Annotated in this window: 56 protein-coding genes, 3 tRNA genes and 1 pseudogene (1 of these 60 cut by a window edge); 34 read left to right on the top strand and 26 right to left on the bottom strand. The window is 66.4% G+C overall.

From position 1 onward, the window contains the following. Positions 1-118 precede the first annotated feature (118 nt). The 7 genes from AWC17_RS18420 to AWC17_RS18450 all read left to right on the top strand — a co-directional run bounded on the left by AWC17_RS18420 (position 119) and on the right by AWC17_RS18450 (position 6,588). Positions 119-1,024 (top strand): alpha/beta fold hydrolase, encoded by a 906-nt coding sequence (locus tag AWC17_RS18420; RefSeq protein WP_425270854.1) that lies wholly within the window; start codon positions 119-121, stop codon positions 1,022-1,024. 15 nt (positions 1,025-1,039) lie between these two features. Further along, complete coding sequence (locus tag AWC17_RS18425) at positions 1,040-1,828, top strand: LLM class F420-dependent oxidoreductase (protein ID WP_046184540.1); 789 nt, start codon at positions 1,040-1,042, stop codon at positions 1,826-1,828. A 109-nt stretch (positions 1,829-1,937) separates the two neighbouring features. Then, complete coding sequence (locus AWC17_RS18430) at positions 1,938-2,678, top strand: GntR family transcriptional regulator (protein WP_046184539.1); 741 nt, start codon at positions 1,938-1,940, stop codon at positions 2,676-2,678. Between the two features lie 50 nt (positions 2,679-2,728). Next, positions 2,729-4,546 carry an ABC transporter substrate-binding protein/permease gene (locus AWC17_RS18435; protein WP_046184538.1) on the top strand — a complete coding sequence of 606 codons (1,818 nt, stop codon included), beginning with the start codon at positions 2,729-2,731 and terminating at the stop codon, positions 4,544-4,546. Next, positions 4,543-5,292 (top strand): amino acid ABC transporter ATP-binding protein, encoded by a 750-nt coding sequence (locus tag AWC17_RS18440; RefSeq protein ID WP_046184537.1) that lies wholly within the window; start codon positions 4,543-4,545, stop codon positions 5,290-5,292. Before AWC17_RS18435 ends, AWC17_RS18440 begins: the two co-directional genes overlap by 4 nt. 72 nt (positions 5,293-5,364) lie before the next feature. Then, a complete protein-coding gene (locus AWC17_RS18445) occupies positions 5,365-5,868 on the top strand; it encodes a MarR family winged helix-turn-helix transcriptional regulator (RefSeq protein WP_046184536.1) in 504 nt (167 codons plus the stop codon). Positions 5,869-5,916: 48 nt separating this feature from the next. After that, positions 5,917-6,588, top strand: a complete 672-nt coding sequence (locus AWC17_RS18450) for an SDR family oxidoreductase (protein WP_046184535.1) — start codon at positions 5,917-5,919, stop codon at positions 6,586-6,588. Between the two features lie 11 nt (positions 6,589-6,599). Here the strand turns inward: AWC17_RS18450 and leuS are convergent, their stop codons facing one another. Beyond that, a complete protein-coding gene (gene leuS, locus AWC17_RS18455) occupies positions 6,600-9,512 on the bottom strand; it encodes a leucine--tRNA ligase (RefSeq protein ID WP_046184534.1) in 2,913 nt (970 codons plus the stop codon). A 179-nt stretch (positions 9,513-9,691) separates the two neighbouring features. Here leuS and AWC17_RS18460 point away from each other — a divergent pair, with 179 nt between their 5' ends. After that, positions 9,692-10,837: an LpqN/LpqT family lipoprotein gene (locus AWC17_RS18460; RefSeq protein WP_085164933.1), complete on the top strand. Its 1,146-nt coding sequence runs from the start codon at positions 9,692-9,694 to the stop codon at positions 10,835-10,837. A gap of 64 nt (positions 10,838-10,901) precedes the next feature. Then, the gene (locus AWC17_RS18465; protein WP_046186901.1) at positions 10,902-11,243 is read left to right on the top strand and encodes a hypothetical protein; all 342 of its coding nucleotides are present in this window, start codon (positions 10,902-10,904) and stop codon (positions 11,241-11,243) included. Between the two features lie 36 nt (positions 11,244-11,279). Here the strand turns inward: AWC17_RS18465 and AWC17_RS18470 are convergent, their stop codons facing one another. Further along, the gene (locus AWC17_RS18470) at positions 11,280-11,885 is read right to left on the bottom strand and encodes a YqgE/AlgH family protein (RefSeq protein WP_046186900.1); all 606 of its coding nucleotides are present in this window, start codon (positions 11,883-11,885) and stop codon (positions 11,280-11,282) included. A gap of 142 nt (positions 11,886-12,027) precedes the next feature. On the opposite strand from AWC17_RS18470, the gene AWC17_RS18475 reads away from it, so the two are divergent. Together AWC17_RS18475 and AWC17_RS18480 are read left to right on the top strand one after the other, a co-directional pair. Then, a complete protein-coding gene (locus tag AWC17_RS18475) occupies positions 12,028-13,347 on the top strand; it encodes an MFS transporter (RefSeq protein ID WP_046186903.1) in 1,320 nt (439 codons plus the stop codon). Further along, positions 13,347-14,120 carry a TIGR03084 family metal-binding protein gene (locus AWC17_RS18480; RefSeq protein ID WP_085164951.1) on the top strand — a complete coding sequence of 258 codons (774 nt, stop codon included), beginning with the start codon at positions 13,347-13,349 and terminating at the stop codon, positions 14,118-14,120. The genes AWC17_RS18475 and AWC17_RS18480 overlap by 1 nt, the downstream gene beginning before the upstream one ends. Before the next feature lie 64 nt (positions 14,121-14,184). Here AWC17_RS18480 and AWC17_RS18485 read toward each other — a convergent pair whose 3' ends face one another. The 3 genes and pseudogenes from AWC17_RS18485 to AWC17_RS34020 all read right to left on the bottom strand — a co-directional run. Beyond that, entirely contained in the window at positions 14,185-14,505 is a 321-nt protein-coding gene (locus AWC17_RS18485) for a DUF2710 family protein (RefSeq protein WP_372517369.1), read from the bottom strand. Between the two features lie 70 nt (positions 14,506-14,575). Then, on the bottom strand, positions 14,576-15,901 hold the full coding sequence (locus AWC17_RS18490; protein WP_308292886.1) for a DUF5631 domain-containing protein: 1,326 nt from the start codon (positions 15,899-15,901) through the stop codon (positions 14,576-14,578). A gap of 74 nt (positions 15,902-15,975) precedes the next feature. Further along, positions 15,976-16,309, bottom strand: a pseudogene (locus AWC17_RS34020) (hypothetical protein); the annotation flags it as partial. A gap of 82 nt (positions 16,310-16,391) precedes the next feature. Between AWC17_RS34020 and AWC17_RS32775 the strand changes: the two are divergent. Next, a complete protein-coding gene (locus AWC17_RS32775) occupies positions 16,392-16,535 on the top strand; it encodes a hypothetical protein (RefSeq protein ID WP_167374087.1) in 144 nt (47 codons plus the stop codon). Positions 16,536-16,540: 5 nt separating this feature from the next. On the opposite strand, the gene AWC17_RS18495 is transcribed toward AWC17_RS32775, so the two are convergent. The 6 genes from AWC17_RS18495 to AWC17_RS18520 all read right to left on the bottom strand — a co-directional run bounded on the left by AWC17_RS18495 (position 16,541) and on the right by AWC17_RS18520 (position 20,706). Next, a complete protein-coding gene (locus AWC17_RS18495) occupies positions 16,541-16,852 on the bottom strand; it encodes a DUF2694 family protein (RefSeq protein WP_046183047.1) in 312 nt (103 codons plus the stop codon). Next, positions 16,849-17,166, bottom strand: a complete 318-nt coding sequence (locus AWC17_RS18500) for an ESX-1 secretion-associated protein (RefSeq protein ID WP_046183054.1) — start codon at positions 17,164-17,166, stop codon at positions 16,849-16,851. Before AWC17_RS18500 ends, AWC17_RS18495 begins: the two co-directional genes overlap by 4 nt. 50 nt (positions 17,167-17,216) lie before the next feature. Continuing rightward, complete coding sequence (locus AWC17_RS18505) at positions 17,217-18,596, bottom strand: DUF4226 domain-containing protein (protein ID WP_046183046.1); 1,380 nt, start codon at positions 18,594-18,596, stop codon at positions 17,217-17,219. Positions 18,597-18,741: 145 nt separating this feature from the next. Next, positions 18,742-19,104 carry a DUF4226 domain-containing protein gene (locus AWC17_RS18510; RefSeq protein WP_046183045.1) on the bottom strand — a complete coding sequence of 121 codons (363 nt, stop codon included), beginning with the start codon at positions 19,102-19,104 and terminating at the stop codon, positions 18,742-18,744. Positions 19,105-19,120: 16 nt separating this feature from the next. Continuing rightward, a complete protein-coding gene (locus AWC17_RS18515) occupies positions 19,121-19,939 on the bottom strand; it encodes a C40 family peptidase (protein ID WP_046183044.1) in 819 nt (272 codons plus the stop codon). Then, entirely contained in the window at positions 19,936-20,706 is a 771-nt protein-coding gene (locus tag AWC17_RS18520; protein WP_046183043.1) for a helix-turn-helix domain-containing protein, read from the bottom strand. The genes AWC17_RS18515 and AWC17_RS18520 overlap by 4 nt, the downstream gene beginning before the upstream one ends. A 143-nt stretch (positions 20,707-20,849) precedes the next feature. Here AWC17_RS18520 and AWC17_RS18525 point away from each other — a divergent pair, with 143 nt between their 5' ends. From AWC17_RS18525 to AWC17_RS18540, 4 genes are all read left to right on the top strand, one after another. After that, positions 20,850-21,266 (top strand): WhiB family transcriptional regulator, encoded by a 417-nt coding sequence (locus tag AWC17_RS18525; protein ID WP_046183053.1) that lies wholly within the window; start codon positions 20,850-20,852, stop codon positions 21,264-21,266. Between the two features lie 90 nt (positions 21,267-21,356). Then, positions 21,357-22,739, top strand: a complete 1,383-nt coding sequence (locus AWC17_RS18530) for an acyl-CoA dehydrogenase family protein (RefSeq protein ID WP_046183042.1) — start codon at positions 21,357-21,359, stop codon at positions 22,737-22,739. 26 nt (positions 22,740-22,765) lie between these two features. Continuing rightward, entirely contained in the window at positions 22,766-23,749 is a 984-nt protein-coding gene (locus AWC17_RS18535; protein WP_046183041.1) for a pirin family protein, read from the top strand. After that, a complete protein-coding gene (locus AWC17_RS18540) occupies positions 23,736-24,065 on the top strand; it encodes a GNAT family N-acetyltransferase (protein ID WP_046183040.1) in 330 nt (109 codons plus the stop codon). Before AWC17_RS18535 ends, AWC17_RS18540 begins: the two co-directional genes overlap by 14 nt. A gap of 185 nt (positions 24,066-24,250) precedes the next feature. Here the strand turns inward: AWC17_RS18540 and AWC17_RS33585 are convergent, their stop codons facing one another. The 3 genes from AWC17_RS33585 to AWC17_RS18555 all read right to left on the bottom strand — a co-directional run bounded on the left by AWC17_RS33585 (position 24,251) and on the right by AWC17_RS18555 (position 26,998). Then, positions 24,251-24,724 (bottom strand): hypothetical protein, encoded by a 474-nt coding sequence (locus AWC17_RS33585; protein ID WP_244193504.1) that lies wholly within the window; start codon positions 24,722-24,724, stop codon positions 24,251-24,253. After that, complete coding sequence (locus AWC17_RS18550) at positions 24,724-26,652, bottom strand: TNT domain-containing protein (protein ID WP_046183051.1); 1,929 nt, start codon at positions 26,650-26,652, stop codon at positions 24,724-24,726. The genes AWC17_RS33585 and AWC17_RS18550 overlap by 1 nt, the downstream gene beginning before the upstream one ends. Positions 26,653-26,915: 263 nt before the next feature. Then, positions 26,916-26,998: transfer RNA gene (locus AWC17_RS18555), tRNA-Leu, on the bottom strand. 242 nt (positions 26,999-27,240) lie between these two features. On the opposite strand from AWC17_RS18555, the gene AWC17_RS18560 reads away from it, so the two are divergent. The 7 genes from AWC17_RS18560 to pknB all read left to right on the top strand — a co-directional run bounded on the left by AWC17_RS18560 (position 27,241) and on the right by pknB (position 37,043). Then, complete coding sequence (locus AWC17_RS18560) at positions 27,241-28,860, top strand: DUF3662 and FHA domain-containing protein (RefSeq protein WP_046183039.1); 1,620 nt, start codon at positions 27,241-27,243, stop codon at positions 28,858-28,860. A 124-nt stretch (positions 28,861-28,984) separates the two neighbouring features. Next, complete coding sequence (locus AWC17_RS18565; protein WP_046183038.1) at positions 28,985-29,452, top strand: FHA domain-containing protein FhaB/FipA; 468 nt, start codon at positions 28,985-28,987, stop codon at positions 29,450-29,452. Next, complete coding sequence (locus AWC17_RS18570) at positions 29,449-30,966, top strand: PP2C family protein-serine/threonine phosphatase (RefSeq protein ID WP_046183037.1); 1,518 nt, start codon at positions 29,449-29,451, stop codon at positions 30,964-30,966. Before AWC17_RS18565 ends, AWC17_RS18570 begins: the two co-directional genes overlap by 4 nt. Further along, the gene (locus AWC17_RS18575; protein WP_046183036.1) at positions 30,963-32,372 is read left to right on the top strand and encodes an FtsW/RodA/SpoVE family cell cycle protein; all 1,410 of its coding nucleotides are present in this window, start codon (positions 30,963-30,965) and stop codon (positions 32,370-32,372) included. Before AWC17_RS18570 ends, AWC17_RS18575 begins: the two co-directional genes overlap by 4 nt. After that, complete coding sequence (gene pbpA / locus AWC17_RS18580; RefSeq protein WP_046183035.1) at positions 32,369-33,847, top strand: D,D-transpeptidase PbpA; 1,479 nt, start codon at positions 32,369-32,371, stop codon at positions 33,845-33,847. Before AWC17_RS18575 ends, pbpA begins: the two co-directional genes overlap by 4 nt. Then, on the top strand, positions 33,844-35,172 hold the full coding sequence (locus AWC17_RS18585; protein ID WP_046183034.1) for a serine/threonine-protein kinase: 1,329 nt from the start codon (positions 33,844-33,846) through the stop codon (positions 35,170-35,172). Before pbpA ends, AWC17_RS18585 begins: the two co-directional genes overlap by 4 nt. Beyond that, on the top strand, positions 35,169-37,043 hold the full coding sequence (pknB, locus tag AWC17_RS18590) for a Stk1 family PASTA domain-containing Ser/Thr kinase (protein ID WP_046183033.1): 1,875 nt from the start codon (positions 35,169-35,171) through the stop codon (positions 37,041-37,043). The genes AWC17_RS18585 and pknB overlap by 4 nt, the downstream gene beginning before the upstream one ends. Here pknB and AWC17_RS18595 read toward each other — a convergent pair. Beyond that, complete coding sequence (locus AWC17_RS18595) at positions 37,021-37,707, bottom strand: aminodeoxychorismate/anthranilate synthase component II (protein WP_046183032.1); 687 nt, start codon at positions 37,705-37,707, stop codon at positions 37,021-37,023. The two genes, pknB and AWC17_RS18595, sit on opposite strands and share 23 nt — an antisense overlap. 26 nt (positions 37,708-37,733) lie before the next feature. Then, positions 37,734-38,477: a DUF881 domain-containing protein gene (locus AWC17_RS18600; RefSeq protein ID WP_046183031.1), complete on the bottom strand. Its 744-nt coding sequence runs from the start codon at positions 38,475-38,477 to the stop codon at positions 37,734-37,736. Positions 38,478-38,595: 118 nt separating this feature from the next. Between AWC17_RS18600 and crgA the strand changes: the two genes are divergently transcribed. Continuing rightward, complete coding sequence (gene crgA / locus AWC17_RS18605) at positions 38,596-38,877, top strand: cell division protein CrgA (protein ID WP_046183030.1); 282 nt, start codon at positions 38,596-38,598, stop codon at positions 38,875-38,877. 155 nt (positions 38,878-39,032) lie between these two features. Then, positions 39,033-39,458 (top strand): PH domain-containing protein, encoded by a 426-nt coding sequence (locus AWC17_RS18610; RefSeq protein WP_046183050.1) that lies wholly within the window; start codon positions 39,033-39,035, stop codon positions 39,456-39,458. Positions 39,459-39,491: 33 nt separating this feature from the next. Here AWC17_RS18610 and AWC17_RS18615 read toward each other — a convergent pair whose 3' ends face one another. After that, a complete protein-coding gene (locus AWC17_RS18615; protein ID WP_046183029.1) occupies positions 39,492-40,040 on the bottom strand; it encodes a peptidylprolyl isomerase in 549 nt (182 codons plus the stop codon). A 159-nt stretch (positions 40,041-40,199) separates the two neighbouring features. On the opposite strand from AWC17_RS18615, the gene cwsA reads away from it, so the two are divergent. After that, positions 40,200-40,634 carry a cell wall synthesis protein CwsA gene (cwsA, locus tag AWC17_RS18620; RefSeq protein WP_047322607.1) on the top strand — a complete coding sequence of 145 codons (435 nt, stop codon included), beginning with the start codon at positions 40,200-40,202 and terminating at the stop codon, positions 40,632-40,634. Positions 40,635-40,638: 4 nt separating this feature from the next. Here cwsA and AWC17_RS18625 read toward each other — a convergent pair. The 9 genes from AWC17_RS18625 to dnaA all read right to left on the bottom strand — a co-directional run bounded on the left by AWC17_RS18625 (position 40,639) and on the right by dnaA (position 51,845). Further along, positions 40,639-40,711, bottom strand: a tRNA-Ala gene (locus AWC17_RS18625). Positions 40,712-40,862: 151 nt separating this feature from the next. Continuing rightward, positions 40,863-40,936: transfer RNA gene (locus AWC17_RS18630), tRNA-Ile, on the bottom strand. A gap of 60 nt (positions 40,937-40,996) precedes the next feature. Continuing rightward, entirely contained in the window at positions 40,997-41,902 is a 906-nt protein-coding gene (locus tag AWC17_RS18635; RefSeq protein WP_047322608.1) for a DUF3566 domain-containing protein, read from the bottom strand. A 115-nt stretch (positions 41,903-42,017) separates the two neighbouring features. Beyond that, complete coding sequence (gene gyrA / locus AWC17_RS18640) at positions 42,018-44,537, bottom strand: DNA gyrase subunit A (protein ID WP_046186437.1); 2,520 nt, start codon at positions 44,535-44,537, stop codon at positions 42,018-42,020. 35 nt (positions 44,538-44,572) lie between these two features. Beyond that, positions 44,573-46,606, bottom strand: coding sequence for a DNA topoisomerase (ATP-hydrolyzing) subunit B (gene gyrB, locus AWC17_RS18645; RefSeq protein WP_046186438.1), 2,034 nt, complete (start codon positions 46,604-46,606; stop codon positions 44,573-44,575). 255 nt (positions 46,607-46,861) lie between these two features. Beyond that, on the bottom strand, positions 46,862-47,425 hold the full coding sequence (locus AWC17_RS18650; RefSeq protein ID WP_047322609.1) for a DUF721 family protein: 564 nt from the start codon (positions 47,423-47,425) through the stop codon (positions 46,862-46,864). Next, positions 47,422-48,576, bottom strand: coding sequence for a DNA replication/repair protein RecF (gene recF / locus AWC17_RS18655; RefSeq protein WP_046186380.1), 1,155 nt, complete (start codon positions 48,574-48,576; stop codon positions 47,422-47,424). The genes AWC17_RS18650 and recF overlap by 4 nt, the downstream gene beginning before the upstream one ends. Further along, positions 48,577-49,776 (bottom strand): DNA polymerase III subunit beta, encoded by a 1,200-nt coding sequence (dnaN, locus tag AWC17_RS18660; protein WP_085164935.1) that lies wholly within the window; start codon positions 49,774-49,776, stop codon positions 48,577-48,579. Positions 49,777-50,312: 536 nt separating this feature from the next. After that, positions 50,313-51,845 (bottom strand): chromosomal replication initiator protein DnaA, encoded by a 1,533-nt coding sequence (gene dnaA, locus AWC17_RS18665; protein ID WP_046186378.1) that lies wholly within the window; start codon positions 51,843-51,845, stop codon positions 50,313-50,315. 605 nt (positions 51,846-52,450) lie between these two features. On the opposite strand from dnaA, the gene rpmH reads away from it, so the two are divergent. The 8 genes from rpmH to AWC17_RS18705 all read left to right on the top strand — a co-directional run. Beyond that, positions 52,451-52,594, top strand: coding sequence for a 50S ribosomal protein L34 (gene rpmH, locus AWC17_RS18670; protein ID WP_073880743.1), 144 nt, complete (start codon positions 52,451-52,453; stop codon positions 52,592-52,594). Between the two features lie 23 nt (positions 52,595-52,617). Then, the gene (rnpA, locus tag AWC17_RS18675; protein WP_047322610.1) at positions 52,618-52,980 is read left to right on the top strand and encodes a ribonuclease P protein component; all 363 of its coding nucleotides are present in this window, start codon (positions 52,618-52,620) and stop codon (positions 52,978-52,980) included. Continuing rightward, the gene (yidD, locus tag AWC17_RS18680; protein ID WP_047322611.1) at positions 52,977-53,318 is read left to right on the top strand and encodes a membrane protein insertion efficiency factor YidD; all 342 of its coding nucleotides are present in this window, start codon (positions 52,977-52,979) and stop codon (positions 53,316-53,318) included. Before rnpA ends, yidD begins: the two co-directional genes overlap by 4 nt. Continuing rightward, complete coding sequence (gene yidC / locus AWC17_RS18685) at positions 53,302-54,411, top strand: membrane protein insertase YidC (RefSeq protein ID WP_141224679.1); 1,110 nt, start codon at positions 53,302-53,304, stop codon at positions 54,409-54,411. The genes yidD and yidC overlap by 17 nt, the downstream gene beginning before the upstream one ends. Before the next feature lie 80 nt (positions 54,412-54,491). Beyond that, complete coding sequence (locus tag AWC17_RS18690; protein ID WP_046187051.1) at positions 54,492-55,058, top strand: Jag family protein; 567 nt, start codon at positions 54,492-54,494, stop codon at positions 55,056-55,058. A 60-nt stretch (positions 55,059-55,118) separates the two neighbouring features. Next, entirely contained in the window at positions 55,119-55,856 is a 738-nt protein-coding gene (gene rsmG / locus AWC17_RS18695) for a 16S rRNA (guanine(527)-N(7))-methyltransferase RsmG (protein ID WP_046187050.1), read from the top strand. Continuing rightward, a complete protein-coding gene (locus AWC17_RS18700) occupies positions 55,853-56,857 on the top strand; it encodes a ParA family protein (RefSeq protein ID WP_141224680.1) in 1,005 nt (334 codons plus the stop codon). The genes rsmG and AWC17_RS18700 overlap by 4 nt, the downstream gene beginning before the upstream one ends. Before the next feature lie 23 nt (positions 56,858-56,880). After that, positions 56,881-57,040, top strand: the start of a protein-coding gene (locus AWC17_RS18705) for a ParB/RepB/Spo0J family partition protein (RefSeq protein WP_085164939.1). It continues 824 nt past the right edge of the window; only the first 160 of its 984 coding nucleotides appear in the window; the start codon lies at positions 56,881-56,883; its stop codon lies off the right edge, out of view.

Below are 57,040 nucleotides of genomic sequence, written 5' to 3' on the forward strand. Positions count from 1 at the left end.
ATCGGAAATCACACCTGTACGAATCATCTAATCAGCATCAGGCACAACACCACTCACATTAAGCAGACACGCCCTAGTCCGATGGTGGCGGCGCTAGTGTCTGTAGATCGTGGCCGAAATCCCCGAAGACGAACTGCACGGTTTGTCTGAATTCTCGCTGTTGTCCGAGAACGCCGAGCAAGCCGGCGTCACCGGTCCGCTCCCCGATGTGCAGCGCGTCGAGGCGGGTACCGGTGAGGGCAAAATCAGCGCGCTGCGCTGGGGTGGCACTCCCCCGCGGATCGTCTTCCTGCACGGCGGTGGGCAGAACGCGCACACCTGGGACACCGTCGTCGTCGGCCTCGGCGAGCCCGCACTGGCCGTGGACCTTCCCGGGCACGGCCATTCGGCGTGGCGCGAAGACGGCGACTACTCGCCGCAGATCAACGCCGACGCTCTGTTGCCGGCGCTGCGCGAGCACGCGCCCAGCACCGATCTGGTCGTCGGCATGTCGCTGGGCGGGCTGACCGCGATACGGCTGGGGGCCGTGGCGCCCGAACTCGTGAACGAACTCGTCCTGATCGACGTCACCCCGTCCGCGCTGCAACGCCACTCGGAGATGACCAAGGAGCAGCAGGGCACGGTGGCGTTGATGCACGGGGAACGCGAATTCCCCAGCTTCCAGGCCATGCTGGACCTGACGATCGCCGCCGCGCCGCACCGCGAGGTGAAGGCGCTGCGCCGCGGCGTGTTTCACAACTCGCGCCGGCTGGACAACGGCAACTGGACATGGCGCTACGACGCCATCCGCAAGTTCCCGGATTTCGACGTCCTCTGGGACGACGTGGACAGGCTGTCCGCGCCCATCACGCTCATCCGCGGCGGCAAGTCGGGATTTGTCAGCGACGACGACGCGGCCGAACTGAGCCGTCGCACAAGCCATTTCCGTACCGCGCACATCGTCGAAAATGCGGGGCATTCCGTGCAAAGCGACCAGCCGATGGCTTTGATCGACCTGCTGCGCGGGGTGCTCGACGCGCGGTGAGCCTACGGTGGTCTCATGACTCGCGACGATCTCTCCATCCGCATCGGTGTCCAATTGCAGCCGCAGCACGCGCCGGAGTACGGCCAAATCCGTGACGCCGTGCGCCGCTGCGAGGACATCGGTGTCGACATCGCCTTCAACTGGGACCACTTCTTTCCTCTCTACGGTGATCCCGACGGCGCGCATTTCGAATGCTGGACGATGCTCGGGGCCTGGGCCGAGCAGACATCGCGCATCCAGATCGGCGCGCTGGTCACGTGCAACTCCTACCGGAATCCGGAGCTGCTGGCCGACATGGCCCGGACGGTCGACCACATCTGTGACGGCCGGCTCGTGCTGGGGATCGGCTCGGGATGGAAGCAGAAGGACTACGACGAGTACGGCTACGAATTCGGCACTACGGGCAGCCGCCTCGATGACCTCGCGGGCGCGCTGCCGCGGATCAAGGCGCGGCTGGCCAAACTGAATCCGCCGCCCACCCGCGACATCCCGGTCCTGATCGGCGGAGGCGGTGAACGCAAGACGCTGCGACTGGTCGCGGAATACGCCGACATGTGGCACAGCTTCACCTCCGCCGACGAATTCCCGGGGAAGTCAGATGTCCTGGCCCGGCACTGCGCCGACGTCGGCCGTGACCCGGCGAGCATCGAACGCTCGGCCGCCGTGCAGGACCGCGGCAGGCTGGTCGACAATGCCGAAACACTCGTCGGACTGGGTGTCACGCTGCTGACCGTGGCGTGTGACGGTCCGGATTACGACCTGGGCGCCGCGGAAGCGCTGTGCCGGTGGCGCGATAGTCGTTAAGGCCGTCGCCGGCCATTTATCGGTCAAACACCGGAAAGTACGAGCCCACTCGTGAGAAACTTCTCGAGCTAGATGGCCGAACGGGTTTGAAAGAGACTCAACGACGAAAATGCCGAAGAAATACGGGGTCAAGGAAAAGGACCTGGTCGTTTCGCACATCCTTCACCTCTTGCTGACGGGGAAGTTGCGCACCGGCGACCGCGTCGATCGCAATGAGATCGCGCAGGGGCTGGGAGTAAGCCGGGTTCCCATTCAAGAGGCGCTGGTTCAACTCGAACACGACGGCATTGTCTCCACCCGCTATCACCGCGGGGCGTTTGTCGAGCGGTTCGACGAAGCCACCGTCCTCGAGCATCATGAGCTCGAAGGCCTGCTCAACGGCATCGCGTCCGCGCGTGCGGCCACCAGTCCCACCCCGCGGATCTTGGGGCAACTCGACTCCCTCATGCGCTCGCTGCGCACCGCCAAGGATTCGCGGGCCTTCTGCGACTTCGCCGCGGAGTACCGGCGCACCATCAACGACGAGTACGCCGGACCGCGGCTGCACGCCACGATCCGCGCCTCGCAAAACCTGGTCCCCCGGGTGTTTTGGCTGATTTACCAGGGCGGCCGCGAAGAGATGCTGCCGTTCTACGAAGAGGAGACATCCGCGATCAATCGGCGCGATCCCGAGGCCGCCCGGGCCGCGTGCGCGGGTCGCTCCTATCTGATGGCCCAGACCATGCTGGCCGAACTCTCCAGGCGGAGGGTGTTCATCGCACCCGACGACGTGCAGCCAGTCGTGTCCGGGCCGCTCGAGGTACTCGCCGACACCGAAGCCGTGGGCGTCGAGCCGTCGCTGGCGCTCTAGCGCGGACACTCACCCGGCGAAGCCGCTGGCCGGTCGATACGGTGGCAGGGATGAATGCGCGCGTGGGCCGACGCACCCAGCGCCGCGGAAGGCTGTTCGGACTGGCCGCGACCACGGTGTTGGTGTGCGGCATGGCATTAGGTGGGCTGGCCGCGCCAGCGGCTGCCGACTGGAATCAATGCGCGCCGGCCGGCTTGGAGAGCGCAAGGGCCCTGCCCAAAGACCTGACCGAGAGCCAGCCCACGCCCCAGGAAGACCGGGATACGACAAACTCCGTTGAACCCCTCAGCTCGGTGGACGTCGGCGCGCTGGGCCTCGGCACGCCGGGCGTGCTGACGGTGGGCACGCTGTCGGACGCCCCGCCCAACATCTGCATCAATCCCACCGGTGAATTCAGCGGGTTCGACAACTTGCTGCTGCGCGCCATCGCCGACAAGCTCCATCTGCAGCTTCGCTTCGTCAGCACCGACTTCTCCGCGCTGCTTGCCCAAGTGGCGTCCCGGCGCTTCGACGTCGGCTCGGCGTCGGTGAAGGCGACCGACCAGCGCCGCCGCACCGTCGCGTTCACCAACGGCTACGACTTCGGCTTCTACTCCCTCGTGGTGCCCCCCGGCTCACCGATCCGCAAGTTCAGCGACTTGGCCGCCGGCCAGCGCATCGGCGTCGTCCAGGGCACCGTCGAGGAGTCCTACGTCGTCGACACCCTGCATCTGCAACCGGTGAAGTACCCCGGCTTCGCCACCCTGTACGCCAGCCTCAAGACCCGCCAGATCGATGCGTGGGTGGCGCCGGGAACCCTCGCCTCGACCGTCATTCGGCCAGGCGACCCGGCGGTGACCGTCGCGAACACCTTCAGCGCAGGCAATTTCGTGGCTTATGCGGTCGCCACCGAGAACAAACCGCTGATCGATGCGCTGAACTCCGGGCTGGACGCGGTGATCGCCGACGGCACGTGGGCCAAGCTGTACTGCCAATGGGTGCCGCGCCCCCTGCCGCCCGGCTGGAAACCCGGGTCGAAAGCCGCGCCGGCCCCGAACCTGCCGGATTTCGCCGCGATCGCCGCGAGCCAGCACCGCGCGGCGACCGGTCCCGCGGCGCCCAAATCGACGCTCGCCCAGTTGCGCGATTCGTTCTTCGACTGGCAGATGTACCGACAAGCCATCCCTGTTCTGATCACGACGGGACTGCCCAACACCTTGATCCTGACCAATAGCGCCATCGTGATCGGTCTGGCGCTCGGGATGGTGCTCGCCATAGCGGGCATTTCGCAGCGGCGCTGGCTGCGCTGGCCGGCGCGTATATACACCGATATCTTCCGTGGCCTTCCCGAAGTGGTGATCATCCTGCTCATCGGAATGGGCATCGGGCCGTTGGTCGGCGGGCTGACGAACAAGAATCCCTACCCCTTGGGAATCGCCGCGTTGGGCTTGATGGCCGCCGCCTACATCGGCGAAATCCTGCGCTCCGGAATACAAAGCGTCGACCCCGGCCAGTTGGAGGCCTCCCGTGCGCTGGGATTCAGCTATACGACCGCGATGCGGCTGGTCGTGGTGCCGCAGGGAATACGGCGGGTGTTGCCGGCACTGGTCAATCAGTTCATCGGGTTGTTGAAGGCGTCCGCTTTGGTGTACTTCCTCGGCCTGATCGCCGATCAGCGAGAGCTTTTTCAGGTGGGCCGAGATTTGAATGCGCAGACCGGTAGCCTGTCGCCGTTGGTGGCCGCCGGCCTCTTCTACCTAATATTGACCATTCCGTTGACGCATTTGGTGAATTACTTCGACGCGCGCCTGCGCCGCGGCCGGAGCGCCGCCGACCCGGACGACAATTCCGGCCTGCTCGCGACGACGTTCGGCCAGGAAATCACGTGAGCGCTGCCGTCCCGGGGCGTCCGTCAGTCTCGCTGGCCGCCAAGGACATTCACAAAATCCTGGGCGGCAACAAGGTACTGCGCGGTGTCGACTTCGAGGCCCCCGCGGGCACCACTGTCGCAATTATCGGGCCGTCCGGTTCGGGCAAATCGACGCTGCTGCGCACCTTGAACCGGTTGCACGAACCCGATAGCGGCGACATCCTGCTGGACGGCCGATCGGTGTTACGCGACGATCCCAACGAGCTGCGGCAGCGCATCGGCATGGTGTTCCAGCATTTCAACCTTTTCCCGCATCTGAGCGTGCTGAAAAACGTTGCGATGGCACCGTGCAAGTTGCGGCGCCTGTCCGCCGATGAGGCCCGCGACCTGGCGCTGGCCCAATTGGACCGAGTTGGCCTGAAGCATAAGGCCGATGCCCGGCCCGGCATGCTGTCTGGCGGCCAGCAACAGCGGGTCGCTATCGCCCGCGCGCTGGCCATGGCCCCGCAAGTGATGTTCTTCGACGAGGCGACCTCGGCGCTGGATCCCGAAATGGTCAAAGGGATTCTGCAACTCATCGCCGATCTCGGCGCCGACGGCATGACGATGATCGTGGTCACCCACGAAATGGGCTTTGCCCGCTCGGCATCCGACACCGTTGTCTTCATGGATCGCGGCAAGGTCGTGGAATCCGGGCCCCCGGAGCAGATTTTCGAGGCCGCGCAGACGGAACGTCTACAGCGTTTCTTGTCCCAAGTACTTTAACGGCACCTTTGCTGATAATTAGTAGGCATAGCTACCTTGTACGCGCCTGATATAGCGTTAGACTCCCCGTTTATGGCGGATAGCGAATCCACCGCGGCCGACGTGACCGAGCTTGCGGAAGGTTTGCACCGTGCGCTGTCCAAATTGTTTTCGATTCTGCGTCGCGGCGACCCGAGCGGCGTGGCCGCGGGCGAACTGACGTTGGCGCAGCTGTCGATCCTCGTCACCTTGCTGGATCAGGGGCCGATTCGCATGACCGACCTGGCGGCCCACGAACGGGTGCGAACTCCCACCACCACCGTGGCGATCCGCCGGCTGGAGAAGCTGGGGCTGGTGAAACGGTCGCGCGACCCATCCGACCTGCGGGCGGTGCTGGTCGACATCACCCCACGTGGGCGTGCCGTTCACGGCGAGTCCCTGGCCAACCGGCGCGCCTCCCTGGCTGCGATGCTCAGTCAGCTCCCCGCGTCCGACCTCGGCACCCTGATGCAAGCGCTGGCGCCGCTGGAGCGGCTCGCCTGCGGGGAACCGGCATCCGGCCCAGCGGGTGAGCCACCGGCGCGTAAAGAAGCGTGAAAATACCTGCCATTAAACGACTTTGGCAGCATCCGTAGACTCCAGTACATGCCCACTGCACTCATCACCGGCGCCGGTGGCGGTATCGGTTCCGCGATCGCCACGGCGCTGTCCCCCACCCACACGCTGCTGCTGGCCGGTCGGCCCTCTGACCGGCTCGACGCCGTCGCGGAGCGGCTCGGTTCGACAACGTTTCCGCTGGACCTGACCGATTCCGGTGACATCGAGGCCGCCTGCGAGATCGTGGACGAGCTCGATGTGCTGGTGCACAACGCCGGGGTGTCCATCCCCGGTCATGTCGCGGAGTCCGACCTCGACGAGTGGCGCGCCACCTTCGCCGTCAATGTACTTGGGCCGGTGGAACTTACGCTGGCGCTGCTACCGGCGCTGCGGCGCGCCCGTGGCCTGGTGGTCTTCATCAATTCCGGCGCGGGGCGCAACGTCTCGCCCGGCATGGCCTCCTACTCGGCGAGCAAGTTCGCGTTGCGCGCCTTCGCCGACTCGCTGCGCGCCGACGAACCGGAGCTGCGGGTGACGACGATCTACCCGGGCCGCACCGACAGCGAGATGCAGCGTGAGCTTGTCGCGTTCGAGGGCGGCACGTACGACCCCGCCAAGTTTCTCAAGCCCGAGACCGTCGCGGCCACGGTCGCCAACGTGGTGGCGACGCCGCCAGACGGTCACATCCACGAGGTGGTGCTGCGGCCCACGGGCCGGTGACTCGGCGACTGCTACACGACCAGGTTGACCAGCCGGCCGGGAACCACGATCACCTTGCGCGGGTTGGCACCCGCCAAGAACGCCTGGACCTTTTCGTCCGACAATGCGGCGGCCTTCAGGGTGTCCTGGTCGGCGTCGGCGGCGACCACCACCCGCCCGCGCACCTTGCCGTTAACCTGTACCGGGTATTCGACGCTGTCGTCGACCAGGTAGGCCGGATCGGCCTGCGGGAACGGACCATGCGCCAGCGAAGTGGTGTGGCCCAGCCGCAGCCATAGCTCCTCGGCCATATGCGGGGCCAGCGGCGCCAACATCAGCACCAGCGGCTCGACCGCCGCCCGGGGCACCGCGTCGCGGTGCTCTTTGGTGAGGTGGTTGGTGTACTCGATCAGCTTGGCCGCCGCGGTGTTATTGCGCAGTGCGGCATAGTCTTCCGCGACTCCCGCGATGGTGCGGTGCAGCGCGCGCAGGGTGTCGGTGTCGAGCTCTTGTTGTCCGGCCACGTCGAGCACCCGTGTCTGGCCGGTCTGCTCGTCGATCACCAGCCGCCACACCCGTTGCAGAAAGCGGTGCGCCCCGACGACGTCCTTGGTGGCCCACGGGCGCGAGGCCTCCAGCGGACCCATCGACATCTCGTACACCCGCAGCGTGTCGGCGCCGTATTCGTCGCAGATCTCGTCGGGTGATATCGAATTCTTCAGGCTCTTACCGATTTTGCCGAATTCCTGGAAGACCTCGATCTCGCCGCCGGGGCCGGCGTAGAAGAAGCGGCCGCCGCGCTCGACCACCTCGTCGGCCGGGACATAAGAGCCGCGCGAGTCGGTATAGGCGAAGGCCTGGATGTAGCCCTGGTTGACCAGGCGGCGGTAAGGCTCCCGGGAGCTGACGTGGCCGAGGTCGTATAAGACCTTGTGCCAGAACCGCGCATACAGCAGGTGGAGCACCGCATGTTCGGCGCCTCCCACATACAAGTCGACGCCGCCGGGATCCTGGGGGCCGTGCTCGGCGGGCCGCGGCCCCATCCAATAAGCCTCATTCTCCTTGGCGCACAACCTTTCCGCGTTATGCGGATCGGTGTAGCGCAGTTCATACCAGGAGCTGCCGGCCCACTGCGGCATCACGTTGGTGTCGCGGGTGTAGGGCTGCAGGCCGTCGCCGAGATCGAGGTCGACGTGCACCCACTCGGTCGCCTTGGCCAGTGGTGGCGACGGCTCGCTGTCGGCATCGTCGGGATCGAACAACACCGGCGAATAGTCGGGCACATCGGGTAGCTCGACCGGCAGCGCGGCCTCGTCGAGCGCGTGTGCGCGTCCGTCGCTGTCGTAGACGATCGGAAAGGGCTCACCCCAGTAGCGCTGCCGGGCGAAAAGCCAGTCCCGCAGCTTGAATTCGATCCGCGCCCAGCCGCGGCCGTCCGCCTCCAGGCGGGCGGTGATCGCTTCCTTCGCCGCCGGCACGTCCATTCCGTCTAGGTAGCCGGAGTTGACCAGCACACCGTCGCCCGGGTATGCGGACTCCGAGATGTCGCCCCCGGCAATGACTTCCACGATCGGCAGGCCGAGCTCATGGGCGAAATCCCAGTCGCGCTGGTCGTGGCCCGGAACCGCCATGATCGCGCCGGTGCCGTACCCGGCCAACACGTAGTCGGCGATGAAGATCGGCACCGGCTTACCGTCGGCGGGGTTGGTCGCGTAGCTGCCCAGGAAGACGCCGGTCTTCTCCCTGCTCTCCTGACGCTCGAGGTCCGACTTCGCCGCGATCGCCTGCCGGTAGGCGGCAACGGCTTCCCCCGGCGTCGCGGCGCCGTACGTCCACCGCGCGTCGGTCCCGTCCGGCCAGCTGGCGGCGACCAGCCCGTCGACCAGGTCGTGCTCGGGGGCCAGCACCAGGTAGGTGGCGCCGAACATGGTGTCCGGCCTGGTGGTGAACACCTCGATGTCGACCGTCTCGCCACCGGTGCTGCTCGCCGCGAACAGCGCCCGGGTGCCGGTGGAGCGGCCGATCCAGTTGCGCTGCATGGTCTTGACCGGTTCCGGCCAGTCCAGCACCTCCAGGTCGTCGAGAAGCCGGTCGGCGTAGGCGGTGATCCGCATCATCCACTGCCGCAACCGTTTCCGGAACACTGGGAAGTTGCCGCGGTCGCTGCGGCCGTCGGCGGTGACCTCTTCGTTGGCCAGCACGGTGCCCAGCCCCGGACACCAATTCACCATCGAGTCCGCGCGGTAGACCAGTCGATGACTGTCGATCACGTCGGCCCGCTCCCCCACCGACAGCGCGGCCCAGTCCCGTCCGTCGTCGAGGCGCCGTGCGCCGGAGTCGAACTCCGCGATCAGCTCGGCTATTGGGCGGGCCTTGCGGGCCGCGGTGTCGAACCAGGCGTTGTAGATCTGCAGGAAGATCCACTGCGTCCACTTGTAGAACTCGACGTCGGTCGTCGAGAAGCTGCGCCTGCTGTCGTGGCCGAGGCCCAGCCGGCCCAGCTGACGCCGGAAGTTGACGACGTTGGCCTCGGTGCGGGTGCGTGGATGGGTGCCGGTTTGCACGGCGTATTGCTCGGCGGGCAGCCCGAAGGAGTCGAAACCCAACGCGTGCAGCACGTTATGTCCGGTCATCCGGAAGTAGCGGGCGTACACGTCGGTGGCGATGTAGCCCAGCGGGTGGCCGACATGCAGTCCCTCACCCGAGGGGTAGGGAAACATGTCCTGCACGAACAACTTGTCAGCGGGGACCGGGGTGCCGTCCGTCGGGGCCAACGAACCCACCGGGTTCGGCACGTTGAACGTGCCGAGCTTCGCCCAGTTTTCCTGCCAGGTGCTTTCGATCCGGCCCGCCAGCGCCGCGGTGTAGCGATACGTCGGCGCGTCGGACTCCGTCTGAACGGCACCGGAGTTGCTCTCGGCGGCGGTGGTCGGGGATTCGGTCACCTGAACAGGGTATAAGGGACGCCTCGGCCCGACCGCCGGCCACAGGATGATCTCGGTTCCGTTGCGCACCGATCAGGGGTTCATTCCAGCTCTATTTCAAGCCTGTTCAGGGCCTTTGACCTGTAGTTACAGTCGGCCTCTAACTACCTGGCAGTGCGCCATTGGAAGGACCGACGCAGATGATCGAGATCGTCACCGCCCACCGTGCGCTCCTCGGGGGTATGGTCGCCGGCCTGATCGGCATGGCGGTTTTCACGGGCGCCCAGGCATCGGCAGACCCAATCCTTCCGGCGCCATCACCCGCTCCCGCCATCCCGGGGCCGGCGCCGCAAAACGTCACCGCAGTGCCCGGGCAGGCACCCATCAACAGGTTCCTCGCCGCCCCGCCGGCGGCGAATCCCGTGGCATCGCCGACGACCCCGGGCGCGCCCGTGCCGGCTGCGGTCGCACCCGCCGTGCCGGTGGCCCCCGCGGTCACTCCGGCGGCCTCCGGCACGATCCGTGAATACCTGCAGTCCAAGGGGGTCAAGCTCGAAGCGCAAAAGCCTCAGGGACTCAAGGCGCTCGACATCACGTTGCCGGTGCCGGCTCGCTGGACTCAGGTGCCCGACCCCAACGTGCCCGACGCGTTCGCGGTAATCGCCGACCGGCAAGGCAGCAGCATCTACACCTCGAATGCCCAGGTGGTGGTGTACAAGCTGGTCGGTGATTTCGACCCCCGCGAAGCCATCAGCCACGGCTACGTCGACAGCCAGCAGCTTCTGGCCTGGCAGCCGACCAACGCCTCGATGGCCGACTTCGGCGGCTTCCCGTCGTCGATCGTCGAGGGCACGTACCGCGACGGCGACATGACGCTGAACACCTCGCGGCGCCACGTCATCGCCACCTCCGGACACGACAAGTACCTGGTGTCGCTCGCGGTGACCACCGATCGTGCGGTGGCCGTCGCCGACGCACCGGCCACTGACGCCATCGTCAACGGCTTCCGCGTGACCGTTCCCGGCGCCCCGGTCCCTGCGCCGGTGCAGACGCCCGCAGCCTCCCCGGTCGGGCTTCCCGGGCAGACACCGGCCCCGGCACCGCTCGGCCAGGCGCCCGTCGCGGCCCCGGTCGGGCAGATACCGGCTACCGCTCCGGTCGGGCAGGCGCCCGCTACAGCACCGGTCGCGCAGGCCCCCGCGGTGGCTCCGCTGCGGCAGACCTCGGCCACTGCTCCGGTGGGCCTACCCGCAGCGCCCATGCCCAGCCGCCAGCCCACCCCGAACCTGTTGGCCCTGGTACCGGGCCTGCCTCCGCTGCCCAATTTCTCGTTTCTGCAGCACTAAGCGGTGCGGCGGCTCCGCTGGAGCCGACCGAGCGGACCGGTGTCCGGGCTCGTATTGTGAGGCCATGCTGATTGCGGGCGTGCTGTGCATGTGTGCGGCGGTGGCCTCCGCCGGGTTCGGGACCTGGTCGCTGGTGCACACCCAGAATGTCGACCCCACCGCGGTGGTGCTGCGGTCCATGGCTCCCACGCAACTGGCGGCGGCGGTCATGCTGGCCGCCGGCGGTGTGGTGGCGTTGGCAGCCTCGCCGCACACTGCGCTGGTGGTGCTGATCGTCTGTGTCGCGGGCGCCTTCGGAACGCTGGCCGCCGGTTCTTGGCAGAGCGCGCGCTTCGCGCTGCAGCAAGAAGCGGCGGTACCCGCTTGCGCGGGGACCTGCGCCGGCTGCACGCAGTCCTGCCACTGACGTCCCGCGGGACACCCCGAGCGTGGGGGAGTGGCGCTAGTTGCGGCTGAGGTCGATCGGATGGGTGGCCAGCAGCGACAGCGGCAGCGGCTGGCGGCGCAGCACCTGACCCCACAGGTCGGACCTCGCCCCCTGGAGAACGTCAGATGGCAACGCGGACAAGACGATCCAGTCATCACGTTCGATTTCGCCTTCCAGCTGACCGATGGTCCAGCCGGAGTAGCCCGCGAAGATTCGCACCCCCTCCACCAGGGGCGCGATCGTGTCGGGATCGGCGTCGAGATCGACCATCACCACCCGGCCGTCCACATGCCGCAGCCCGGCCACGCCCTCCGGGTCGGCGCCAACCCGCAACGCCGCCAGGCACAGGGCCGCGTCACGCTTGACGGGTCCGCCGATGAACATCGTCTTCGGCTTGGCTGCCAGTTTGGTCCACTGCGGCAAAATGTTGTACACCGCGGTCTCACTGGCGCGGTTGAGCACGACCCCCAGTGTGCCGCCGTCGTTGTGCTCGACGATGTAGATGACGCTGCGCCGGAACGTCGGTTCGAAAAGATCGGTGTTGGCAAGCAGCAACGTACCCGCGCGCACCCGCTGCGCGGCCGGCGCGACATAGTCCTCTGGATCCTCGGGCGGCGGCACCCCACCATCATCGCATCCGGCGCTTGCCGCCCGGGGGAATCAAGCGCGGGGCGTGAAGATTTGTACTGTTGGTAAGTCGGCTCGGACCGTGACGAGCTTGCTAGCCCCAATCGTGGAAGTCGGTTTCGTGATCCAATCCCGGATGCACTCAAGCGCACCCGTCGAAATATGGCGGTCGGTGCGCAGTTTGCCAGACTTCTGGCGACTGCTGCAGGTGCGCATGGCGAGTCAATTCGGTGATGGGCTGTTTCAGGCGGGCCTGGCCGGAGCGCTGCTGTTCAATCCGGACCGGGCCGCCGACCCGATGGCCATCGCGCGGGCGTTCACCGTGCTGTTCCTGCCGTACTCGCTGCTGGGTCCCTTCGCGGGTGCGCTGATGGACCGTTGGGACCGGCGGCTGGTGATCGTCGGCGCCAACGTCGGCCGACTCATCCTGATCGCGGCGATCGGCACGAGCCTGGCCGTCAGGGCCGGCGACCTGCCGCTGTTGTTGGGCGCGCTGTTCGCCAACGGCTTGGCCCGTTTCGTCGGATCCGGGCTGTCGGCGTCGCTGCCGCACGTCGTGCCGCGCGAACAGGTCGTGACGATGAACGCCCTAGCCAACGCGTCCGGTGCCATCGCCGCTTTCGTCGGCGCCAACTTCATGCTCGTACCCCGGTTCGTGCTCGGCGCGGGCGACAATGGCGCCTCGGCGATCATCTTCCTCACCGCAATCCCCGTCTTGATGGCCTTGCTGCTGTCGTTGCGATTCGGCTCCCGCGCGCTGGGCCCGGACGATACCAAGCGGGCGATCCATGGACCGGCCTTCTACGCCGTGGTCACCGGCTGGTTGCACGGCGCGCGCACGGTGGCGCAGCGGCCGACGGTCGCCGCCACCCTCTCCGGCTTGGCCGCCCACCGGATGGTGATCGGCATCAATTCCCTGCTGGTCTTGTTGTTGGTCCACCACCTGACCGACCCCGAGGCCGGGGGACTGGGCACCGCCCTGGTGTTTTTCGGCGCCGCCGGGCTCGGCGCGTTCCTGGCCAACGTGCTGACTCCGCCCGCCGTCCGTCGCTGGGGTCGCTACGCGACGGCGAATGGTGCGTTGGCGACGTCGGCGATCATCGAGGTCGCCGGCGCGGGATTACTGCTGCCGGTGATGGTGGCGTGCGGCTTCTTCCTCGGTGTGACCGGACAAATGGTCAAGCTGTGCGCTGACTCGGCGATGCAGATGGACGTCGATGACGCCCTTCGCGGGCACGTCTTCGCCGTGCAGGACGCGCTGTTCTGGGTCGCGTTCATCGTCTCGATCACGGTGGCCGCGGCGTTGATTCCCGCCGATGGGCATGCGCCCGCATTCGCGCTGTTCGGCTCCGGGCTCTACCTGGTCGGCCTGGCCATGCACAGCCTCCTCGGCCGGCGCGGCGAACAGGCGAATAATCGCTACCCGGCGGGGGCGACCGACGAGCGGAGGCAATGATGGCGGGTCCCGAACCGATCGTGGCGGACTTGCGCGCCGAAAGCGACGAACTCGACGCCCTGGTTGCGCCGCTGCCGGCCGAACGCTGGGCCGATCCGACGCCCGCCCCGGGTTGGACCATCGCGCACCAGATCGGGCACCTGTTGTGGACCGACCGGGTCGCGTTGACGTCGGTCACCGACGAGGCCGGGTTCGCCGAAGAGCTCAAGGCCGCTGCCGCCGACCCGACGGGCTTCGTCGACGCGGGCGCCGAAGAATTGGCGGCCCTCGCGCCGGGCGAGCTGCTCGCCGATTGGCGGGTCACCCGTGACCGGTTGCACGAAGAGCTGCTGATGGTTCCCGCCGGGCGCAAACTTCCCTGGTTCGGGCCACCGATGAGTGCGGCGTCGATGGCTACCGCCCGGCTGATGGAGACGTGGGCCCACGGGCTGGACGTTGCCGACGCACTGGGCGTCAAACGGGTGGCCACCGACCGGCTCCGGTCGATCGCCCACCTAGGGGTGCGCACCCGCGACTACGCCTTCTTCGTCAACAATCTCCCCGCTCCGGCCGAGCCTTTCCTGGTCGAGCTGCGCGGACCCAACGGCGACACCTGGAGCTGGGGATCGCCCGACGCGGCGCAGCGGGTCACCGGTTCGGCCGAAGACTTCTGCTTCTTGGTCACTCAGCGGCGCCCGTTGAGCGCTCTCGACATCACCGCGCATGGGCCCGACGCGCAGCGCTGGCTGGAGATCGCGCAAGCGTTCGCGGGCCCGCCGGGCGCCGGTCGATGAGCGCGCGAGCGCGCAAAGAGAGCCGGTGCCCACCCGACCCAAGCGCCGGCCGATAAGCGCGCGGTTACTGCAGTGGGCCGCCGTAACTTGCCCGGTTTTCGGCCTCGGCCTCTTCGCGCAACGCTGAGATCGCCAGGTTCAGCCTGTCGGCCAGCTCGCCGTGGGCATATCCGGTCATCACGCCGGGGTGCAGGGTCAGCTTGAGCAACCGTCCGTCGGAATTCGCCACGGCATGGATGTCGCCGAGATCGACGCTGTAGGTGACGGCCTCGGCCTGGGCCACGAGGGCTTCCCACTTGTCGGCCGCCTCGCTGAGTTCGCGAAGAACTGATTCGACGAGGTCCTTGTCGCTGAGATTCGCGCGACCGCCCGAATCCGACACGATCACAGTATCGTCGACCCCTCCAACCAGCGTCAATTCATCCTCGCGGGTCAATGGCGCGCTTCGCGGCGGCCTATGAGCCGGCCGGCTGGCCGGCGAGTTTCTGGTACCAAGCGAGGTGATAGTTCGCCGATACCGAGTCTCCGCTCGCGATGCCTTCGGTGGCCGCTATCAACAGACACTTGAGCAGGAGCGCCGGATTCACCGTCGGGTATTGGACCAGGAGCTGGTAGCGCGCCGTATCGAGGTGCACCCGCAGCACGTCGACCTCTTGGTCGATGACAACGCCGTCCGCGGCAGCCGCGTCGGCCAGCCTCTGCACGATCCGGGGGAGTCCGTCGAACCGGCGCGTCGTCTCGCTCAGTACCCGGCCCAGATCCTCGATCACGGGCAGCTCGCGCGGTTCCAACGACGATTTCGTCGCGGTGAAGTCGGCCGATCGGCGCAGCGAATCGCCCGGAGCGTAGGTCACGACGCGCGCCGCCTCGCCGATCAACGCGGAGACCCTCCCGGTGCGGCGCTCGGGTTCCAACAACCGCACGCCCGCCGGAAGGTTGATACCTGCCGGTATCCAGCCGTGGGACAGGTCGGTGACCAAGATGGTCGTGCCGTCCGCAAGGTCGCCGACCGCCCAATTGAGCCGCGACTCTTGACGGACCACAAACTCGAGGAGCCGGTTCAGTCGGTCGGTATCGAAACCCGTTGGGGCCGTCGCCCTTTCCCCGCGCGGCGGGGCGGGCTCCCAATCCGGCGCGGCCGGACCCTCGGCCGGCTCCTCAACGACGGGCTCAGCCTCCGTGACCGCGGGGATGACCTGCGTCTCCTCCATCGGAACCGCCGCAGCGGCGGGCTCTGCCGGCTGGGTCCCGTCGTCGTCCGGTGCCGGCTCGCCGGGCTCGGCGTGGTGGCGACCGTTTGCGACGGGCTCCCAATCCGCCTCGGCCGGCTCGTCAACCAGGGGCTCGGTCTCGGTGATCGCGGGGATGACCTGCGTCTCCTCCATCGAGGCCGTCGCGGTGCCGTCTTCGGCATCGGCGTCCGTACGCCATTCGGGTACGTCCTCGTACGTTGCCGGCTCCTCCACCTCAGCGTGGTGGCGACCGTTGCCGACGGGCCATCCGCGCTCGGCACCCTCCGCCGGCGCGTCGACGACGGGTTCCGCCTCCGTGACGCTGGGGATGACTTGCGTCTCCTCCATATTCGGCGCGGTGGCGGGCTCCGCGGCTACCTCCTCGACAGCGGTGTCCTGCGGAGGCGCCTCGGGCTCGTCCCCGCCACCCTGCCGCACGACCGGAGCCGGATTCTCGACGACGCGCCAACGCGGCCTACGCACGCTCGTGGGCGCATCGGGGACAGATCCCGCCTCGGTGACGGCAGGAATGACTTGGGTCTGGTCCATGTCCGGTGACAACGGCTCGGCGACCTCGGGGCGGGTATATTCCGCGGTCACCTCGGCCTTCACCGCGTGCAGCCGGCGAATCGTCGATTCGACTCGCCGCACGGCGCGGGCACGCGCTTCATCGATGACCCGGGCCTCTTCCGCCTGACGCGGCAGATCGGCCAAACCCGCGCGCTTGATCAGCTTCAGCTGCTCGTTCGCGCTGTCGGCGATTCGCTGCAGATCGGCCTTCAGATACTCTGCGAGCGTGGCGTTTTCGGCGGTGGTCGTCGACAGCTCGGCAGGCCAAAGCCCACCGATCACCCACGGGGTGCAGTCGATGGGAGAGCTGAAGGCCGGTATCGCCAGTGATTCCCGGGTAGCTCTCCGGAGGCGCTGGCGCGCCGTCATCCGACCGAAGATCGCCACCGGCTAAGCGTACCGGCATCTGACGGACGGCTTATTCGGTCAGTGAATTGTGCAGCTGTGACGCCCTGGGTAGCGTGGCGATATGGCTGAATCTGCTCTGCAGCAGCAACTCGATGAAGTGCGCGCCCTGCTCGCCCGCGCTCGAGAGTTGTTCGGCCCCAATCCCGTAGAGCCGCCCACAGATATCGCTCCGGATCCCGAGGCGGCCAAGACCTGGCTGCTGTAGCCCGTCTATATCACGCTGTTGCGGCGTCGCAGTTTATGCGCGAGCAACTTCTCGATCGCCGCGTCGAGGTCTCGCGGTGTCGGAACCTCGGCCGAGGGGGTGTGTCCGGCCGCCACGATTTCGTCGCGGATCTCCAGCAATGCCTTGAGGCACGACACGTCGGCGGTCAGCAAAATGCCTCGTGCCAGCGTTTCGGCGTCGGTCTCCATCGCCTCTTCGCTCAGCGCAACGCTGTGCATGTACCCGCCGCGGCAGGAGCGGACGAGGATGTGCCCACTCGGGTGAACGGTGTCAAAAGCGGGATTCGCGTCCGTCATCGACCGCGGTCAGCGATGCCGCCGAGGTTGCGCGCCGCATCCTGCTCGTGCTGTTCCCACATCGTCGCCGACGCCGCCAGTTTGTCCGCCAGGTCGGCGTGGTCCGCGGCTTGTTGCTCGTAGCACTGGCGTCTGAGCTCAAGCAGTTCCCGTCCGGCGTCGCGAAGTTCACCGAAGATCGGGCCCAGCGAATCCAGGCTTTCCTGGATCGCCTCGTGTGACGACGGGACTGTGCGCAAGTAATCGGAGGTTTCCTGGTGACGTGCAGCGGCTTGACGCAAGTGCGCGGGCACCACATGGATCGAATCTGCCATCCGCTGTCTCCTGTCCACGGCCGCCGGCCAGACCGGCGAGGTCACTATTGTCAGGTGGTCGACGAGGTCGCCGGCCGCGTGGGTGTCGGTGTGTCGGGCTTCGCCGGCGTGGTCACGGCTGCGGCCGCCGCCGGCGGATGCTCCCAGCCTAGAAAGCTTGGCCCGCTCACGGTGGCGATGTCTTGAATTTGGCCGTCGAGAAGGGCTTTGCCGGGTCCGAGGGCAAGGGCGTGGCGGTCGATGAATATCCCGATGTCCGCCGGGGTCACGTGCGACGGATCGATCGGGTTGGTGACCGCGGTGCCCGGTGGCGGAATCGTTATTCCTTGCTGTTGGAAGGCATCTGGGATCGCCGCTCCGCCGACCGCGGCTTTGATCGCGGCTGCCAACTGGGGGCTGGCGGCCGTCACCGTCTCACCGTCGGGCAAGGTGACCGTGGTGGGACCGGCCGGTGGCGATTCGCCCTCAACCGCAGCCGCATCCTGACCGGCATCGCCGTTTTGGTCTCCCGGTTCATCTGATGAAGCGTCGGTCTTTGGGTCCGTGTGGTCCGCGGAGTCCAGCAGGCCTTCGTCGTCGCGGCCTTGCAGCGCCGGATCTGTTCCGTCGTCACCCTGCAGGCCCGGAAATGGCAACCCACTCGGCGTCGCGCCGAAACTCGGGAGTCCCGGGGCGAAGTTGGGCATCGGCGGCGGCACAGGCGCCATGGGCGCCGCCGGAGTGGTCACGCCCTCCGGCACACCCACTCCCGACGTATCATCGGTCGCCACGCCCGGATCGTCGGCCAACAACGAATCCAGCAGCGGGTCCCACCCGGAGTCCTCTGTCGACGGTGCGGTAGCTGCGTCAGCGGCGGCGGTCTGGGCCGACGGATGCGCATCGGAAGGGTTCGGTTGACTCTTGGATGCGTCGTACAGCGAGGTCCAAGCGGCCATCAGCGCCGACTTCGACGTGTCGTCGAGGCTCGCGTTGAGGACCACGGCGCGAATGTCTCGGAGCTTGCCGATCAGATATCGCTGGAAATCCCGCGCCCCGGCCGGAGTGTCCAAGTCCGATCGCGTGCGCACCGCAGCTTCGGTGTCCTGCTGCAACTTGGTCAGCGCTTGGCTGCCTTCGACGGTGTTCAGATGGGCGTTCAAGATGGCCGTGATCACTTGCATGTCCAGCTGGGAGCTGGCCGAATTCTGGTGCGCCAGAGCGGCTTCCGCGTGCGCGATGGCTTCCGCAGCCTCGCCCTTCTCGCGATCCGGCGGAGCTGCATGTTGTTGGCGGATCTTGCCCGCGATCGCCTGGAGCTGTTGGGGGCGTGTCGTCGGGGTGATCACGGCAGCCAGCTCACTGGGCGACAGTCCCGCCTGCCACGCGTTCGGGTCACCGGTGCGGTCTCGGACATCTTTCACCGCGGCAAGCAGCTCCTCGTGCGCCGACATCAGCTAGGCGACCGGCGCTGCAGCCACCGCAAGTCCGTGCGGGATGCGTTGCGGCCCCTTCATGCCCGGCGACAGTACCCAGGCCCCTTCCCGCCGACAATTCACTCTGCCGGACCGTTGTGGATGACATGCAACCGCCGCCTTGCTAGCCGTTGCCAGCGGCGTAGCGGTCCCGTAGGCCCTCCAACACAACCTTTTTCGCTCGACTGAGTTCGCGGGCGTCCTCGACGACCGCGGTGATCTCGCGTTGTTTGGCCAGCAGAAACCTTTGGAATTCGCGTGCGCCCATGGGTGTATCGACGGCAAGGCTCACCTGGTGCACGGTGGCGTGGTCGATCTGCTCGGCGATGGCATCCAGTCGCCTGGCGCCTTCTCGCATCGCGGCATGAGCGCTGGTGAGCACCTCTGCCAGCACACGGTCGGCTTCGGCCACCGCGCCGTGTTGGCCGGCCAGTGCCGACTGCCGCGCCTGCATGGCAGCTACCGAAGGTCCGCCTTGTTCCGTCATCGGCTCACCCTGTTCGTCATAGCGGTCGGCGAATAGCGACGTTGGGACCCAGCCGGCTGATCCGCACCGAGGCACCCGAGTAGGGCGACTCGACTACCAGATTGTTGCCGATGGCCAGCTGGACATGTCCGGCGTGCGGGAAGACGAGGTCACCGGGCCGCACTTGGGAACGGGGCACCGGGATCCCGTCGTTGATCTGCTGATAAGTGGTGCGGTCCAAGTGAATTCCCGCTTGCGCATAGCTCCACTGGACCAGCCCCGAGCAATCGAACCGGTCGGGCCCGGTCGCGCCCCACACGTAGGGTCGGCCCAGGCGCGACAGTGCGGCGCGCACCGCGATTGCGGCGCGACCGTTCGACCCCAGTCCGGCGGCGCGGTGGCGCCAGAGTTGGTAGCGCAACGCCCGCAGTTCCGCGAAGCGTCGTCGGGCTCGGAAGCGGGCCGCCAGGACGTGGGCGCGTTGCGCGCGCAGTCGCGCCGCGCGGCGGCGCATCGCTTCGCGCTGGGCCATCGGCGTCGCCGGAATGACGGCGGCATCGGCACGGGCTTCGTCGAGGACGCTTCGGGTCAGATCGCGGGCCTGGGCCCGATCCCGCTGGGCGTCGGCAATGACGCCCGCTGCGGCGCTGTCCGTGGCGGCGGCCGTTGCGAGCCGTTGCCGACTGTAATCCACGGCGAGCCGGTAGCCGCCGTGTGCCAACCCGTCGTTCAGCCCGGTCGCACGGCGTAGCAGGCTGCGGTAGTGCCCGGTGCCAGCATCCAGTGACGCGGGCCGGGAGCCGCCGGCGAACATGGCATGAGCACGGCTCAGCACCTCGATTTCGCTTTGGTTCACTGCGCCCCCTCGCTTTGTTGTCCTCCCGACTCGACGGCGTCGGTGAAGGCGCGCACGCGGGGGAGTGCGCCCGGCGGGATGAGCCCCCGGTTGCGGATGTCCCAGATCTCCTCGACGTCGACGCCGACCAGGGCGGCGATGATCGTCTCCGGCAATGATGACTGTGCGCACGCCCGGTCGAAGCGCGCGCTCAAGCTGGTTGGCATCCGTTTCAACAGGGCCGTGCGCGTCACCTCGAGGGCTTGGAGGTGCTCCATCAGTCGGTCCGTGGAGTCCGCCCCGGCATTCACGGCGACCCGCCAGGAACCGGCGGCCAGCATCTCTGCTTTCACGCACTGAGCGATCACAGACAGAATATACGTCTCATATTCGTTTGATGTTGTCGCAGGCAACCGATCGATGACGGACTTGAGCGCTTCCAGCTGCGCTTCGGCATAACCTTCCAGCACTTCGGTGTCGCTGTGACGGTCGACGACCACCGGCCCGGTGCGTCTGGCGGGGACGGCGGCGGGCGGTTGCGCGGCCATCAGCCGGGTCAGTTCCGCATCCGGGTCGGCCGCCACCAACAGCCGAGAATAGGTGCCCGGCGGGAGCCCTAGCCCATTCTCGACCTTCTGAACTGTGCTTTTGTGGGGTTTGCGAGCGCCGCGCTCCAGAAAGCTCAGCCCCATGATGCTGACACCGGTCGCGGCGGCAAGGTCGGCTAGCGACCAGTCGCGCGACTCCCGCAAGGCGCGGATCGCCGCGCCGGCCGATTCACGGCTCACCGCACGCTCCGGCCATAGGCCGGATATTACACAGACCGGGCCGTATCGCTATGTATATACGTTTTTGTCTCGTTTCTCTTGCACTGGACCGTCGCGTGTGTATACGCTTTTGCCAACGTTTCAAGCTCGACAAGGAGACCGACATGGGACACCCGTGCGCTGCCAACCCGGAACTGTGGTTCGGCTACCCCGACGATGATGGTGGTGACGGCGCGGCCAAGGCCCGTGCATACGAGCGGTCGGCCGTCGAGGCGCGCATCCAGTGCCTGCGCCGCTGCCCGCTGGCGCAGCAGCGCCGGTGCGCCCAACATGCCATCGCGCACCGCGAGGAGTACGGCGTGTGGGCCGGCGTCAAACTGCCCGGCGGCCAGTACCGCAAGCGCGAACAGCTGGCCCAGGCCCACGACGTCCTGCGGCGCATCGCGTCCGGCGAGATCAATTCCCGCCAGCTGCCGGAGAACGCGGCCCTGCTCGCCAATCACGAACATGAGGCCGTCCCGGTGGCCGCGGTGGTGCTGCACCTGCCGCTCGCGCAAGTTGGGCCGCGCACGGCCGCCTGACACCCGGTCCTGGTCAACGACCGTTTGCTGACCTAGCCAACGGGGTAGAGCTTCGGCACGACCGAGTCTGTCGACCCAAAGGCGGGATCCATGACGTTCGACCTGACCCCGACGGCGGCGCAGCACGACCTCGCCAGGCGGACCCACGAATTCGCCGAAGAAGTGATCCGCCCCGTGGCGTTGCACTACGACCAACGGCAGGAGTTCCCGTGGCCGGTGTTGGAGGAGGCAGCGCAGCGGGGCTTCTATAGTCCCTTGTTCTACCGCGATCTGATCGGCGATCCCACCGGGCTCTCCTTGCCGATGTTCATGGAGGAGATGTTTTGGGGCTGCGCCGGGATCGGGTTGGCGATCGTGGTGCCGGCGTTGGCCCTGTCGGCGATCGGGCAGGCCGCGTCTCCGGAGCAGATGTTGCAGTGGGCGCCCGAATGTTTCGGTACCCCAGGCGATCTCAAGCTCGCGGCGCTGGCGATCTCAGAACCCGAGGGCGGCAGCGACGTACGAAATCTGCGCACCCACGCCCGCCGCGACGGTGACGACTGGATCATCGACGGCCACAAGATGTGGATCGGCAATGGCGGGATCGCCAATGTGCACGTGGTCAACGCGGTCGTCGACGAGGAACTCGGCCATCGCGGTCAGGCGCTGTTCGTGGTGCCCGGGGGTACGCCTGGGTTGAAGCTGGTGCGCAAGCTGGACAAGCTGGGCTGCCGTGCGTCCCACACCGCCGAGTTGCTCTTTGAAGGCGTCCGCGTGCCGGGTGCCAATCTGCTTGGCGGGCAAGAGAAGTTGGAGCACAAACTCGCCAAGGCGCGCGAAGTCGTTGCGGGCGGGAAGCGTTCCGGCTCCGCGACGTTGGGCACGTTCGAGCAGACCCGGCCCATGGTCGCCGCGCAGGCCATCGGGATCGCGCGCGCCGCGCTGGAGTACGCGACGGCGTACGCCACCGAGCGCGAGGCGTTCGGCGGACCGATCATCGACAATCAAGGCATCGCCTTCCCGCTGGCGGAGCTGGCCACCCAGATCGACGCGGCACGGTTGCTGACCTGGCGGGCGTCGTGGATGGCGGCCAACAACATTCCCTTCGAACGCGGTGAAGGCTCGATGTCGAAAATGGCCGCCAGCGAGGTGGCCGTCAAGGCCACCGAACGCGCCATTCAGACCATGGGCGGCTGGGGTTACATCACCGATCATCCGGTGGAAAAGTGGTATCGGGATGCCAAGCTATACACCATCTTTGAGGGCACCAGCGAGATCCAGCGGATGGTGATCGCCAACGCACTGGGAGCCGCCGTCGGCACGCCGCCACTGCATGTGGTGCTCGAACCGTCCGGGGGACCGCTGAACCGGGTCTTCGGTCGCGGTACCCCGCTGCGATCCCGCGCCGCCGACGCCGCACTGTCGATGCAGGACCGGGTACCCGAGCCCGTCATGCGGCTGGCCATGAAGGTGCTCCGACCGCCGCGCAAGTAACGGGCCTGGGTACGGTCGAGTGAACGATGAGCAACCTTGAGCCAGCGCCGATCGAAGTTGCCTGCGCTGCTTCACCAAGCGCGGGCACCGAGGTGTTGCGCCCCCGGGAGGTTCCGCTTGGTGGGTCCCGGGCGATCCGGGTGCAACGCACACTTCCGCAACGCCAGCGCTCGCTGATCGGGGCGTGGTGCTTCATTGACCATTACGGTCCGGCGTCCGCGCGCATGGACGTCCCGCCGCATCCGCACACCGGACTACAAACGGTGAGTTGGTTGTTCAGCGGGGAAGTGGAGCACAACGACAGTGCGGGCGTGCACGCAGCAGTACGGCCCGGCGAGCTGAACCTCATGACTGCGGGCGCAGGTATCTGCCACTCCGAGGTCTCGGTTCCGTCGCCGGGCGCCTTGCACGGTGTCCAGCTGTGGGCGGCGCTACCCGATTCCGATCGCGACACCGGTCGCGACTTCGCGCACTACGTGCCGGGGCCGGCGCGGCTTCCCGGTGCGACGGTGCGCGTGTTTCTCGGAGAGCTGGCCGACACCGCGTCCCCGGTGCCTACCTTCACTCCGCTGCTGGGCGCCCAAGTCGATCTGGACGCCGGGGCTCGCCTGGATATCGATGTCGACCCGGCATTCGAGCACGGGGTGCTCTGCGATCTGGGCGCTGTCCGTATGGAGGAGACCGCTCTCACGGTTGCCGAACTGGCCTACCTGAGCCCTGGCCGCTCGTCGCTGCGCCTGAACAACGCGGGGGAGCGGCCCGCGCGGATGCTGCTGCTCGGTGGGACACCGTTCACCGACAAGCTGGTGATGTGGTGGAACTTCGTGGGACGAAGCCACGAGGACATAGTGCGCTACCGCCAACTGTGGGAAGACGGCGACGAGCGCTTCGGCGCCGTCCACGGCTACCGGGGTTCGCCCACCCGACTGCCCGCCCCGCCGCTGCCGACAACTCGGCTGCGGCCTCGACCTGTACCGCAAAGAAAGGAAAGCACAAATGACCGCCGATAAGACCGGAGCAGAAGCCACCGTCAGCCTCGAGGACGGCCGCTACACCATTGCCGTGGAAGGAAAGCAGGTTGGCCTCGCCGACTTCGCCGACCGCGGCGACCAGCGCGTTTTCTATCACACCGAGATCGATCCGGCGTACGGCGGACGTGGCCTGGCGACAATTCTCGTCGAGGAGGCGCTCAATGAGGCCCGCAGCGAAGGCAAGCGCATCGTCCCCGTGTGCTCGATGATCGGCACCGTGCTCAAGAAGCACCCCGAGTTCGACGACATTACCGATGCCGTTACGCCGGAAATCTCGCAGTGGGTGAAGTCGTAGCCGGAGTTGAGTGGGCGACCAGCGGGCTGCCAGCTAATTACTGGCCTACCCTTCTGCCGGGCCAAAATACTTATCGGCAAGATACTTCTCCAAAGTGATCAGTTCTTCGCACGACCTGGCGGCCTTATCCGCAAAGAAGCTTGGGGTGGCAAATTCTTTGAGGTATCCGCCCTCATATCTCACCGTCAAAGCCCCTTCGTAACCATCCACTCAATCTCATCAACCGACTTAGACATGAGATGACTGAAAATTGTCGCATTAACTGACGACAACACGGCGCATTCGTCGTTTAGACATATCTCGTAACCCGCCTCGGCTTTGGAAACTTCGACACCAGGCGCATATCCTTGCCTGGCAAGATCGGCTCCCAAGGGGCCCGATGCGAGATCTGATCGTGCAGTGGTCGCCCAGTCCCAGATGAGATATTTTTCTGTCATATCGAAGTTCGAAAATCTGGCGGCGTCATTGCGTCGCTGCCCACGGTCGTTGACCGTATCCACCACCCACCAATCCCGCTCGTGACGGAGGTGGACCGAATAGTCGTCGGTGCTGAAGAGGATTGCACAATCGGCGCAGTTCGTTGAGACGGATACCTTGCCGCCACCCATCCCCGGTGCCCATCGATACCAGTTAGTCGATAAACGAGAAAAGTCTTCCATTACCTTATCCTTCTCAGGAATCCCCACCTGACCAATTCTTCAACAGTGCCAGTATTCCCGAACTCGTCGATGATTCGGTATTGTTGGCCGCCACCAGGTTGATGAAACCAAGGCGCTACTTGCGATTGCTCAATATGCCAGCCGTGCGGTAGAGCCGTGGGGTCCTTGACCACGTACTGAAAGTAGGGTTTAAGGGCACTCTCGGGCGGAAGAGCCACTTGCGCAAAGGGCGTTCCATCAGGAGCAAGGTAACCACCGCCCGGATAGCCGAACCGGCTCAGAACGGTACCCTGCTGCAAGTTTGCGTCGGGAATGATGGTTCCCGGCACTGCGTACGGTTTGGTCGCGAGCGTGTCGTCGGGATAAAGCAGGGTGCCGTCAGGGTTCGTAAATTCTGGGCCTGGTTCAACTGGGTGGTATCCGTGGAACAACTCGTGCTCATGGGGCAGTGGTGGCGGAGCTGGTGCATCGGCGGGTACCGGCGGCGGACTGTCGGGCACGACAGGTACGTGCGGTCCCGCGGGAACATGTTCGGGCGGAATCTCGCCGCCACCCGGCGGCGGCGTGTGCTCGACAACCGGTAGCGGGCCGGGCTGGGTGCCGGGGACGGGTTGTCCGCTGACGTCCGGAAGTGGTGAGCCATGCGGGGGAAGATCCGCACCGGCCATCGCCGCGCGCATCTCGGCCGCACTCATTGCGCGCGCTAGGACATTGTCGCCGGTTAGGCCCTCCAGCGCTTCACGATTGAAAAGCGTTTTGAGCCCTTGCCAGGCCGCGGCGCCGCCTGCCTTGAGACCATATCCGCCCACCGCGGTGGTGATCGCGCTCCACAGCGGTTCGGGAGTGGCTTCCACTTTCCCGGGATCCGGCGTGCGCATGCCGGTCAACTTGCCGCCGCTGAACGTATAGGACGTGCCGGTGGCCTGGTCGAAGAATTCGCCGGTGCCGTCCTTGAGCTGACCGAAAACCTGTACCGGCTGTCCGTCGACCTTGTAGGTGAACATGAAATGGCCGTCGGGAGTAATGGTGACCGACGCGGGATCGACGCTGTTGTAGTTGGGGATCTTCCCCAGGTCATCGAGCTCCTTGGCGAGATCGGCCTTGAGCTTGGGCAGCTTGGCGCTCGCTGCCTCGCCTTCCGGCGAGCCAGGCCCGTGGGCATAGAGGTCGGCCATGGCCTTGTCCAGGGCTGCCTGCGCGGCGCGCACCCTGCCCATCTGATCCACCACCGCCTGGTCGGTGATCCGCCGGATGTTGGCGAGCGCAGTCTGCTGTGCGTCGGATGGCGGAGATACGCCGTCGCCATCGAGTCCATGAAGCGGAGCGCCGTCGTACCCATCGGTGTGCAGGCTATCCAGGGATTTCTGCAGGCTGCCGGAGTAGCCGTTGCGGATCGATTGCAGCTGCGCGAGAGCGGCTTTGGTGTCCCGGAGTGCGTCGCTTTCACAAGTCCGGACGAACGCATGCAGCGCTTCCGCGTCCGCGGCGCTGAGGTGCGGGTCGTTCAACATCGCGGCGGCCTGGCAAAGCAAATTGGAGAGTTCCTGCAGCTGGGAATCCAGGTTGCCGATCTCTCCGGCGGCGGCCTTTTGCGCTTCGGCCAAAGCGGCGGCGATGGTCTCCAGGTCGACGCCGATCTTGGGCAACTGAAGCGACTGCGCACCCAGGGACTTCGTTACCCGCTGCACTTCGGCGGAATCGTTGATCGGATGGTCGCCACTCTGATGGTTCCAGGCCGCGTCGAAGCGATTGCGCGCTTGCTCGAACGCGTGCTCGGCCTCTGCCGTGCAACGGCCGGCTTCGGAAAAGGCCTCCGCGAGGTTGGAGATCTGCAACGGATCGCCGGCCTGCAGGCTCCGGTTGATCGCCCAAGGGTCGCCTCCGGCCTCGGCGATCAGCGCGTCAATATCTATGTACGGCAGGCCCATAGCACCGCCCACCGCTGCGCAGCGTTACGCCCATCGCGTTCGATGGGTTCGGTCTCGCGACCTTGCGCCGAACCCGCTCGTCCCACCCCGACGAACATTGCCACCCCTCCTGAACTGGCAATGACGCTACTGACGCGGACGCGCACGTCAATTCACAACACGGTTGCGCACGTCACGGATAACCGCTTTCAGGCGGCTACCGCTGATAGGCCCGCACCCAGCCGGCCGGCGAACGGCGTCGTAACGACGCCAATATTCAACTGTGGGCGAAGGGGGACTTGAACCCCCACGTCCCGAAGGACACTGGCACCTGAAGCCAGCGCGTCTGCCATTCCGCCACTCGCCCGGAAAAACAACCGATGGACCATACCACTTTAATAGTCGTGTTCCCCAACCGCCTGGTCGGGCCTGGAAGCCGTTCAGCGCTGCGGGACAACGCCTCTGAGCAGGGCGGACGCAGTTCTCAGAGTTTCGACGGTGCCGCGGCGCCGCGCTGTCCCGATACCATGCTGGAGTGAAAGGTCACCCCGCGAATCGTTTGCCGCGCGCCGGCGACATGCTGCGGCAAGTGCGGGCGAACGCCAGAGCATGAGTAGCCAACGCGGGCTGGCGGCCCGGATCGAGCGCAAGCTCGAGGCCACGGTCGACAACGCGTTCGCCCGAGTCTTCGGCGGATCGATCGTTCCACAGGAGGTCGAGGCACTCCTACGCCGCGAAGCCCGCGACGGCATCGAGCGGCTCCAGGGAAATCGCCTTTTGGCCCCGAACGAATACATCATTACCCTCGGTAGTCACGACTTCGAGAAGGTGGGCGCCGACCCTGATCTCACGTCGGGCGCTTTCGCTAGGTACTTGGCCGACTACATCCATGAACAGGGGTGGCAAACGTATGGTGAGGTGGTCGTCCGGTTCGAGCAGTCGTCGAACCTGCGTACCGGCCAGTACCGCGCCCGTGGTGCTGTCAACCCCGATGTGCAGCCCCGCCCGACGGTCAACGATCCCGTCCGGCCACAATCAAATAATGCGTTCGGCGCAGAACGAGGAGTAGCACCAATGACTGACGATTCGAGTCACCGCGGGGCTCAGGGTCCGGGGCGGCCCAGCGATGAGTATTACGACGACCGCTACGCGCGTCCGCAAGAGGGCGGCGCGGAACCACAGGGGGGACCTGAACCACGCGGTGGGTATCCGCCCGAGCAGAGCGGCTACCCGCCGCCGCAGGGCTACCCGCCACCCCGCCACCCTGAGCAGGGCGGCTACCCGGAACAGGGCGGCTACCCCGAACAAGGTGGTTATCAAGGCCCCGGTGGCTATCCCGACCAGCGCGGCTACCAAGGCCAGGGCGGCTACCCCGAGCAGGGCCAGGGCGGCTATCCGCCGCACTATGAGCAGCGTCCTCCCGCGCCCGGCGGATACGGCGGCCAAGGCTACGACCAGGGCTACCGTCAGGGCGGCGGTTACGCCCCTCCCGGCGGTGGTCAGCCCGCCGCCGGCCAGCAGGGCTACGGCGGATACGGCGAATACGGCCGCGGACCGGCCCGCCCAGACGAGGGTGGCTACGCTCCGCCCGAGCAACGGCCGGCCTACCCCGAGCAGGGGGCCGGGTACGAGCAGGGCGGCAGCTACGAGCAGGGCGCCGGGTACGAGCCGGGATACCAGCAGGGCGGCGGCTACGGCCGGCAGGACTACGGCCCCGGCGACTACACGCAGTACGCCGAGAACGTCCCGGGTGGGGGATACCCCGGTCAGGGCGGCGGCGGATACGCCGAGCCCGCGCACCGCGACTACGACTACGGGCAGCAGGCTGAGTACGCCCAGCCGAGTGAGTACGGCCAGCCCGCCGACTACGGGCAACCGGCCGACTACGGCCAGCAGGCCGGCGGCTACGGCGGTTACGGCGGGGGCGGCTACGGCGCGGCCGGCACAACGGTCACCCTCCAGCTCGATGACGGCAGCGGCCGCACCTATCAGCTGCGCGAGGGCTCCAACATCGTCGGCCGTGGACAAGACGCCCAGTTCCGGTTGCCCGACACTGGCGTGTCACGGCGTCATCTGGAGGTCCGCTGGGACGGGCAGGTGGCGCTCCTGTCGGACCTGAACTCGACCAACGGCACCACCGTGAACAACGCACCGGTGCAGGAGTGGCAGCTGGCTGACGGCGACGTGATCCGTCTGGGCCACTCGGAGATCATCGTCCGGATCCACTGAACCCGCTGGGCTCAACGCTGCCGTGCTTCGCCCCGCGCCGACCGCCGTCCAAGTATCGTGACGTTGCCGATGTGCTCGGGGTCACGGGCGCCAGGGGGAGACGCTAGGACGGAAAGGACGCCAGATGCAGGGACTCGTACTGCAGCTGACGCGCGCCGGATTTTTAATGTTGTTGTGGGTATTCATCTGGTCCGTGTTGCGGATTTTGCGGACCGATATCTATGCGCCCACCGGTGCCGTCATGGTGCGCCGCGGCTTAGCGTTGCGCAGCACCCTGCTGCCTTCGCGGCAACGGCGGCATGCCGCACGCTATCTGGTGGTCACCGAAGGGGCGTTGGCGGGGGCACGCATCACACTCAGCGGGCAACCTGTGTTGATCGGCAGGGCCGACGACTCGACCCTGGTGCTCACCGATGACTACGCCTCGACTCGGCACGCCCGGCTGTCTCAGCGCGGTTCGGAATGGTACGTCGAGGATCTAGGATCGACCAACGGCACTTACCTTGACAGGGCAAAGGTGACGACTGCGGTACGAGTTCCAATAGGGACGCCGATTCGGATCGGCAAAACAGCGATTGAGCTGCGCCCGTGACCCTGGTCCTGCGATATGCCGCGCGCAGCGATCGCGGCCTGGTGCGCGCCAATAACGAAGACTCCGTGTACGCCGGTGCGCGGCTGCTCGCCCTGGCCGATGGCATGGGCGGTCACGCCGCCGGCGAAGTGGCCTCCCAATTGGTGATCGCCGCACTGGCCCATCTCGACGACGACGAACCCGGCGGCGACCTGCTGGCCAAGCTCGACACCGCAGTGCGCTCCGGCAACGCGGCCATCGCGGCGCAGGTGGAGGCGGAGCCCGAGCTCGAGGGGATGGGCACCACGCTCACCGCAATCCTGTTCGCGGGCGACCGGATTGGATTGGTGCACATCGGCGACTCGCGCGGCTACCTGCTGCGCGACGGTGAACTGACGCAGATCACCAAAGACGACACGTTCGTCCAGACCTTGGTTGACGAAGGCCGGATCACACGCGAAGAGGCGCACAGCCACCCGCAGCGGTCGCTGATCATGCGCGCGCTCACCGGTCACGAGGTCGAACCCACGTTGACGATGCGCGAGGCCCGTGCCGGTGACCGCTACCTGCTCTGCTCCGACGGGCTCAGCGATCCGGTGAGCGACGAAACCATCCTCGAGGCGCTGCAGATCCCCGACGTGGCCGAAGCCGCCTACCGCCTCATCGAGCTGGCGCTGCGTGGCGGCGGCCCGGACAACGTGACCGTGGTGGTCGCCGACGTCGTCGACTACGACTATGGCCAGACCCAACCGATTCTCGCCGGCGCGGTTTCGGGTGACGACGACCAAATGACTTTGCCCAACACCTCCGCGGGCCGCGCCTCAGCGATCAGGCCCCGCGATGAAGCGGCCAAACGCGTTGCGCCACAACCGGAAACGCCAAGCCGCCCACGCTGGCCCCGGCGGCGGATGTTCTTCGTCGTGACGCTGGCGGTGTTATTCGTGCTCTCGGGCCTGGCCGTCGGATGGTGGGTCATCCAGCGCAACTACTACGTCGCCGAATACGACGGCAAGGTATCGATCGTCCGCGGAATTCAGGGGTCCCTGTTGGGCGTGCCGCTGCAGCAGCCCTATTTGGTGGGCTGCCTGAGTACACGAAATGAACTGTCGCTGATCAGTTATGGCCAATCCGGACACGCGAACTGTCAGCTGATGACGCTGCGGGACTTGCGCCGTCCCGGACAGGTCCAGGTTCAGACCGGACTGCCGGGAGGCAGCCTGGACCAGGCCGAGTCACAGTTACGCCAATTGCTGGCCGAATACCTGCTGCCCACCTGCCCTTCGCCGCGCGCCACGTCGCCGCCGGGGCCCCCGACCACCGGGAGCGGCACCCCCGAGTCAAGCGTCGCGACATCGCCACCACCCACCACTCCACCAACCACCGCTACTTCCGGCCCCAGCGCCCCAGCCCCCACCGGTGCCACAGGCGGCCCCGCGACCCCGTCGCCGGTGGGCCCCACAACCACTTCCCAGATCGTCACCGCGCTTCCAGCGCCTCCACTTCAACCGGGCATTGACTGCCGGACGGTGGCATGACGACACAACTCCAGCCGCCCGTCGCGGTCACTCCTCCGCTGCCCACCCGTCGCAACGCCGAACTGCTGCTGCTGTGCTTCGCCGCAGCGATCACCGTCGCCGCGTTGCTGATCGTCGAGGCAAACCAGGACCGCGAATTGCACTGGAACGTCATCACCTACGGGCTGGTGTTCATGCTCGTATTCGGGTCGGCGCACCTGGCCATCAGGCGCTTTGCCCCCTATACCGATCCGCTGCTGTTGCCAATTGTGGCGTTGCTCAACGGACTTGGCCTGGTGATGATCCATCGGCTCGACCTGGTCAACAACCAGCTGAGCGGCCGCCATCACCCCAGTGCCACCCAGCAGATGCTGTGGACCCTCGTCGGGGTCGTCGCGTTCGCGCTCGTAGTCACGTTTCTGAAAGACCATCGGCAGCTGGCACGGTATGGCTACATATGCGGAATCGCCGGCTTGGTGCTGTTGGTGATTCCCGCCCTGCTGCCGGCGTCGCTGTCCGAACAGAATGGCGCGAAAATCTGGATTCGCTTCCCCGGCTTCTCGATTCAGCCCGCCGAATTCTCCAAGATCTTGTTGCTGATCTTCTTCTCCGCCGTGCTGATCGCCAAAAGGGGCCTGTTCACCAGCGTCGGCAAGCATTTCATGGGGCTGACCATGCCGCGCCCCCGAGACCTCGCGCCCCTGCTGGCCGCCTGGGTGGTCTCGGTGGGCGTGATGGTCTTCGAGAAAGACCTCGGCACCTCACTGCTGCTCTATGCGTCGTTTCTGGTGGTGGTTTACCTTGCGACACAACGGTTCAGCTGGGTGGTGATCGGCCTGGTGCTGTTCGCGGTGGGCAGCGTCATCGCATATTTCGTGTTCGCTCACGTCCGGGTCCGCGTGCAGATGTGGTGGGACCCCTTCTCCGACCCCGACGGCAGCGGCTACCAGATCGTGCAGTCGTTGTTCAGTTTCGCCACCGGCGGCATATTCGGGACCGGGCTGGGCAACGGTCAACCCGATACCGTGCCGGCCGCGTCGACCGACTTCATCATCGCGGCGTTCGGTGAAGAGCTCGGGCTCGTCGGGCTCGCCAGCATCTTGATGCTCTACACCATCGTCATCGTCCGCGGCATGCGCACCGCGATCGCGACGCGGGACAGCTTCGGCAAGCTGCTGGCCGCGGGCCTGGCCTCGACCCTGGCCATCCAGCTGTTCATCGTCGTCGGCGGGGTAACGCAACTCATCCCGCTGACCGGGCTGACCACGCCGTGGATGTCTTACGGCGGATCGTCGTTGCTGGCGAATTACGTGCTGCTGGCTATCCTCGCCCGCATCTCGCACAGTGCCCGGCATCCCTTACGCGGCCGTGAGCGCAAGGATTCCCCGATCGCGGCGGCCAAGACCGAGGTAATCGAGAAGGTATGAACACCTCTCTTCGCCGCATCTCGGTCACCGTCATGGCGTTGATCGTGCTGCTGCTGCTCAACGCCACGATGACGCAGGTGTTCGCCGCGGACTCGCTGCGCGCCGACCCGCGCAATCAGCGCGTGCTGCTTGACGAGTATTCGCGTCAACGCGGCCAGATCGTCGCCGGCGGTCAACTGCTGGCCTACTCGGTGGCCACCGACAGCCGCTTCCGCTTCTTGCGGGTCTATCCCACCCCGGCGGTGTACGCGCCGCTCACCGGCTTCTATTCGCTGCGCTATTCCAGCACGGGCCTCGAACGCGCCGAGGACCCGCTGTTGAACGGATCCGACGAGCGCCTGTTCGGGCGCCGGCTGGCCGATTTCTTCACCGGTCGCGATCCACGCGGCGGCAACGTCGACACCACCATCAGACCGCGGGTCCAGCAGGCCGGGTGGGACGCGATGCAGCAAGGGTGCGGGGGGCCGCCGTGCAAGGGCGCTGTCGTCGCCCTCGAGCCGTCCACCGGCAAGATCTTGGCCATGGTGTCATCGCCGTCCTATGACCCCAATCTGCTGTCGTCGCACGATCCCGATGTGCAGGCGCAAGCATGGCAGCGACTGCGCGACGACCCCGACAATCCGATGGCCAACCGCGCCATCTCGGAGACCTACCCGCCCGGATCGACGTTCAAGGTGATCACCACCGCGGCGGCGCTGCAGGCCGGCGCGACCGACGCCGAGCAGTTGACCGCGGCGTCCACGATTCCGCTGCCCGACAGCACCGCGACGTTGGAGAACTACGGCGGTCAGTCCTGTGGCAACGAGCCGACGGTGTCGCTCAAGCAGGCGTTCGCCCTGTCGTGCAACACCGCGTTCGTCCAGCTCGGCATCCTCACCGGGTCCGATGCGCTGCGCAGCATGGCGCGCTCGTTCGGCCTGGACACCACCCCGAGCGTCATCCCGCTGCAGGTAGCCGAATCAACCATCGGGATCATCCCGGACGCGGCCGCGCTGGGCATGTCCAGCATCGGCCAGAAGGACGTTGCGCTGACACCGCTGGAGAACGCCGAGATCGCCGCGACCATCGCGAACGACGGCGTGATGATGCAGCCCTACCTGATCGACAGCCTCAAGGGCCCCGACCTGGCGAACATCAGCACCACCGTTCCCTACCAGCAGCGCCGCGCGGTGTCACCCCAGGTCGCCGCTAAGCTAACAGAGCTGATGGTTGGCGCCGAGAAGGTCGCGCAGCAGAAAGGGGCCATTCCCGGCGTGCAGATCGCATCCAAGACTGGTACCGCAGAGCATGGCACCGATCCGCGTAATACGCCGCCGCACGCGTGGTACATCGCCTTCGCGCCCGCGCAGACGCCCAAAGTCGCCGTGGCAGTGTTGGTGGAGAATGGCGGCGACCGCCTGTCCGCGACGGGAGGTGCACTCGCCGCGCCGATCGGACGGGCTGTGATCCAAGCCGCGCTGCAGGGAGGACCATGAGCCCGCGAGTTGGTGTGACGCTGTCTGGCAGATACCGCCTGCAGCGCCTGATCGCCACCGGCGGCATGGGCCAAGTCTGGGAGGCGGTGGACAGCCGGCTCGGCCGGCGCGTCGCGGTCAAGGTGCTTAAACAGGAGTTCTCCCAAGATCCGGAGTTCATCGAGCGGTTCCGCGCCGAGGCGCGCACCACCGCGATGCTCAACCACCCCGGCATCGCCCAGGTCCACGACTACGGCGAAAGCCAGCTGGACGGGGAAGGCCGCACCGCCTACCTGGTGATGGAGCTGGTGAACGGTGAGCCGCTGAACTCGGTGCTCAAGCGCACGGGCCGGCTGTCGTTGCGGCACGCGCTGGACATGCTCGAGCAGACCGGCCGGGCGCTGCAGGTCGCGCACGCCGCCGGCCTGGTGCATCGCGACGTCAAGCCGGGCAACATCCTGATCACCCCGACGGGCCAGGTGAAGATCACCGACTTCGGTATCGCCAAGGCCGTCGACGCCGCGCCCGTCACCCAGACGGGGATGGTGATGGGCACCGCCCAGTACATCGCCCCCGAGCAGGCCCTGGGTCACGACGCGACCCCCGCCAGCGACGTGTACTCGCTGGGGGTCGTCGGCTACGAGGTCGTGTCGGGCAAGCGGCCGTTCACCGGTGACGGAGCCCTGACGGTGGCGATGAAGCACATCAAGGAGCCCCCGCCGCCGCTGCCCGCGGAGCTACCGCCCAACGTGCGGGAACTCATCGAGATCACGCTGGTCAAGAATCCCGCAATGCGTTACCGCAGCGGTGGGCCTTTCGCCGACGCCGTGGCGGCGGTGCGGGCCGGCCGCCGTCCACCGCGGCCCAGCCAGTCACCACCGCCCGGGCGGGCATCGCCGGCGTCCATTCCGTCCAGCCCGACGACCAGGGCGGCCGCCGTCTCCAGCACTCGGGCCGCGGCGCCGCGCCGGTCCCGGCCCACCACCGGTGGTCACCGCCCACCCCCGGCCCGGCGCACCTTCTCGTCGGGTCAGCGCGCGTTGCTGTGGGCCGCCGGTGTGCTCGGAGCGCTGGCGATCATCATCGCGGTGCTCATCGTCATCAACTCCCGCGGGGATACCCAGCAGCAGCCACCGCCCCCGACGGTCACCGACACCGGAAGCCCGCCCGCGCCGCCGCCGAGCAACACCCCCAGCGGTTCCGCGCCCGGCCCAGCGCTGCGGCTCAATTGGACGGATCGCGGGACGGTAAGTAATTCTGGACTGCAACGAGGGCCGGCCGAGCACGGGTGGAGTGACCCATTGACACCCAGCGCGTCACCGGCCCGACACGAGATACCAAGATGACCACCCCTCAGCACCTGTCTGACCGTTATGAACTGGGCGAGATCCTCGGATTCGGGGGCATGTCCGAGGTTCACCTGGCACGCGACGTCCGATTGCACCGCGATGTCGCGGTCAAAGTGCTGCGTGCCGACCTGGCCCGCGATCCCAGCTTCTATCTGCGTTTCCGCCGCGAGGCGCAGAACGCCGCGGCTCTCAATCACCCGTCGATCGTCGCGGTGTACGACACCGGCGAGGCGGAGACCCCGACGGGTCCGCTGCCATACATCGTCATGGAGTACGTCGAGGGTGTCACCCTGCGCGACATCGTGCACACCGACGGTCCGCTGCCCCCGCGGCGGGCCATCGAGATCATCGCCGACGCGTGCCAGGCGCTGAATTTCAGTCACCAGGCCGGCATCATCCACCGCGACGTCAAGCCGGCGAACATCATGATCAGCAACACCAATGCGGTCAAGGTGATGGACTTCGGCATCGCGCGCGCCATCGCCGACAGCGGCAACAGCGTCACCCAGACTGCGGCGGTGATCGGTACGGCCCAGTATCTGTCGCCCGAGCAGGCCCGCGGCGACACCGTCGACGCCCGGTCCGATGTGTATTCGCTCGGTTGTGTGCTCTACGAAATCCTCACGGGCGAACCACCTTTCACCGGAGATTCGCCCGTCGCGGTCGCCTACCAGCACGTGCGCGAGGACCCGATTCCACCGTCGCGGCGGCACGAAGGCATCTCCGCAGACCTCGATGCCGTCGTGCTCAAGGCGCTGGCCAAAAACCCGGACAACCGCTACCAGACGGCCGCCGAAATGCGCGCCGATCTGGTTCGGGTGCACAACGGCGAACCGCCCGAGGCGCCCAAAGTGCTCACCGATGCCGACCGGTCCTCACTGCTCGCCACGGGCGGAAACCTGCCCGGGTCGCGCACCGATGCGCTGCCCCGCCAACCACTTCGTCGCATCGACGACAGCAACGGCGGGTCCGTCGGCCGCTGGATCGTCGCGGTCGCCGCGCTGGCGGTGCTGACGATCGTCGTGGTCATCGCCTTCAACACCTTCGGCGGCACCACCCGCGACGTCCAGGTGCCCGACATGCGGGGACAAGTGTCCGCCGATGCCATTGCGGCACTGCAGAATCGCGGCTTCAAGACGCGCACCCTGCAAAAGCCCGATTCGACGATCCCGCCCGACCACGTCATCAGCACCGACCCTGGCGCCAACGCGTCGGTGAGCGCGGGCGACGAGATCACCGTCAACGTCTCGACCGGTCCCGAACAGCGCGAATTGCCCGACGTCTCCTCGCTGAGCTACTCCGACGCGGTCAGCAAGCTCAAAGCCGCAGGGTTCAGCAAGTTCAAGCAGGCCAATTCGCCGTCGAGCCCCGAGCTGTTGGGCAAGGTGATCGGCACCAACCCGCCGGCCAACCAGACGTCGGCGATCACCAACGTGATCACCGTCATCGTCGGCTCGGGGCCGGAGACCAAGCAGGTGCCCGACGTAGCAGGCCAGACCGTCGACGTCGCGCAGAAGAACCTCACCGTATACGGCTTCACCAAAGTCACCCAGGCGCAGGTGGACAGCAATCGGCCGGCCGGTGAGGTGATCGGCACCAATCCGCCTAAGGGCCAAACGGTTCCGGTGGACTCAATCATCGAGCTGCAGGTGTCCAAGGGCAACCAATTTGTGATGCCAGACCTCAGCGGCATGTTCTGGACGGACGCCGAGCCGCGGTTACGGGCGTTGGGCTGGACCGGGGTGCTGGACAAGGGCGCGGACGTGGACGCGGGTGGCTCCCAGTCCCACCGGGTGGTGTATCAAAACCCGCCGGCCGGCGCCGGTTGCAACCGGGACGGGATCATCACGCTGAAGTTCGGCCAGTAGCCGGCGGATCGGCCGGGAAATGGGGCTGCACCGCCGCCCGGACCTCGTTCTCGAGCCGGCGGACCAGCGTGTCGTCGCGGGCCCACCCGCAGTAGGCCAGCCAATTCGCCAGCATCCGGTGTCCGCCTTCAGTCAGGATCGACTCCGGGTGGAACTGGACTCCGTGAATCGGCAGCTCGCTGTGCCGCACCCCCATGATGACACCGCCGCGGGTGCGGGCCGTCACCTCCAGCTCCGGGGGCAGTGACTCGGGCAGTATCGTCAGTGAGTGGTAGCGGGTCGCCGTGAAGGGATCCGGAAGTCCTTGCAGCACACCGGTATTGGTGTGAAAGACGCTGCTGGTCTTGCCGTGCAGCAGTTCGGGCGCGCGGTCGACGGTGGCGCCGAAGGCGACGCCGATGGCTTGGTGGCCGAGGCAGACCCCGAGTAGCGGGGTGCGCTCGGCGGCACACGCGCCCACCAGGCCGACCGACGCGCCCGCGCGTTCCGGGGTGCCCGGGCCTGGGCTGAGCAGTACACCGTCGAACCGCTTGGCGGCGGCGGCCTGGTCGGAGAGCCTGGCGTCGTCGTTGCGCCACACCTCGGCCTCGACGCCCAGCTGGCCGAGGTACTGCACCAGGTTGAACACGAAGCTGTCGTAGTTGTCGACGACCAGGATCCGCACCGTGCCAGGTTACCGCCCGCCGGAAATCAGTAGCCGATGGTTCCCATGGGCTGGGCGAAATGCAGCCTGTCCGGCTCGGCGTGGCCGACGATCTGGACATCGGGCTTGACCTCTTCGCGGTAGCCGAGCCCGAATCGGACCTCGTACTGGCGGTAGAGGACGACCAGGGGAGCGGCGGCCAGGGCGGCTTGCATGGCGGCCGCGTTGCCGATCGCGGTGATCGTGTAGGGCGGGCTGTAGGTGCGCCCGTTCAGCAGCAGCGTGTTGCCGACGCAGCGCGGTACCGAGGTGGCGATGATGCGCTGGTCCTGCATCTGGATCGCCTCCGCGCCGGCGCTCCACAACGCGTTGAGGACGGCCTCGATGTCTTGCTGGTGCACCACCAGGTCGTCGGGGGACGCATCCCGCGGGAAACGGCCATTGGCGTCCCGTGGCGCGTCGTCCAGGGTGACCACGAGGCCCGGCCCGTGCACCGGGTTCATGTCCGCGTCGGCGGCCAGCTCGGCGGAGCGTCGCAGCATCGCCCGCAACGCGAGGTCCGAGGACCGTCCGTGCGCAGCGTCGATCTTGCCGGAGAGCTCGTCGCGCTGGGCGTTGAGATGATTCACCGACGACTGGGCCTCGCGGACCAGGTCCACCAGCCGCGGGGCGTCACTGCGCCGGATCTCGGCGCCCCCGGACACCCCATGTGTGGCGGCGAGCAGCAGGCCGGCCAGCAGGCACACCACCGGGACGCCGAGGCGCCATGGTGACCGGCGTCCGTCGCTCATCGGCTCTCCAATTTCCTGGTCACCGTGCCGGGTGGGTTAGTCTCGTAGCGAAGCTGTGCGTGCAGCTGCGGTCTTTATCGTTGCACCCTGTCCCGCTCACCGTCTTGTTGAGGTAATCATGCCCAAGTCCAAAGTCCGCAAGAAGAACGACTTCGCCGTCAGCTCGGTTAGTCGCACGCCGGTGAAGGTGAAGGTCGGACCGTCGAGCGTGTGGTTCGTTGCCCTGTTCGTCGGCCTCATGCTCATCGGGCTGGTCTGGCTGATGGTGTTTCAGCTGGCCGCCGTCGGCAGCCAAGCGCCGACCGCCCTCAACTGGATGGCGCAACTGGGGCCGTGGAACTACGCCATCGCCTTCGCTTTCATGATCACCGGATTGTTGCTGACGATGCGCTGGCATTGACCAAGATCATCGGCGGAATGAATTCATTTTTGGGTTGCTTCGTTACTGCGCCAGCAACATTCCCACCACCCAATCACACGCGTGTGATTTATCCCCACTGTTGATAGCGTCTGTGGATAACTCCATAGGCCGTGGTGGGAGGGGCTGAGCGGCGCATGCAGCAAACACAGTGGGAGCCCCGCGCAGCAGGAATCGCTGGTTGGGGGGCCGCCGGTGTCCTGATGGCTATCGCCAGTGTGACCGTAGTCACAGACCCGCCCGGCCGGATTCTGGCGGGGATTGCCGCGGCAGGTCTGATCTTGTTTGCGGGCGCGACGTGGCGCGCGCGGCCGAAGCTGGCAATTACCCCCGACGGCTTGATGCTGCGGGGATGGTTCCGGACGCAGGTATTAGGACACGCCGACATCAAGATCATCCGGATCACCGAGTTCCGCCGCTATGGACGCAAACTCCGGCTGCTCGAGGTTGAAACGACCGACGACGGGCTGGTGCTCTTCTCGCGCTGGGACCTCGGAACGGACCCGCTGGAGGTGCTCGACGCTCTGACGGCCGCCGGTTACGCGGGCCCTACAAAGGGGTGAGCCCGCGCTGGCCGGACCGGCGTGCGCCCGGGCTTACGAGATCGTGATCGACTCGATGACGACCGGCTCGGTGGGGCGGTCGTTGCTGTCGGTGGACGTCGTCGCGATCGCTTCGACCACCCGCTGTGACTCCGGGTCCGTCACTTCGCCGAAGATCGTGTGTCGCCGGTTCAGGTGGGGAGTCTTGCCCACGGTGATGAAGAACTGGGAGCCGTTGGTGCCCGGACCCGCGTTCGCCATCGCCAGCAGGTATGGCTTGTCGAATTGCAGTTCGGGGTGGAACTCGTCGGCGAACTTGTAGCCCGGGCCGCCGCGACCGGTTCCGGTCGGGTCGCCACCCTGGATCATGAAGCCCTGGATCACCCGGTGAAAAACCGCGCCATCGTAGAACGGACCGGAGGACCCGCCCGATGCGTTCTGGGTCGAGTACTCCTTGGTGCCCTGCGCCAGGCCAACAAAGTTGGCGACGGTCTTGGGCGCGTGGTTTCCGAACAGAGCGACTTTGATGTCGCCGCGGTTGGTGTGGAGCGTGGCGGTAGCGGTCTGAAAGGGGCTGTTGGTCACGGCATGAGAGTCTGCCACTACACGCGGGCATGCCCGCACCCGGTGTCACTCATGGCAAGCCGACGCCGAAAACGCGGCGCGCGCAACAGTTCCGTCGGCGTCCCTATGCTGGCAGTCTGTTCAGGTACGCGTGGCTGGTCCACGACAGGCTTTCCCAGTGGCACAGAAAGGCGGCAGATGAGCGCGAAGGCGGAATCCCGGCTGACCCCGCGGGAGCGACTGGCTCGCGGGCTGACCTACTCGACACTGGGACCGGTGGACGTGACACGGGGAGTCGTCGGCCTGGGTGTCCAGTCGGCGCAGTCGACCGCATCGCAGATTCGTCGCAAATACCAGGAGGGGCGCCTGGCCCAGGAACTCGCCACGGCCCAAGAGGCTCTCGCCCAGGAGCTGGCCGCCGCGCAGGATGTGGTCGCGGGGCTGCCTCAGGCGCTGCAGGACGCGCGGCGGGCGCAGCGCCGGACCCGGCGCCCGTGGGTGTTCGCGATTGCGGCCGTCGTGGTCCTCGCCGGCGGCGCCGTCGCATTCACTATCGTGCGGCGCTCCGTGCGGGCGAAGCCTCAGGAGCCCCAATCGCGGCCGCCCAGTGTCGACGTGCAGCCGCGCCCGTGATCTGTGGAGCCTAGGGGAATCGAACCCCTGACACCCGCCTTGCAAAGGCGGTGCTCTACCAACTGAGCTAAGGCCCCTCAACGTGACTGGGTGGCTGACCGGGCGTGTCGTCCACCGCCACGTGCCAGACCTCGACCCCGCGTCGGTACCGCGCCACCGCCGCCACCACAGCGATCAGTGTGATTGGCAGGGCAAGTCTTACGCAACGTCTTGATGGGCACATGGTTGTGGGCCTAGGAGGACTCGAACCTCCGACCTCTTCGTTATCAGCGAAGCGCTCTAACCGCCTGAGCTATAGGCCCGTACTCGCGGTACGGCCGAGCGACGAGATTACCGCAATCGCCGCCCCACCCCCAAAAACGCTAGTCGCGGTCCGCCAACGTCACTTCGATGCCGCCGATCAGATCGGTGGTCAGGTTGTAGACGAACGCGGCGATGGTGGCCATCGCGGTCAGCAACACGATGTTGACCAAGCCGATCAACACGGCACCGCCGAAGATCGTGCCGCTGGAGACGAGCTCCCCGCTGCTGCCGCTGGTGTTGTTCAGCAGGTCGCCGACGTTGCTGTTCAGCTTCGACCACACGCCCATGCCGCCGAGCACGAGGTAGAGGAACGCGACGGCGATCATCCACACGAAGAACAGCGCGACCGAGAGCAGCAGGGAAACCTTCAGCGTGCTCCACGGATCGATCCGGCGGATCTGCATGCTGGCCCGCACCGGGCCGCGCGGCCGCCGGGACACCTGGGTGTGGTTTTCGCGGTTCTCGCGGCCTTCGCGGCCTTCGGAGGACGACGAGCGGGCGGATCCCGGCAGGCTCGAGGCCTCGGACGCGCGGTCGGGCGGCGCCTTGCGTTGGGGTCCCCGCGGCATCGGCCCGGACAAGTCCGGCAACTCGCTGGCGTAGGCCTCCGCGGGGGGGCCGTCGCCGCGCCCCGGCGGGGCCTCGGCGTCGTGCGGCGGGTTCTTGGACGGTGGAGGCGCACCGGCACCCGGTGCCGCGGTGCCGGAACTGAACCGGTTCAGCCGGGCCTCGACACCGGTGGGCGGGCCTGACGGCCGCGCCTCGGTGGGGGGTTCACCCTGGCGCTGCGGTGCCTGCGGAGGCCTGGGCCCGCCGCGCTGCCACGGCGGTGGATCCCCGGCCTCCGGAGCGCGGCCCGCCTGTGCGGGCGGCGTCGCGCGGTGTATACCGGCGCGCTCGGCCGAACCATCCCCATTGAGGCCGTCGCCCTTCTTGGGGGCACCCGGCTCGTTCGGTGAGCTCACCCCGACTCCTTAGATCTCCTACCAGGGCCGCGGGGGCGATGGCAGTCGCATTTTGTCTGGTCGGGCCGAGTCTAATTGCCCGGCTGTTCCTCCGGCCGCCCGGATTGATTCCCGACTAGCCGTCCGACTCCGCGCCGCCTTCCGCCTCCTCGCCGACTTCGTCCGCGTTCTCCTCCGCGTTGCGGGCGATGGCCAGCAGCGTGTTTTCCTCGCCCAGATTCATCAGGCGAACACCCTTGGTCTGTCGTCCCGCCTTACGGACCTGTCTCGCCGCGGTGCGAATGACCCCGCCTCCGGAGGTGATGGCGTACAGCTCGCTGTCGTCGTCGACTATCAGCGCGCCCACCAGCTTGCCGCGCCGCCGGTCGTACATCACGGTCAGCACCCCCTTGCCGCCGCGGCCCTGCACCGGATACTCCTCGATCGCGGTGCGCTTGGCGTAGCCCCCGGACGTCGCCACCAACAGGTACGTGCCTTCGCGAACCACGTTGAGCGACAACAGGTAATCGTCGGTGTTGAACCGCATGCCCTGCACGCCGGAGGTGGCGCGCCCCATCGGACGCAGCGCCTCGTCGGTCGCCGAGAACCGGATGGATTGGCCATTGGCCGACACCAGCAGCAGGTCCTCCTCCGACGAGCACAGCACCGCACCGACAAGCTCGTCGTTGTCACGCAGGTTGATCGCCACGATCCCGCCCGACCGGTTGGAGTCGAAGTCGGTCAGCTTGGTCTTCTTCACCAGGCCGTTGCGGGTGGCCAGCACCAGGTAAGGGGCGTCCTCGTAGCTGCGGATCTGAATGACCTGGGCGATGCGCTCCTCGGGCTGGAAGGCCAGCAGGTTGGCAACGTGCTGACCGCGCGCCGTCCGGGACGCCTCGGGCAGTTCGTAAGCCTTGGCGCGATAGACCCGGCCCTGCGTGGTGAAGAACAGGATCCAGTCGTGCGTCGAGCTCACGAAGAAGTGCCGCACGATGTCGTCCTGCTTCAGGCCTGCGCCCTGCACACCCTTGCCGCCGCGCTTCTGGCTGCGGTACAGATCGGACTTCGTCCGCTTGGCATAGCCGGTCTCGGTGATCGTGACGACGACCTCTTCGCGGGCGATCAGATCCTCGTCGGCAACATCGCCGTCGGCGGGGATGATGCGCGTACGCCGGTCGTCGCCGTACTTCTCGACGAGCTCGGCGAGTTCGTCGTGCACGATGGCGCGCTGTCGCTCCGGCTTTGCCAGGATGTCCTCGAGGTCGGCGATCTCGGCCTCGATCTTGGCCAGGTCGTCGACGATGCGTTGGCGTTCAAGGGCGGCCAGCCGACGCAGCTGCATGTCCAGGATGGCCTGCGCCTGGATCTCATCGATGTCGAGCAGCTCGATCAGGCCGGCCCGGGCGATGTCGACAGTTTCCGACGCTCGGATCAACGCGATGACCTCGTCCAGCGCGTCGAGTGCCTTGACCAGGCCGCGCAGGATGTGGGCCCGCTCGTTGGCCTTGCGCAACCGGTAGGTGGTGCGCCGCACGATGACGTCCAATTGATGCACCACGTAGTAGCGGATCAGCTGGTCGAGACGCAACGTGCGGGGGACACCGTCGACGATGGACAGCATGTTCGCGCCGAAGCTGGCCTGGAGCTGGGTGTGCTTGTAGAGGTTGTTCAGGACCACCTTTGCGACCGCGTCGCGCTTGATCTCGACGACGATGCGCAGCCCCACCCGGTCGCTGCTCTGATCTTCGATATTCGAGATGCCCGCCAGTCGGCCATCGCGGACCTGCTCGGCGATGGAGGTGATGAAGTTGTCGTGGTTGACCTGATAGGGCAGCTCGGTGATTACCAGCAGGGTGCGGCCGCGGGAGTCCTCTTCGATCTCCACGACACCGCGCATACGGATCGAACCGCGGCCGGTGGTGTAGGCGTCGTGGATTCCTTGCGATCCGACGATCAGGCCGTAGGTGGGGAAGTCTGGTCCCTTGACCCGCTCGCAAACCGCGGCCAGGGTGGCCTCCTCGTCGGCCTCGTGATTCTCCAGGCACCAGAACACCGCCTCGGCGAGCTCGCGCAGGTTGTGCGGCGGCATATTGGTGGCCATGCCGACCGCGATACCGCCGGAGCCGTTCGCCAGCAGGTTGGGGAACCGGCTGGGAAGAACCGTCGGCTCTTGGACCCGGCCGTCGTAGTTCGGGATGAAATCGACTGTCTCCTCGTCGATTTCGCGCAGCATCTCCATCGCCAGCGGCGTCAGCCGCGCCTCGGTGTAACGCATGGCCGCCGGCGGGTCGTTACCCGGCGAGCCGAAGTTGCCTTGACCGTCGACCAGCGGGTAGCGCAGCGACCACGGCTGCGCCATCCGGACCAGGGTGTCGTAGATCGACGAGTCGCCGTGCGGGTGATAGTTGCCCATCGTCTCGGCGACCGAACGCGCCGATTTGGCGTGGCCGCGGTCGGGCCGGAAGCCCGAGTCGAACATCGCGTACAGCACCCGGCGGTGTACCGGCTTCAGGCCGTCGCGTACCTCCGGCAGTGCGCGTCCCACGATCACGCTCATCGCGTAATCGATGTAGCTGCGCTGCATCTCCTGCTGAATGTCAACCGGTTCGATGCGGTCGCCAGCCTCGTCGCCGGGTGGCAGCGTGGTGTCAGTCATCTATTCCTCTTTTTGGGTTGGCGTGCCTGACTGCGTCAGACATCCAGGAAGCGAACGTCTTTGGCGTTTCGGGTGATGAAGCTTCGGCGCGCGTCGACATCTTCACCCATCAGGATGGAGAACAACTCGTCGGCAGACGCGGCGTCGTCCAGGGTGACTTGACGCAGCACCCGCACCGACGGATCCATCGTGGTTTCCCACAATTCTTTCGCGTCCATTTCACCCAGACCCTTGTAACGCTGAATGCCGTCCTCTTTGTTGATCTTCTTGCCGGACTTCAGGCCGGCCTCGAGCAGGCCGTCGCGCTCGCGATCGGAGTAAGCGAACTCCGGGTCGTTGCGCTGCCACTTCAACTTGTACAGCGGCGGCTGGGCCAAGAACACATGCCCGTTCTCGATGAGCGGTCGCATGAACCGGAACAACAACGTCAACAACAGGGTCGAGATGTGCTGGCCGTCCACGTCGGCGTCGGCCATCAGCACGATCTTGTGGTAGCGCAGCTTGGTGATGTCGAACTCGTCGTGAATCCCGGTGCCCAGCGCGGTGATGATCGCCTGGACTTCGGTGTTCTTCAGCACGCGGTCGATGCGCGCCTTCTCGACGTTGATGATCTTGCCGCGCAACGGGAGAATCGCCTGGAACATGGAATCGCGCCCGCTCTTGGCCGAGCCGCCGGCCGAATCACCTTCCACCACATACAGTTCCGACTTCCGCGGGTCGGTAGAACGGCAGTCGGCCAGCTTTCCTGGCAGTCCTCCGAGGTCGGTGGCGCTCTTGCGGCGGACAAGCTCCCGCGCCTTGCGCGCGGCGATCCGCGCCTGCGCCGATGACACCGCCTTGTTCACAACGGTTTTCGCCTCCGAGGGGTTGGCCTCGAACCAATGCGTCAGCTGTTCGTTGCACACCTTCTGCACAAACGACTTGACCTCGGTGTTGCCCAGCTTCGTCTTGGTCTGACCCTCGAACTGCGGCTCACTCACCTTGACGGAAATGACCGCCGCCAACCCTTCCCGGATATCGTCACCGGTGAGGTTGGCGTCCTTCTCCTTGAGCAGCTTCTTGTCCTTGGCGTACTTGTTCACCACCGACGTCAGCGCGCTGCGGAAACCCTCTTCGTGGGTTCCGCCCTCGTGAGTGTTGATGGTGTTGGCGAAGGTATGGACCGACTCCGAGTAGCCGCCGTTCCACTGCATGGCGATTTCAACCTCGTGACCGGTGCCTTTTCCGTCGAAGTCGATGACGCTCTGTTGGATCGGGCTCTTGGTGCGGTTGATGTGCTTGACGAAGTCGACCAGGCCACCCGGGTAATGGAACGTCCGGTGCTTGACCTTGTGCGGCGCAGTCGATTCCGCCGCCTTCTCCTGGGCCGATTTGGGTGCCTCGGCGGTGTCGCTGACGACCTCGTCGACGACCTCGTCCTGCTCTACGCGTTCGTCGGTGAGATTGATCGTGAGACCTTTATTGAGGAATGCCATTTCCTGCAGTCGGCGCGCCACCGTCTCGAAGTCGTACTCGAGAGTTTCGAAGATGTCCGGATCGGCCCAGAACCTGATGGTGGTACCCGTCTTCTTGGTGGCCTCGCCCTGCTTGAGGGTCCCCGGCACGGCGCGGTCGTAGTACTGAAACCACTCGTGCCCGTCGCGTTTGATGTTGACTTCCAGTCGCGTGGACAGCGCGTTGACCACAGACACACCAACGCCGTGCAACCCACCGCTGACGGTGTAGCCACTGTTCTCGCCGCCGAACTTGCCGCCGGCGTGCAGCTGGGTCATGACCACGTCGACGGTGGGGGCGCCGGTGGCGTGCATAGCCACCGGAATGCCGCGCCCGTCGTCGACGACCTCCACACTGCCGTCGTCGAGGAGCCGCACATCAACCTTGGTGGCATAACCGGCCATCGCCTCGTCCACCGAGTTGTCGACCACCTCCCAGATGAGGTGGTGCAGACCACGCTCACCGGTGGACCCGATGTACATGCCGGGGCGTTTGCGGACGGCCTCCAGCCCTTCGAGCACGGTGATCGCTGAAGCGCCGTATTCGTCTTGCGCCTTCTTCTTCTGGGCAGCCACGGTCGGAATGCTCTCCTTGGGGTTTCATGCGGGCGGTTCCAGTCACCGCATCAGTCGCATGTCATCAGTCTACCGTGATAGGCCGTCCGCACCGATTCTCTGGGCGCGTTTCTACCCAGCTAACCGCGCCGTGCGGACGATTTCTCCATTCACACCGCGTCCCGACGTGCGTCAAGCCACTTCACGTCGTCCTGGCGGCTTTGAGCCGCCTGTTGATGGACACGCGTCTGAGGGTCGTCGGTCGCGGTCGAGGCTCTAGCCATACGTGTCGCGCGGACCCCTTCCGGCGATATGGCGTGGCCCCTTGCGCCACGACGGCGCGGTGGGTCCGGTGATCTTCAGCGATGTCACCACCCCGTTGCCGACCGCAGCGGCGATCTTGGCCAACAGTTGTGACTGGATCATCCGCAACTGGGTGGCCCAGGCCGTGGATTCAGCTGCCACGCCGAGCACACCGTCGTTCAACGAGGTCGGTGTCGCATGGTCGGCGATCTGCTGGCCCACCACCGCAGACCAGTTGCCGAGCACCGTCCCTTCGGCGACCTGCGCCGACCAACCGCGCTTCTTCGCCAAGTCGCGCGCCAACCTGCCCAACGGTTGCGGATCGCGTGCGTCGGGCCCGGGACCCGACCAGCTTCGCCGCCGCCCCGCGACACGTCGGGTAGGCGGCGGCATCGACCGCCCCCGCCCGGCATCCTTTCCTTGCGCGCGGGCCGCGGCGCGCGCTTCCTCGAGAGTGCGCCTGACCAAATCCATTCCGCGCAGCAGACCCGGATCTGCCGCGCCGGGGGCCGGATCTTCTTCGTCGCTGCCGGTCACGACCGCACCACCGATACCCGACCGAGGTCGTCGTCCCGCAGATCGATGTGTACCTGCCTGACGGCCCAGCCCGCCGGAATGTCTTCCACCACCGCGGCGGTGACCAATACCTGCTCCGCTGATTCCGCCACCGCCGCCAAAGCACGGCGTCGGGCCGTGTCGAGTTCGGCGAACACATCATCGAGCAACAGCACGGGTTCACTCCCGTCGGCTCGCAACAACTCATACGACGCCAATCGCAACGCCACCGCGAAAGACCACGACTCACCATGGCTGGCAAAGCCTTTCGCGGGTTGATCACCCAGCCATAGCTCTAGATCGTCGCGATGCGGGCCGACTAAACACATGCCGCGTTCCAACTCCGCGTCGCGGCGCTCCGCCAAGGCGGCCAACAGTGTGGCCTCGAGGAGATCGCGGTCGTTGCCAGCGTCTGTCGCCGCATGTGCGCCAAGGCTGGTGCGGTAGGCGATCGACGCCGGCCGCGACGAGGGTGCGAGCAGTTGGTAAGCCTTCTCCACTTCCGGTGCCAACTGGTTGACCAGGTCGATGCGCGCGGCCATCAACTCGGCGCCGTGTTCCGCCAACCGGCTATCCCACACGTCCAGGGTGTCCAGTGCGCTGGGGTCGCCGCGGTGCCGCATCCCGGCGGCGGACTTCAACAACGCCGTGCGCTGGCGCAGAACTTTCTCATAATCCGCGCGCACCGCAGCCACCGCCGGCCGCCGCACCGTCGCCAGGTCGTCGAGGTAGCGCCGCCGCTCGGCCGGATCCCCGCGCACCAAAGCCAAGTCCTCGGGAGCAAAAAGCACGGCGCGCAAAACCCCGATCACTTCGCGCGTGCTGCGCACCGGCGAACGATTCAACCGCGCCTTGTTCGCCCGCCCCGCCGCGATTTCCAGGTCGATCGCGCATTCCCTGCCCTCGTTCACCACGATTGTCGACACCACCGCGCGGTCGGCGCCCACCCGGATCAAGGGCGTGTCGGTGCCCACCCGATGCGATCCCAAAGTCGTCGAAAACCACAGCGCTTCAATGAGGTTCGTTTTACCGAAACCATTGGAACCGATGAACACCGTCCGGCCCGGCTGCAATTCGAGGTCGGCATGCGCCCAGGACCGGAAATCGCGCAGCCCCAAATGCCGGACGTACACCTATCCGGGCAACCGAACTGGCATCAACAGGTAGACGTAATCCGTCGGCAAGGCCGAGAAGGGGCCATTCCCGGCGGGTGAACTGTCATCACCCGAAGCCGGCCGCAGCAACGCCGGTTTGCCTGGCGTCGTGAAACCAAACGACACCCGTTCCGAATGGACCGCCGCCAGCCCGTCGGTCAAGTAGGTCGGGTTGAACGCAATGGTCAACGGTTCGCCGACGAAATCGACGGCCAGGTCCTCTTCGGCCCGGCCCACATCGTCGGCGCCCGCGGACAGCCGCAGTGAGCCCTCGGAGAATTCCATCCGCACCTGGGCACCCCGATCGGCCACCAACGCCACCAGCTTGATTGCTTCGGTCAGCTCGGCCACGTCGATGGTGGCCACCGCCGTGTGCTCGGCGGGCAACAATTGTCGGAACTTCGGGAATTCCGCATCGAGGAGCCGCGTGGTACTCCGCTTGCCATTCCCGCTGATGCCGAGGAGCCCGTCTTTGCCGACCCCGCTGCCGGCGCCCAACGACAACCGAACCTCGGAACCATCGGCGCCCGCCCGGGCCGCCTCGGCCAAGGTCTTCGCCGGCACCAGCACGGCCGCCTCGATATCGGGCGAGGACGCCGACCACGTCAGCTCACGCACCGCCAGACGGAACCGGTCGGTGGCGGCCAAAACCACCGTGTCGCCCGAGATCTCGACCCGAATCCCGGTCAACATCGGCAACGTGTCGTCCCGGCCGGCCGCAATGGCCACCTGACTGATGGCCTCCGCGAAGAGATCGGCGGACAGCGTCCCGGTCTCTTCCGGTAAGCCCGGCAGGGTCGGGTAATCCTCGACCGCCATCGTCGGCAGCGAGAATCTGGCACTTCCGCAGTTCAACGAGACCCGATTGCCGTCGACGTAGAAGTCGACGGGCTTGTTCGGCAGCGCCCGGGTGATGTCTGACAACAACCTTCCGGACACCAAAACGCTTCCCGGAGAAGCAATTTCCGCTGCAACCTGCGCTTCGGCGGAAACTTCGTAATCGAATCCGGAGATCGTCAGGCCCTCATCGGACCCGGACAACAACACTCCCGATAGCACCGGCACCGCCGGCCGGGTCGGCAGATTCTTCGCCACCCACGACACCGCGTCGGCGAAGGACTCCCGCACCAAACGAAACTTCAAGTCGCTGAGGCCAGCTCTTGTCGTCGCCGCGTCCATAGCGTCCCTTCACCTACCGAGCGTTTCAAAGTCCAGTGGCTAGCCTCCCCCCGCTAGCATGGGGCTCCGCCACGAACGCCACTGGCACGTCATGCCAACGACGACCGCAACGGCAGTCGAAGAACAACCGTAGATCGTTCGAGGCCATCTTGAAAGCTAATCGACAAGCCCGACAAGCCGGGTTACCGACGGATCCGTGACGCGGGTTCAACCGGGCGTCCCCAGCGCTGTATTTCAAAGAAGAAACGACGAAGAGATCTCAGTACTAGTAATAAGGGCTGTGCACGCTGGGGACGGCGGGGTTTCACGCAGCTAGAGCGGGGATCGGGCTGTGGATGGCAGCGTGGACAACTGGGCGTGCGGTGTTGGGACGTTGGGGAAGAAGGGCGGCTGTGCACGCGACGCCCCTTAGTACACGGCTGTTTGATTGCGTTGTGCACAGTCCTGCGCACAAGCCCCGGGTGTGGCGGGTGTGACAGACGTGCGAGAAGTTTTTTGAAATTAGTCTGACGGCCGAAGCGCTGAGAAGCCCGGAATCAGCGCTTGGAGCGCTGGCGGATGCGAGTGGTGAGTTCTTTGACGTGATCGAAGACCTCACGGCGCTCGGCCATTTCGGACAAAATCTTGCGCTGGGCGTACATGACCGTGGTGTGGTCACGCCCGAATGCCTGCCCGATCTTGGGCAGCGAAAGGTCGGTGAGTTCGCGGCATAGGTACATCGCGATCTGGCGTGACTGCGCCAGCGCTCGGGTCTTGCCGGGCCCGCGTAGTTCTTCGACGGTGGTATCGAAGTATTCGGCTGTGGCGGCCATGATGGTCGCCGCGCTGATCTGCATCGTGCTGGCATCGGCGATGAGGTCGCGCAGCACGATCTCGGCCAGAGCCTTGTCGATCGGGGTCTTGTTCAACGACGCGAACGCGGTGACCCGGATGAGGGCCCCCTCGAGTTCGCGGATGTTGCGTTCGATGCTGCTGGCGATGAGTTCAAGGACGTCATCGGGGACCGCCAGGCGCTCCATCTGTGCTTTCTTACGCAGGATGGCGATGCGGGTCTCGAGTTCGGGTGGCTGGACGTCAGTGATCAGGCCCCATTCGAACCGGGTCCGCAAGCGGTCTTCGAGGGTGGCGAGTTGCTTGGGTGGCCGGTCCGACGAGATGACGATCTGCTTGTTGGCGTTGTGCAGTGTGTTGAAGGTATGGAAGAACTCTTCCTGGATACCTTCCTTACCCTCGATGAACTGAATGTCATCGACTAGCAACACGTCGACGTCGCGGTAGCTGCGCTTGAACGCAACCTTGCGGTCGTCGCGCAGCGAGTTGATGAAGTCATTGGTGAATTCTTCGGTGGATACGTACTTGACGCGCATCCCCGGGAACAGTCGCTGCGCGTAGTTGCCGGCGGCATGCAACAGGTGGGTCTTGCCCAGACCGGACTCGCCCCAGATGAACAAGGGGTTGTAGGCACGTGCGGGCGCTTCGGCGATCGCCAGGGCCGCGGCGTGTGCGAACCGGTTGGAGGCTCCGATGACGAACGTGTCGAAGGTATAGCGGCGGTTGAGGCTCGTTCCGCCGGCTACGGCCGGATCGGTGGGGTGGGGACGCTCGGTGAAGTAATTCGGCCAACCTTGGTGCGCGCTGTCGGCGGCTTCGCCGTTCTCGTCGGCCTCATCGGTTTCGAGGGTGTCGTCGTCCGGGATCGGCGCGTCGGCTTGGGGAAACGCTTCGGAGTGCGGAATCACGACGTCGTCGACGTCTTCGTCGGGCGGCGCGATGCGTACTCCGAGTTGGATCTGCTGTCCCAAGCGGCGACTGAGGGCATCGGTGATGGGGGCGCGGAGATGACGTTCGATCTCGTTCTGGACGAAACTGCTGGGCACCGACAGCAGGGCGAACCCCTCGACGATGGTCAGCGGCTGCACCAGGTTCAGCCAGGCCCGCTGCTGTGGCGTGAGGGGAGTCATGAGCGTGGTGCGGTTGGCGGCTACGCCGTCCGGGGTGGACTCTCCGTTGAGCTCGGACACAACCGCGTTCCACACGGTGGTGAAACCTGAACCGGGGTCATCGGTCAACGACGCATCCCCCTGGTTCTCGCGCAGCCCGGGTCGAGGTACAACCACGCTTGGTGACAAAGCAACTGTCCACATAGTTATACACAGGTGTGGACAGGATGAGCGTATGCGAGCCACAGCCTACCGGCGACGGCTCGCGATCTCCGTGCTGGAAGAAAACCATTGAAGGCTGTCTAGGCAGCTAGTCGACCCACCATCCTCGCTTCGTTGTCGAGCGCCGTTGCAGTCTAAAACGACACTGGCAGAAGCTAACAGTTTTCCGTCCGGCTGCCAACCGTTCTGCTGCATTCCAATCGGGTTGTTTAGGGTCAATTGGGCCTCGTTCGGCTCGCTGCCGGTGTGGTGCCCGTTCGGGGCCGGCCGTTCGGGGCGACGTTTTCCGCCGGGATCAAGCGGGTGCGTTGGGGCAGGCCAGGTTTGACCAGGCGAAGCCCGGTCAGTACCCTCAAACAGTCGCCCGAAAGTCGGCGATGCGGCTGCGACCCGGGTCTGCCGGGGGACCGCGCCGGCCAGCAGCAAGATTACCTCCGACCGACCCGCAGACGAACCTGAGCGAGACGTCTGGCCGGCCGGATGGAAATGCGAGACACAACGAGGAGAACGTCGTGGCCAAGGGCAAGCGGACCTTCCAGCCGAATAACCGGCGCCGAGCCCGCGTGCACGGCTTCCGGTTGCGCATGCGTACGCGCGCCGGACGCTCGATTGTGTCGAGCCGGCGCCGTAAGGGGCGCCGGGCGCTATCTGCCTGATCGCAACGTCGGGTTTTTCGGCGGTGCTTTCCGCACGCAACCGCATGAGGCGGTCAACCGAGTTTGAAGCGACGGTGAAGCACGGAATTCGCTCGTCGCAGCCCGACGTCGTGGTCCATCTCCGGCGTACGGGCGATCGTGACGCACCGACGGCTCCTCGGGTCGGATTGATCGTCGGCAAATCCGTGGGTTCTGCGGTGGAACGCCACCGGGTGTCGCGTCGGCTGCGGCATGTGGTGCGAGCCGTTTTGGATGATCTCCAGGATTCTGATCAGCTGGTGATCCGGGCGCTGCCGGGCAGCCGGACCGCATCCTCGGAGCGGCTGGCGCAGGAGCTGCGGCGCGGTCTGCGACGGGCGCTCGAGTCGGCGGGACGGGAGCGGTGACCGCGCCGGCGGGGATCGCCCGCGCGGTCGGCGGGGCGACCGTGCGCGGGCTGATTTCTTTGATCCAGCTGTACCGGCACATGGTCTCGCCCTTGCGGCCAGCGACCTGCCGCTTCGTTCCGACCTGCAGCCAGTATGCGGTCGACGCCCTAACCGAGTACGGCCTGATGCGGGGGAGTTGGTTGGCCGTGATCAGGCTCGCCAAGTGCGGACCATGGCATCGGGGCGGATGGGATCCGATACCGGACCGCCCGGAATGCCGTCAGGCGGACTTCGAAGATGTCAGCGACGCGTGGGCCCGCCCGGCGGCGCGAGGGGAGAGTGGAACTCTTGTTTGATTTTTTTAGCCTCGACTTCGTCTACTACCCGGTGTCGTGGATCATGTGGGCTTGGTACAAGCTGTTCGCCTCGATGCTGGGACCGTCCAACTTCTTCGCGTGGGCGCTGTCGGTGATGTTCCTGGTGTTCACTCTGCGTGCGCTGCTGTACAAGCCGTTCGTGCGGCAGATCCGGACCACGCGCCAAATGCAGGAACTGCAACCGCAAATCAAGGCGCTGCAAAAGAAGTACGGCAAAGACCGGCAGCGGATGGCGCTGGAGATGCAGAAGCTGCAACGCGAGCACGGGTTCAACCCCATCCTCGGGTGCTTGCCGATGCTCGCGCAGATCCCGGTCTTCCTCGGCCTGTATCACGTGTTGCGGTCGTTCAACCGAACCACCGGAGGCTTCGGTCAGCCGCACCTGTCGGTGGCACAGAACCGCCTCACGGGAAACTACGTCTTCACGCCCACGGACGTCGGGCACTTCCTGGACGCCAACTTGTTCGGCGCACCGATCGGCGCCTTCATGACGCAGCGAACAGGGTTGGACGCGTTCACCTTCTTCAGCCGGCCGGCCGTCATCGCGGTCGGGGCGCCGGTGATGATCCTGGCCGGCATCGCGACCTACTTCAACAGCCGGGCATCGGTGGCGCGGCAGAGCGCGGAAGCCGCGGCCAATCCGCAGACCGCGATGATGAACAAACTTGCGTTGTATGTGTTTCCACTCGGCGTCGTCGTCGGCGGCCCGTTCCTGCCGCTCGCGATCATCCTGTATTGGTTCGCGAACAACATCTGGACGTTCGGCCAGCAGCACTACGTGTTCGGCATGATCGAAAAAGAGGACGAGGCCAAGAAGCAAGAAACGCTGCAGCGCCGCGCGGCTAACGCCCCGGCGCCGGGGGCCAAACCCAAGCGAAACGCCAAGGCGGGACAGCCGGGCGGCAACGGGTCGTCGACCGCCGGGGAGGGGGAGGCGGACTCCGATGCCTCCGACGACGAAGCGGCCACGGCGAGGCCGGAGGCGGAGAAGCCGAATTCGAGTGGACAAGACGCTGGCGCGCCCAACCGCACCCCGCGGCCGGGCGCGCGACCCAAGAAACGCAAACGCTGACAAGGGAGACAGAGCCAAGCCGGCCGCCTTGGGAGGGTGACCCCGATTGGGAGGAACCCGTGGATGAGGGAGAGAAAGACATGACCGACGCAGACACCACCGAACGGGACGCCGACACCGAACTCGACGCCCAGCAGCCTTCGGAGAATGGCGTGGAGGCGGACGCCGACGACTTCGACGATCAGGAGGAGCGGTTGGTCGCCGAGGGCGAGATCGCCGGCGACTACCTGGAAGAGTTGCTGGACCTGTTGGACTTCGACGGCGACATCGACCTGGACGTCGAAGGCAACCGCGCGGTGGTGAGCATCGACGGCAGCGACGACTTGAACAAGTTGGTGGGCCGTGGCGGCGAGGCGCTCGACGCGCTGCAAGAGCTCACCCGACTGGCCGTGCACCAGAAGACCGGCGTCCGCAGCCGGTTGATGCTCGACATCGCCGGCTGGCGCCGCCGTCGCCGCGAGGAGCTGGCCGCCCTGGGCGACAAGGTGGCACGGCGGGTGCTGGAGTCCGGCGGGCGCGAGGAGCTGTCCCCGATGACGCCGTTCGAGCGCAAGATCGTCCACGATGCCGTCGCGGCGGTCCCCGGGGTGCACAGCGAAAGCGAGGGCGTGGAGCCCGCACGGCGAGTCGTCGTCCTGCACGACTAGCGAGTTACAGCCGTGTAGTTCCGGCGCCGCAGGCCCATCGCGCGTCAGGTAAAACAGAGGATGTTTCACGTGAAACATGTCGGGCCGGTCGAACCCGCGGCGGACAAGCCTGCCCCGCTGGAGCTCGGTGCCGCCCCGGACGCCGCTTCGGCGATCTTCGGTCCGCGTTTCGAGCTCGCGCGGCGGTACGCGGAGCTGCTGGCCGGTCCTGGCGTGGAACGAGGACTGCTGGGTCCGCGCGAAGTCGACCGCATCTGGGACCGGCATCTGCTCAACAGCGCCGCCGTGGCCGAGCTCCTCGATCCGGGCGAGCGGGTCATCGACATTGGCAGCGGCGCGGGGTTGCCCGGCATCCCCTTGGCGCTCGCGCGCCCGGATGTCGAGATGGTGCTCCTGGAACCGCTGTTGCGCCGCAGCGAATTTCTCAGCGAGGTCGTCGACCAACTAGGGTTAGCCGTCGAAGTGGTCCGCGGCCGTGCCGAGGAACTGTGGGTACGCCACCAGTTCGGGGAAAGGGATGCGGCGGTGTCACGAGCGGTTGCGTCGTTGGACAAGTTGGCGAAGTGGAGCATGCCGTTGTTGCGGCCGGGCGGCCGGATGCTTGCGATCAAAGGCGAGCGCGGCGAAGACGAAGTTGAACAATACCGGCGTGTGATGGCAGCATCGGGCGCCGTTGATGCCAGGGTGGTGACATGTGGCGCGACCTATTTGCGTCCCCCCGCAACCGTAGTTATAGCGCGACGCGGAAGGCCGCCGCGCCACCAGCCGGCACGGATCGGGAAGGCCGGGAACCGATGAGCAATCCGGGAGAATCGCCGACGGTCTCCGGGCCGTCGTCGAGCGCGGCACACGTGCAAGCGCCGCCCGCGCCCGACGGTCCGGCGCCCCTCGTGCCGGGCGCGATCGAGGACCCCGCGGCCAATGTTTCACGTGAAACAGCGAACGAATTCGACACGCCGATCGGGGCCGCTGCCGAACGGGCGATGCGAATACTGCACACCACCTATCCGCCGCTGCGCCGGCCGAGTCACCGCCGCGTCCTGACGGTTGCCAATCAGAAGGGTGGCGTCGGCAAGACCACCACCGCGGTGAACCTCGCCGCCGCCCTCGCGCTGCAGGGACTCAAGACGTTGGTGATCGATCTCGACCCGCAGGGCAACGCCAGCACGGCGCTCGGTATCACCGACCGGCAATCGGGCACGCCCTCGTCGTACGAGGTGCTCATCGGCGAGGTTGCCGTCAAGGATGCACTGCGGCGGAGCCCGCATAACGAGCACCTGTTCTGCGTCCCAGCCACCATCGACCTGGCGGGTGCCGAGATCGAATTGGTCAGCATGGTGGCGCGCGAGAACCGGTTGCGCACCGCGCTGGCCGAGTTGGACGACCTCGACTTCGACTACGTCTTCATCGACTGCCCACCGTCACTGGGCCTGCTGACCATCAATGCGCTCGTCGCCGCACCGGAGGTGATGATTCCGATCCAGTGTGAGTACTACGCGCTCGAGGGTGTGTCACAGCTGATGCGCAACATCGAGATGGTGAAAGCCCACCTCAATCCCAAGCTCGACGTGTCCACCGTGGTCCTCACGATGTACGACGGCCGGACCAAGCTCGCCGACCAGGTGTCCGAAGAGGTGCGCCGGTACTTCGGAGCCAAGGTGTTGCGCACGGTGATCCCGCGCAGCGTCAAAGTCTCGGAGGCGCCCGGCTACAGCATGACCATCATCGACTACGACCCCGGTTCGCGCGGGGCGATGAGCTATCTCGACGCGAGTCGCGAACTCGCCGAACGTGATTGACCACCATCCGTGAAGGGACGACCATGACGCAGCCGTTACGCAAAAAGGGCGGCCTCGGCCGGGGCCTGGCTTCGCTGATCCCGACCGGTCCCGCCGAAGGTGACTCGGGTCCCGCGACCCTCGGTCCGCGGATGGGGGACGCTGCGGCCGACGTCTTGATCGGGGGACCGGGGCCGGACCTGG

This window comes from Mycobacterium nebraskense (assembly GCF_002102255.1).
Lineage (GTDB): Bacteria > Actinomycetota > Actinomycetes > Mycobacteriales > Mycobacteriaceae > Mycobacterium > Mycobacterium nebraskense.

Bases quoted from the DNA above. Each gene is read 5' to 3' on its own strand.
- AWC17_RS18550 (WP_046183051.1), bottom strand. From the start codon at position 26,652: ATGGGCCTGCCGTACATAGATATTGACGCGCTGATCGCCGAGGCCGGA.
- AWC17_RS18610 (WP_046183050.1), top strand. From the start codon at position 39,033: ATGCAGCAAACACAGTGGGAGCCCCGCGCAGCAGGAATCGCTGGTTGG.
- AWC17_RS18460 (WP_085164933.1), top strand. From the start codon at position 9,692: ATGATCGAGATCGTCACCGCCCACCGTGCGCTCCTCGGGGGTATGGTC.
- crgA (WP_046183030.1), top strand. From the start codon at position 38,596: ATGCCCAAGTCCAAAGTCCGCAAGAAGAACGACTTCGCCGTCAGCTCG.
- AWC17_RS18560 (WP_046183039.1), top strand. From the start codon at position 27,241: ATGAGTAGCCAACGCGGGCTGGCGGCCCGGATCGAGCGCAAGCTCGAG.
- AWC17_RS18700 (WP_141224680.1), top strand. From the start codon at position 55,853: ATGAGCAATCCGGGAGAATCGCCGACGGTCTCCGGGCCGTCGTCGAGC.
- AWC17_RS18565 (WP_046183038.1), top strand. From the start codon at position 28,985: ATGCAGGGACTCGTACTGCAGCTGACGCGCGCCGGATTTTTAATGTTG.
- AWC17_RS18490 (WP_308292886.1), bottom strand. From the start codon at position 15,901: ATGGACCAGACCCAAGTCATTCCTGCCGTCACCGAGGCGGGATCTGTC.
- AWC17_RS18425 (WP_046184540.1), top strand. From the start codon at position 1,040: ATGACTCGCGACGATCTCTCCATCCGCATCGGTGTCCAATTGCAGCCG.
- pbpA (WP_046183035.1), top strand. From the start codon at position 32,369: ATGAACACCTCTCTTCGCCGCATCTCGGTCACCGTCATGGCGTTGATC.
- dnaN (WP_085164935.1), bottom strand. From the start codon at position 49,776: ATGGACGCGGCGACGACAAGAGCTGGCCTCAGCGACTTGAAGTTTCGT.
- gyrA (WP_046186437.1), bottom strand. From the start codon at position 44,537: ATGACTGACACCACGCTGCCACCCGGCGACGAGGCTGGCGACCGCATC.
- AWC17_RS18430 (WP_046184539.1), top strand. From the start codon at position 1,938: ATGCCGAAGAAATACGGGGTCAAGGAAAAGGACCTGGTCGTTTCGCAC.
- rsmG (WP_046187050.1), top strand. From the start codon at position 55,119: ATGTTTCACGTGAAACATGTCGGGCCGGTCGAACCCGCGGCGGACAAG.
- AWC17_RS18445 (WP_046184536.1), top strand. From the start codon at position 5,365: ATGGCGGATAGCGAATCCACCGCGGCCGACGTGACCGAGCTTGCGGAA.
- cwsA (WP_047322607.1), top strand. From the start codon at position 40,200: ATGAGCGCGAAGGCGGAATCCCGGCTGACCCCGCGGGAGCGACTGGCT.
- AWC17_RS18475 (WP_046186903.1), top strand. From the start codon at position 12,028: ATGCACTCAAGCGCACCCGTCGAAATATGGCGGTCGGTGCGCAGTTTG.
- AWC17_RS18480 (WP_085164951.1), top strand. From the start codon at position 13,347: ATGGCGGGTCCCGAACCGATCGTGGCGGACTTGCGCGCCGAAAGCGAC.
- AWC17_RS18575 (WP_046183036.1), top strand. From the start codon at position 30,963: ATGACGACACAACTCCAGCCGCCCGTCGCGGTCACTCCTCCGCTGCCC.
- AWC17_RS18535 (WP_046183041.1), top strand. From the start codon at position 22,766: ATGAGCAACCTTGAGCCAGCGCCGATCGAAGTTGCCTGCGCTGCTTCA.
- AWC17_RS18495 (WP_046183047.1), bottom strand. From the start codon at position 16,852: ATGACGGACGCGAATCCCGCTTTTGACACCGTTCACCCGAGTGGGCAC.
- AWC17_RS18500 (WP_046183054.1), bottom strand. From the start codon at position 17,166: ATGGCAGATTCGATCCATGTGGTGCCCGCGCACTTGCGTCAAGCCGCT.
- AWC17_RS18510 (WP_046183045.1), bottom strand. From the start codon at position 19,104: ATGACGGAACAAGGCGGACCTTCGGTAGCTGCCATGCAGGCGCGGCAG.
- pknB (WP_046183033.1), top strand. From the start codon at position 35,169: ATGACCACCCCTCAGCACCTGTCTGACCGTTATGAACTGGGCGAGATC.
- AWC17_RS18450 (WP_046184535.1), top strand. From the start codon at position 5,917: ATGCCCACTGCACTCATCACCGGCGCCGGTGGCGGTATCGGTTCCGCG.
- AWC17_RS18585 (WP_046183034.1), top strand. From the start codon at position 33,844: ATGAGCCCGCGAGTTGGTGTGACGCTGTCTGGCAGATACCGCCTGCAG.
- AWC17_RS18525 (WP_046183053.1), top strand. From the start codon at position 20,850: ATGGGACACCCGTGCGCTGCCAACCCGGAACTGTGGTTCGGCTACCCC.
- AWC17_RS33585 (WP_244193504.1), bottom strand. From the start codon at position 24,724: ATGGAAGACTTTTCTCGTTTATCGACTAACTGGTATCGATGGGCACCG.
- AWC17_RS18540 (WP_046183040.1), top strand. From the start codon at position 23,736: ATGACCGCCGATAAGACCGGAGCAGAAGCCACCGTCAGCCTCGAGGAC.
- AWC17_RS18690 (WP_046187051.1), top strand. From the start codon at position 54,492: ATGACCGACGCAGACACCACCGAACGGGACGCCGACACCGAACTCGAC.
- AWC17_RS18465 (WP_046186901.1), top strand. From the start codon at position 10,902: ATGCTGATTGCGGGCGTGCTGTGCATGTGTGCGGCGGTGGCCTCCGCC.
- AWC17_RS18435 (WP_046184538.1), top strand. From the start codon at position 2,729: ATGAATGCGCGCGTGGGCCGACGCACCCAGCGCCGCGGAAGGCTGTTC.
- AWC17_RS18505 (WP_046183046.1), bottom strand. From the start codon at position 18,596: ATGTCGGCGCACGAGGAGCTGCTTGCCGCGGTGAAAGATGTCCGAGAC.
- AWC17_RS32775 (WP_167374087.1), top strand. From the start codon at position 16,392: ATGGCTGAATCTGCTCTGCAGCAGCAACTCGATGAAGTGCGCGCCCTG.
- AWC17_RS18600 (WP_046183031.1), bottom strand. From the start codon at position 38,477: ATGAGCGACGGACGCCGGTCACCATGGCGCCTCGGCGTCCCGGTGGTG.
- AWC17_RS18530 (WP_046183042.1), top strand. From the start codon at position 21,357: ATGACGTTCGACCTGACCCCGACGGCGGCGCAGCACGACCTCGCCAGG.